The sequence below is a fragment of the Rhodococcus sp. IEGM 1241 genome (assembly GCF_033142365.1).
Taxonomy (GTDB): domain Bacteria; phylum Actinomycetota; class Actinomycetes; order Mycobacteriales; family Mycobacteriaceae; genus Rhodococcus_F; species Rhodococcus_F erythropolis.
Genome location: NZ_JAWLSE010000009.1, coordinates 1 through 57671, shown reverse-complemented (window position 1 = coordinate 57671; position 57671 = coordinate 1). Strand labels below are relative to the sequence as shown.

Genomic DNA, 57671 nt, shown 5'->3' with positions numbered 1-57671 from the left:
CGTCGTGCCGGAACACCGAGATGCATCGGGCCGGTCGACCGCGCCGTGTGCGGGGACGAGAAGAGCTCGCTCCGCACTCGTCAACAGGTCGATTCGCCCTACCACGACATTGGGGTCGACAGATACTTGATTCAGGAGGTGCTCGAACCGACCCGCAAAGCTCGATACCGTCAGATCATCGAATAGATCAGCGTTGTACACGAATTCGAGACCGAGACCGCCCCCGATCCCCTCGTCCGTGACGTTGAGCTGCAGATCGAAATTTGCTTGCCTGACATCGGGCGAGATCTGAGTGACGGACAACCCCGGTATGGACCACGCGGCGGAATGAGTTGTCTGGAACGAGAGCGCCACCTGGAACAACGGATGTCGCGAACGCGATCGCGGTGGGTCGATCAGGTCAACCAGCGATTCGAAGGGCATCTCTGCGTGCGCGAACGCCGCTACGTCTCGCTGACGAACCTGCTCGACCAACCGGCCGAACGACTTCGACGGATCGACTTCGGTCCGAAGAACAATCGTGCCGGCAAACATGCCGACCAGCTCGTCGAGTTCAGGTGTGACGCGTCCGGACACAACAGTGCCGACAGCTACGTCATTGCTGCCGTTGTACCTCGCCAGCAGCGCCGCGAGTGCAGCGTGGACAACCATGAACATGGTTCCGTTGTTCGATTGTGCGAGTGCTTGAAGGCTCGTCCGTACCGAATCCGAGATCTCTACCCGGCAACTCGACGCGCGGGCGGACGTCGAACGCGGACGGTCCAGGGGTAGCGTCACCTGCTCGGGAAGGCCTTCGAGAGCATGCTTCCAGTAGCTGGATACCGTCTCGGGAATCCCCGATTCCCGTTGCCATGCGCTGTAATCGGAGTATTCGAGCGCGAGCGGCGACCACGTCGGAGCTTGCTGGGCCGAGCGAGCGATGTACGCCGCCGTGAAGTCATGTACCAACAATTCGAGCGATCGAGCATCGGCTGCAATGTGATGGATAACAACAGCCAGGATGTACTCGTCAGGCGAAAGCTGGAGAAGTGCCGCACGTACGGGCGGATCCACGGTGACATCGAAGCCCGAACCCACCAGTTCTGCAACACGATTCTCGGCGTCGTCGCCGTCGAGTGCCTCGAGCTGAAACAGCGGAAGCGCATCCTCGGCGTCGAGCACCGTCTGAACCGGACGCTCGCCGACAACCGGGTATACGGTCCGCAGAGTGCGATGGCGATCGATCAGGTCGCGAATTACCAGTTCGGCTGCAGCTACGTCCAATTCACCCGTCAGGCGTAACACGATCGGAATGTTGTAGCCGGAGGATTCTGTATCCAACTGATTCAGAATCCACATTCGGTGTTGGGAAGCCGACAGCTGCACCTCCGCAGTGCCTGGGCGAGGTACCAAAGACAGACGAGGTACCAAAGACAACGGAGACGCTTGCCCCGTGCCGATTCGGGCGGCAGCGATGCCGGCGAGCTGATCGACGAATGGGTGCTCGAACACATCGCGGACGTCGAGGTTGCAGCCCAAAGCGGAGTTCAGGCGCGACGAAAGACGAGTGGCGATCAAGGAATTGGCCCCTTGATCGAAGAGATTCCGGACCGGATCTATATGCGGAACTTCCATCAAATCGCTCAGAATGGCTGCAACTGTCTGAGCGAAGAAGTCTCGCGACTGCCGAGACGGCTGCACTTGCGAAGTCGGGTCCGGCAGTGATGCTCGGTCGATCTTGCCGTTGATCGTGACCGGCAATGACGCAAGCGGCATCAAAGCCGACGGGACCATATGTGCGGGCAACAACGAACGAGCAGTCCGCAACACACCGTCGAGGTCGTGTCCGTTCTCAGGGGTGATGTAACCGACCAAAGTCGGCCCACTGTCGAGTTCTCTCACCACCACCGTGGCCTGCTCCACCGACGTGTGAGCCAACAGCGCGGATTCGACCTCGCCCGGTTCGACGCGGTAACCGCGCAGGGCCATCTGACCGTCGGCGCGGCGAACATATTCGAGTCGACCGGCTCGCCGACGGACCAGATCGCCGCTGCGGTACATCCGCGATCCTTCGAATCCGGGTTCAGACACAAATCGGGAAGACGTCATCCCTGGTTGACCGAAGTAGCCTTCAGCCACCTGCGGACCGGCAACGTACAGTTCGCCGACAGATCCCGGCGGGACGGGCTTCAACGACGCGTCGAGCACGTAGCTGCGAAACCCTGGTAGTGGGGACCCGATCGGCGAGACAGTCTCGTTACCGGAGATGAGATCGAAATTGGTTACATGGACCGTGGTTTCGGTGATTCCGAACATATTGACACCCCGCACGTCCGGGTGCCGATCGAACCAACCCTGCACGCGCCCGACGTCGAGGCGATCGCCGCCGAAAACAATCGTCCGGAGCGGAAGCAGCATTTCCGGCGTAACTTCCGCCAACGCATAGAAGGCGGCCGGGGTCTGATTCAGAACGGTGACTTTCTCCCGCACAATCAGATCCGCGAATCTTTCGGGAGAGCGCGCGACGTCACCGTCTACGATCACCAGGGATCCGCCAGTGGTCAACGCACCCCACATCTCCCAGACCGAGAAGTCGAATGAGTGCGAATGAAACATCGACCACACGTCTTCGTCGCCGAAGTCGAAGATCTCGCGAGTCGAGGCCAGCAGAGCCAACACGTTGTCCTGAGTCACCACCACACCTTTGGGCGCTCCGGTCGATCCGGACGTGTAGATCACGTAGGCGGCGGCCTCCGAGTGCGGAACAGGCCAACCGCCCGTCGCGTCAGCCGTCTCGTTCACGAGGATGACAGCTTGCTCGTACCCAACGAACCGCCCAGCTGATTCGTCCGTCGACACAATCGCTTTCGGGCCTGCATCGGCAAGTACGTAGTGGATGCGAGCGTCGGGATACTGCAAGTCGATCGGGACGTACGCAGCGCCCGCGCGAACGACGGCGAAGATGGCTACGACGAGGTCGACCGATCGAGGCAGGGCGACCGCCACGCGATCCCCGACTCCAATTCCTCGATCGATCAAGACGGCGGCAAGGCCCTCCGAACGAACTCGCACCTCTTCATAGGTGACGCGAGTATCGCCACTCGACACCGCGATTGCATTCGGATGCCGGGCTGCGACGGCCCCGAAGAGGTCGGGCAGCGACTGCGCGACAATCGAAGGCCCCGGCACCCAAGCCAGCAATTCTTCGCGCTCCGCAACGCTGAGAACATCGATGTCGCGCAGCATGATTGACGAGTTCTCGGTAATCGAGTCACATACTCGACGCAGTCGCTCGACCCAGCTCTGCACGGTGCCCGCATCGAACAGATCGGCGGCATATCGGAAAGTGCCGCGAATACCGCTCGCGTCGCCGTCAATCGTACGATCCTCGCGCACAGTCACTTCGAGGTCGAAGCGAGGGTGCGCGGGAGGTAGCGGAGTGCCGTGGGCCGTCAAAGTTCCCACCGCGATCTCGGAATCCGCTGCTACCGGATCGACAGCGAGAACAACTCTGAGGAAGGAATTCTTGTCGCCTGCGGCCCCACTGACCGCACGGTCTACCACCCAGTCGAACGGGACGTCGGCATTGGACAAAGCTGCCACGTCAGCCTCGCGTACCCGACTCAAGAACTCACCGAAGGTGTCTCCGCCGCGAAGGAGCGTTCGCAGCGCCACGGTCCCGACGAACATACCGACGGCGCCGTCGAACGAAGGGTGTGTTCGGCCGGACGTCGGGGTTCCGATGACCACATCGGACGCACCGGTGATCTTGCTCAGCGCAATCGCAAGGCAGGCGTGCAACACCATGAAGGTTGTGCAGTGATGCGCTCGAGCGATCTCGTTGAGCGCTGCATGGACGGTCGAGGGCAATTCGAAAGTCACGTCCCGAGCCGACGACGGTTGGTCCGGCCGGCGGGATCTGTCCACGGGAAGCGCAAGAGTCGGATCAACGCCGGCGAGTGCGTCGGACCAGAATTCCAGCTGGCGACCTGCCAAGCTCTGTGGATCTGCAGGATCACCGAGAATGGTTCTGTGCCAAGCGGAATAGTCGCGGTAGTCGAGCGCGGGCGAAGGCCAGATCGGCGACCGTCCGTCGGCGCGAGCGTCGTACGCGGAGATCAGGTCAGAAACGATCGTGGCGAACGAAAGGCCGTCCAAGGCTATGTGATGCGCAACTACGGTCAAGCGGTGGTCGGCATCGCTGCCGGAGGTGAGGATCAAACGAAGCGGCGCATCGGTCCCCAGATCGAAACCTGCCGCAACCAAATCCGCTGACGCAGCCCCGTAATCCTCGGACGGAACCTTGATCAGAGTCACCGGAGTCGCGGTCGCAACCTGGATCGGCCACGTGTCGTGATTCTGTTCGAACGAGAACACGGTACGCAAGACGAGATGGCGATCGGTCAGGTCGGCTACCGCCGCCCTCATCGCCTCTGTATCCAGTGCGCCACTGAACGCGACCTCGAACGCGATGTTGTACGCCGACGACTGGGGATCGCGACGGTTGAGCAGCCATAGACGTTGTTGCGCCGGAGCGATTTCGACGGTGACCTCGTCCGAAATGCGCTCGGGCTCCACCACCCATTCCGCCCGGTCCTCACGAATCTTCTGGGCCAGACGCGCCGGAGTCGGGGCGCCGAACACGTCCCTGACACCAACTCGTCTACCGAGTGCAGAACTCACGCGCGCTGCAACATACACGGCGTCGAGGGAACTACCGCCCCAGGCGAACAAGTCGGAGTGCGGTCCGAGAACTCCGACGCCCAGGACCTCGGCCATCACCGAGGCAATCAATTCCTCGTCGTACTCGATCGGACGGTGCACGGTCGAGTGCTGCTCGGCGACCGCGGACCAGGTCGGTTCAGGAAGCGCCGAACGGTCTGTCTTTCCATGGCTCGTGACGGGCAACGCTGCCAGAATCGTCACCGAACCCGGAAGCATGGAACGTGGAAGTAGTGAAGCCAGATGTTCGTGGACCGCCTTCTGACTCAATAGATGAGCAGTGCCGTCCCCACCTTCGGCCGCAGTCACGTACGCCGCAAGCGACCCGGATCGCTCGACCACCACTGCTTGCGCAACACCGGGAGTCGACAGGAGCACAGCCTCGATCTCGCCCAGTTCCACGCGTACTCCACGGATCTTGACTTGTTGATCAGAGCGGCCCAAGAACTCGAGCTGACCGGCATTGTTCCATCGCACGACGTCCCCGGTGCGGTACATGCGCTCGCCGCCACCAGTGGCACCAATGGGCGCCGCTACGAAACGCTCCGAGGTCAGCGTCGGGGAAAGGTACCCGCGCGCCAGTCCTGGTCCCATCACGTACAGCTCACCCACGGCGCCGACCGGAGTCGGACGCAACCACGAATCCAACACCACAGCGGCAACGCCGTCGATCGGACGCCCGATCGGAGTATCACCGCCAGGCTCGAGTGGCTCGCTCATGAATGCCGCGACGGTCGCTTCACTGGGTCCGTACGAATTAACGATGTCGACATGGCTCGACCACACATCCACGAGCGCCACCGGCGGTCGCTCGCCACCGACGTTCAACACTCGAAGATCCGGCAGTTTCCGAGGATCCATCGTCAGCGGAACCGATGGTGTCGAGATCAGGTGCGTGACACCCTCGAGCCGCAGATAGTCTTCGAGGTCCACTCCGCCGATCAATCCGGGAGGAACGATCACGGCGGTCGCGCCGCAGCCGTGAGCAACCAGAATCTCGAGGATCGCCACGTCGAACGAGGTAGTCGCCAAGAGCGCGACGCGGGAGGAACTATCGATGTTCAGTCGCCGTGCGTGAGAACGCAGCAACGGCGCAATGCCTCGATGCGTGACCGCGACGCCCTTCGGTCGTCCGGTCGACCCCGACGTGTAGACCACGTAGGCGGTGTCGTCCAGAGACAGGGCGGCGATAGATGAACCCGCCCCCACACGTCGATTCACCGGCCCTTCGACGGTCTCGTCTTCCCTGGGGTCGACGACGCAGACCCAAGCCGGCACGTTCACGAGTTCGCCACCGATCACAACGGACACGTCGGCGTCGTCGAGAATGAAAGCGACACGCTCGGAGGGTGTTTGAGGATCCACGAAAAGAAGGGCAGCACCAGCCCGCGCTACTGCATGAAATGCAACTACGGAATCGGTCGAGCGCTCGGTGAGGATCCCGACGACGTCACCTCGTTCGACGCCGTTCTCCACGAGCAAGGCGCACAGTGCATCCGCGCGAGCGCCGAGCTGGTCGTAAGTGACGTCCACACCTTGCTCGCGGATCGCGACGGCGCTCCCCTGCCATGCGCCGCCTCTGACGACCGAATCGAGCGTCGCGAATCCGTCCGTCCGCGGACCTAGCGCGGGGACCAGATCCTTCACTTCGTCCGTCGAGAGGATGCGGAGGTCACCGAGCGCACGGGTAGCCGAGTCGAGGAATCCCTCGAGTAACCGAACGAACTGACGATGATGCATCGCCAGGTCACGTTCGCTGTACAGGCGTGGATTGGCTTCGAAGGACAGGCGAACGTTCTCCCCCGCGATCGACGGATAAATGCTGAAGAACAGATCTTCGGTGGGTCCGGATGTGAGGACGTGAAATTCGCCGACGACGTCGCCGAGCCGAATCGCTTCGTGAAACATCATGACGTTCACGGCCGGGCCCGCCGCCTCACGGGATCCGCCCTGACCCTCCTGGAAGCCCATGTCCTCGTAGCGGAATCGCTGGTGGCGTAGTGCACCGGTCATCTGAACCGAGATCTGACGCACCAGTTCTTGTGGCGACAGATCCCGTTCGAGTTGCGCACGAACAGGCACGATGTTGGACAGCATCCCACCTGAACGTTTCGACGTCGCCGTGGTGCGGCCGGACACCGGCAAGCTGAGGACTACGTCATCGGAATCAGTCATGCGACCGAGATAGGACGCGAATGCACCGACGAGGACCGCCACCTCGGACGTAGTCCACTCGGTCGCTACATTCGAAAGCTGTTTTGCAAGAGTTGGATTCAGTGTCCGCACCATCATGTGCTGCGGCATGGACGTCAGGCCGGCGCCGTCGGTGAGGCGTACCGGGCGGGGCAGGCCTTCGGACATCTCCGTCCAGTACTGCTTGTCCGATCGATACCGCGACGAGGATCGGTAGTCGACGTCGAGGTCATGCAGTGCACGTACCCCGACACCACCGAATGGAGTCAGCGTCTTGCCATGAACCAGATGCGAATAGCGCTCGGCCACCCGCGCGGTGAGTGTCATCGCCGCATGTCCGTCGAGCACGAGATGATGGGCATGCGAGTACCAGAAATAGTGATCGTCTGCCAGATGAAGCAAAGTCGCCGAGATCAGGCGGTCAGACATCACGTCAAGTGGCCGTGAGTATTCCGCGGTCATCCACTCGTTCGCGCGCTGAACCGGGTCGTCGTCGCTGCGTAAGTCGAGGTATGCGAGATCGTCGACGATCGAGTGATCGACAATCTGCGCCGGCTCGGCATCAGTGGCGACGAGGCGAACGAACGGCGACTCCAATTCATGACATGCCGTGTTCGTTGCCTCGATCAGAGCGTCGACGTCAACCGGTCCTCGTAGCTCCACGTACTGAGCCACCACGAACGGAGTTGACGGACTCAGTTGCTGCGCAAACCACAGCGCGAGCTGAGCCCGAGACAACGGAAAAGCACTCAACCCGTCACCTCACATTTCACCAGCCTTGTTTTTCACGAACATTCGATGGCTGATCACGTGAATCCATGGGAGCGAACACCACGAACGGCCGAACCGAACCCTACTGTCTCGTCTAAGTTTTCACCACTGGGCCAACACTGCTAGACATGTCGACGCAGCTTTCACGCACTCAAACGTCAGGAGCTTCAGCGGATGAACAACGACACGGTGGGACCAAAGTCCGACGACGATTCCGGGGCTGAACCGAGCGGCTCCAACACCATCCCACCGAGGGGCCCGGAGCGCGAACCGAAGAGGACGGTCACCCTGCCGGGAGGCCGTCGAACTGTACTCGCAATCACGGGAACGGCACTGGTCGTGGGCGGTTTCGTGGCCTGGCTCGGGTACACGGCATACGAGGCGAAAGACAACCTTGAAGCAGCTCGCGACCATGCACAATCGGCGAAGAGTGCACTTCTGGCCGGGGATACCGGGGTCGCAGAGTCCGCCGCGGCGGAAGCCGATCGAAACGCATCGGCAGCGTACGACAACACCCATTCACTCCCCTGGAACATCGCCGCCGCAATTCCGGTCATCGGGTCGCCCTTCGACACGACGCGTCAGATGACCGAGGTCGTTCAGGGACTCACGCGTGACGTTCTCGGTCCCGCTGTCACTGTCGGAACTTCACTCGCACCAACGGAATTGGTGCAGCCTGGTGGACGCTTGGCACTCGCACCGTTACGCGAAGCGGAACCGAAATTGGACGAAACAGCTATCGCCGCGGAATTGCTGTCGTCGCAGGCACAGGAAGTTCGCGAATCAAAGTACCTGGGCCGAGTTAACGATGCCAGAGCAGAATTGCAGTCGCAGACAAGCGAACTGGCTACCCTCCTGACGAACACCGCCACCGCGGCGCGTATCGCACCGGCGATGCTCGGCACCGACGGACCGCGGAATTACTTCATTGGTTTCCAGACCAATGCCGAAGCCCGAGGAACCGGCGGTCTATTGGGTGGATACGGCATCGTCCGAGTCGACAACGGCGCCGCTCGGGTGGACACGCTCTCCCCCAACTCCGAACTAACACTGGACAATCAACCGATAGACCTTGGTCCTGACTTCAATCAGCTGTACGGAAACAGTCGACCGACCACCGATTTTCGCAACAGCAACCTCAGCTCACACTTTCCCTACGCAGCGCAGATCTGGCAGTCCCTGTGGTCACAGGAGTCCGGGGGTGAGATGGTCGACGGTGCAATAGCGACCGATCCGATAGCACTGAGTTACCTCCTCGAGGCGGTGGGACCAGTAGAGATGCCGGACGGAGAGTCGGTGACGGCCGACAACGTCGTTGAGTTGACCGAGTCGACCGCGTACGCACGCTTTCCCTCCGACAACAAGGCACGAAAGCAGTATCTGCAGACAATCGCGGCCCGTGTCGTGGCGAAGATGACCGGGAACATCAAGTCGCCGAGCGCATTACTGGAGGCTCTGGGCAGAGGTGTCAGCGAGGGCAGAATCGCAGTGTGGAGCTCTCACCCCGACGAACAATCGGTTCTTGCCGACACCGTCCTCGGGCATGCGATTCCCGATGATGCTGCGCCGTATGCCGGTGTGGTGATCAACAACCAAGCCGGCAACAAGCTCGATTACTACCTCACACGAGAAATCGACTACACGGCCAAACCCTGCACGGGCGACACCCGAAAGACAACCGTCACTGTTCGACTGACCAACGACGCACCTGACACCGAACTGACCGAATATGTCAGCGGGATCGTCGACAACCCCGGACGACTGCCCAATGGCACCAATGTGGCTGCCGTCACCCTACTGGCGACAGCCGGCGCCAAACTCGACGCCGTCTCCGTGGGCGGGCAGATTTCGTTTGCCGTCAACGGAACCGAACAGGGTCACCCGGCATTCATGACAAGGGCCGTCATTCCGCGAGGGAAGACCGTTGAGCTGAAGTTCGATCTGACCGAGCCCACAGCCGAGGGCGAAGCTCGCGTACCGGTCCAGCCGCTTGTCGACGACCCGAAGATTACCGTCGACGTTCCTAGCTGCTGAGCCTGACCGGCAAACGTCGACGAGGCCCCTGGCATGTCGTCGTTTGCCGGGCTAGTGAACTTTCAACAGATTTGAAACTTTGATGAAGGCTAGCCTATGCTTCCTGACGCGCCTGGAACCGGCCGTCGGCTGCGATCCGTCGGAGTCTCACTCCTCGGCGCATCGACAACGGAAGGTTCCCCATGCGATACGCCCGTGTGTGCTCACTTCGCCGAACTGTGGCGCTGAGTGGATTGGTCATTGCCGCCCTGGTAATCGGCGGATGCAGTAACAACGACACCGCAACCGAATCAAGCAGCAGCGACTTCGAAACCGTCACTATCGAAAGTGCGCTCGGAAAAGCCGTCATCACCGAAAAGCCTGAGCGGATCGTGACCCTCGGCATGGGGTCGGCGGAGACCGTGATCGCGCTCGGCACGATCCCCGTCGGCGTCGAAAAGTACGCATGGGGCAGCGACGACACCGGATATCTGCCGTGGGTCCACGAAGCGGTCACTAAGCAAGGTGGCGAACTGCCAGAGCAGTTCACCGGCGGAACCGATCTCAACATCGAAGCGATCATCGCTCTCGAACCCGACCTGATCCTCGCCCCCTGGTCCGGCATCACACAGCAGCAGTTCGACTCACTGAACGCGTTCGCGCCGACCGTCGCCTACGCCGAGAGTCCGTGGACCATCACGTGGGAAGACCAGATCGACGTCATCGGCAAAGCCATGGGCGAATCCGAGAAGGCGACAGCCGAAATCGACAAGATCAAGTCGCAGTTCGCGGAATCGACTGCAGCACATCCGAACTACGCCGACGTCAGCTTCTCCTTCATCTACAACACGGGCCCAGGAACCCTCGGCGTCTTCTTCGCCGAAGAGCAGCGCGTGGCCATGGTCCGCGCACTCGGCTTGCAGGTGGATCCCGTCGTCTACACCTTGACGGAATCTGAAGGAACAGACTCCGCCGTCATCGGCCTCGAGAACGCAAACCTCCTCGACAAGTCCGACCTGCTCTTCACCTTCTACTCGGACCCGGCCAATCGGGCCGAGATCGAAGCGCAGCCGGCCTACCAGGCCATCCCCGCTGTGACTCGGGGAACTGTCATCGCTCCGACCGAGCAGCCCTTCGTCACCGGTTCCTCGATGATCAACCCGCTGACCGTGCCCTGGTCGCTCGAGCGCTACGTGCCGATGATCGACGAGGCAATCGCGAAGCTGAACGAATGATGTAGATCAGCATCGTGCGATCGAGAAGCCCGCGTCCTATTCGGATGCGGGCTTCTTGCCGTCGCGTTGGGCTTTGAATCGCATCCACTCGCTACTCAACATTCGATTGTCGATGATCCACCCCATGTAATCGCGCATGTTGAGGACACGAATGTAGGCGGGGCCGTTGGGATTTGCGTACTGCAGTGCTTCAGTCGCGAGTTTGCGTTGATTCTCGAGATACACATGCTCTGTTTCGAGGAATCCGCCCCACACGTCGGAATCCATGACGTAGTAGTGAGTCCGATCCCGAGGCTTACGCGTGAGCTTGACGAACCCCCGGTCGATCAACCGGCGAATGTAAGTCGACACCGATCCGCGACTGGCTCCCAGTGCCTGCGCCAACTCTTCGGCACTGACCCCTGGCGACTCGCTGATCAACAAATAGCCCGCAATGCGTCCCTCGATGCGAGCTCCACCACCGGACTGCCAGTACACGGAGAACTGGTCAATGAACCACGTGGAGAAGTCGTCACCGCGAGCAGGGCTGGCATCGCCCATTCGTTGAGCCTCCGACGTCACTCGACAACAAGAACATTGACTTCCGATTCTGCCAGCTGATGCCTACACCCACGCATTCCGCGTCGCCGCAGGGTCGCCCGAGAAGTCGTGCGCTGTGAAGTCGGCACACGTCACCGTCGTCGCCGACCCATTCGGCTCGCGGACTTGGACGACCATCGAGCTCACCGAATCACCAAGAGGCGAAGCCTGAATGGCCCGGGCGGTCAACGAAGCCGAGTCGCGCGGGTCGGTATCCACGACGCACAGATCGAGGCGGACATTTCGCGATTCACTATCAAACGATCCGCCGCCGACTGTCAATCCAGTAGGTAACTCGGATGCTCGTGAGCGCAGTGCGTCAGCCAATGCCGCCTCCACAATGGGGTCTCCTGGGCACTCTGAACCTGCAGAAAGACCACCGGATGGTGTCGCCGCGAGGGTGACGATTGCTCCAGATCGACTGTGCATCCCACGAGTCCGATCGAGGAAGCCATGCCTACTACGCAAATCAACAGACGCCACCGACCAATTTCCCCTGCCATTCGCGACACGGTAACCGAGACGCGTCCACTACTACCGCGAAATCAACAATCCTGGTGTAGTTGCGATGAACTCGAGCTGTTCGATCGTCAAAGGCGACGCCGATGTGGAGCCAGCCGATGTCACGAACTGGGTCACCACTACTGTTTCGCCGGAGGGGTGAACAACCCGGACCGTGTCATCGCCCGAGCCATCGGGATCGACCAGGCGAGTCACCGTGGTGGCGTTGGGCAACGTCAGGATCGCGCCTGGTTCCGGGACGGCCGTACCAATCGATATCTCGACATCACCGCGGCCGTCCGATGTCGAGACGACGATTCGTTCGCACGCCCCTCCCCGTCCGTAGTCATCCGGAACCAGCGAACCGAGCGGGCGTTCCAAAGTGACCTCTTCTGCGCCGAGATCCTTCCAACGTGCATCGAGCAACTGATTCAGTCGGTCGATATCCATGCGCGTCGCAGGTGGACCGGCATTCACGGAATCGGTGTAGCAGGATGCCATCGGTGGCGGCGTCGAGTCTGGGACCGGCTCAGTCACAGCGAGCCCGGGCGCTGTCGCGACCGCGATCAGTTCGTCCATCGTCAAAAGCGGACCACTATCCGTCGAAGTGTCGGTCGACGTGTCGATGCTCGCAACAACTCTGGATCCGTCACCGAGATACGCGACTACACCGCGCTCGCCCCCGACTTCCGAACCGTCTTTGTCTTCGAAATCTGCTCTGTCCTCGAAATCTGAGATGTCGAGTACCGTTCCGTTCGCGAGATACTCCCGCCGATCCACCAGCCCATCCAGGCACGGTGGCACCGGCTGATCCCATGCACGAACCTGAACCGAGATATCCGCAGTCCGCCCGACGCGAGTCAAGGTTCCCTTCGCCGACGTCGAACCGCTGAACTCGATCGGGTCGACCCCGTCGGGAAACGAAACGCCCCGGTAATTCTGGATCGGCGCAAACTCGAGCGATTTCGATGGACTCGCAAATGCAACGTCGACATCGGAAGGCAACGATTCGAGTAGTGCGTCGCTCATGGCGGTGGCCTTCGGTCCCGAGAACCATGGATAGTCCGGGTCGTCATAACCGGGCTCACCGGTAAAACCGTAGTTGATACGCACCGGCGGACCCGGCGATGCCACCGAATCGCAGCCAGGAATCGACGTGCCCGTGTCTTCGTTCGTCACCGCCGCGACAACAGTTCCCAATGCGACGATCGAGACGATCACCAGCCCGTCGCGCCAGGTCCATTGCTCGCGGCGACGGTTCGACTCGTGTGCGGTGCGCCCAGACATTTCTCGATCATTGCCTATGACAACAACTACGTCGCTATCCGACATACCCGCTGAGGTCGTAGATCGTAGAATTTCCCACCGTTGTCGACGTGAAATTCGCTTCGACCCATTCCTCAATAGCATTCGACGTACTGTCCCCGCCTTGGCCATCTTTCGGGCTTCCGCCCTGGCCACTGGCGATGTAGTAGTGGACCTCGCCGTCTGCCACGTACTCGATGAACTGGTCCAGCGTCGGTGCGGGATCAGAACTCCAACCGCCGATCGCCATCACCGCAGTATCGCTGGCCAACTCGTAGGTTGCTGCGCTTTGCGAGCCGTTGGTCGCGGCCGACCACGTGGTGCCCGCATTGACCAACATTGCCGTCAACTCGGAAGTACTTTCGCTACCACTGCTTGTTCCTGGCCCACTCGTTGTTCCTGGCCCACTCGCCATCGGATTTCTGCTGGCGTCATCAGAGTTCGGCAGAGCCTCATCGTCTCCCTGCCCTTGGTCCCCACCCATGCCTCCTCCCCCGCCCATTCCGGAGTCGGACACGGCGCCGGTTGGTCCTGCCGTCGGGATGGACCCACCATGCGCTGTTGCGGCAGTGGCAATCGCGTAAGACGCCGAACCGGTTATCCCTGCCAACGAACCGATGATCAATCCGGCGACAGCGAGCTTGCGAAATCGACCCTTGGCTCCCACCAGAACCAGGATCGCGCCGACGACAGTGCCCGCCAACAGAATCCACTTCAGCATCGGCAGCCATTCGGCATTGCGGTGCAACAACACCCAGCTCCAAATTCCTGCGGCCAGCATCATCGTTGCCAAGCCGCAGCGTCCGATCCAGCGGGCACGCACCAACCACAGGGCGTATCCACCGACGCCGATCATCCCCGCAACAGCAGGCGCCAGCGCAACTGTGTAATAGGGGTGGATCGTTCCGGACATGTAGCTGAAGATCAGGCCGGTAACGAGAAACCAACCACCCCACAGGATCAACGACGCACGGAGAAGATCTGTGCGCGGTGCCCGCCCACGGGCGAGGAGTCCGAACACCAACGCGATCAGTGCCGCAGGAATCAGCCAGGAAATCTGGATACCCATCTCGCTGCCGAACAGCCGATCGAGTCCGGCACTTCCCCCAAAGCTGGAACCTGCACTGCCACCGGCCATTCCACTACTACCACCGGACATTCCGCCACCGGTGTTCCCGAAAAGTCGACCCAATCCGTTGTATCCCAGTACCAAGTCCATGACGCTGTTGTTGGTCGATCCGCCGATGTACGGGCGAGAATCAGCGGGCCACAGCCACACTGCCAACACCCACCACCCAGCCGATATGACAACGGACGCAGCACCGATCACCAGGTGGAACAGGCGAGTCCGCAAGCGCACCTGTCCGGCCGTCAAATACGCGGCACCAAATGCAGGCAACACCATCAGCCCTTGCAACATCTTGGTGAGAAAAGCGAAGCCCAGCGCGACTCCTGCGAGCGCCACCCACATTGCGGCTCGTCGACCCACCGCCGTGCACATGGCGCGAATCACGAAGTAGCCGGCGAGAGTCATGAGCAGGACAAGCAATGCATCAGGATTGTCGAACTTGAACATCAGGGCGGCAGCGGGCGTAGCTGCCAACACAGCTCCCGCCACAAGACCCGCAGCCGGGGTCGCCACTCGTTTGACGGCCGCATACACGAGCGCAACCGATCCGACGCCCATCAACGCCTGCGGAACAAGAAGGCTGGCACTCGAAAATCCGAAGATTCGTCCGGACAGACCCATGACCCACAATGAAGCGGGCGGTTTGTCGACAGTGATGAAATTCGAGGTATCGAGGGAGCCGAAGAACCACGCTTTCCAATTCTGGGAGCCGGCCTGCGCCGCCGCAGCGTAGAAGGTGTTGGCATAGCCACTCGCGGTCAGATTCCACAAATACAAGACCGCCGTTGCTGCCAACAGGATCGTCAGCGCCAATCCGGTACGGCGAGTGCGGAACCACGACGGCGAGGGCTCGGCTCGATGGGCAGTTGGTGCCGGCCGCTGAGGCGGGGCCGGATGCAGAACGGCGGTCATCAGGAAGTCCCTTCACGAGTTACTGTCCTGCCAACGATCGCGCTTTCAACCCCGGCGGCACTGGGAGCCGGCTGGAAAGTTGCTGTGAATGAATCAGGCCAGGGAGCGCTCGAACAGCACGACGCTGAACCAACCGTTGTCGACAACATCTCCGAAGTCACGACGCCCTACCTCGGCGAAACCCGCGTCTCGGTAATAGCGGCGCAACCGCACGTTCGTTTCGACACAATCGAGCCGCAAGTACTGCGCGCCCTCCTCCGCGGACCGTCGATGGGCCCAGACGAGTAAGCGTTCGCCCAACGAGGTGCCCGAAAATTCTCGATCGATAACCAATCCGTGCACGTAGCCGGCAGGCTCGTTCGAATCGGGCCAGACCACGGGATCTGACCAGATCAACCGCAGGGCGCCGACAATCCTTGACTGCGCCCGGTCTCGCGCAACAAAGAACTCCCCTCTCGAAATCTGCTCCCCGACCTGCTCGACAGACACTTCGCGTGGGCGCCACTGGATGATTCCGCGTTCTGCCAACCAGTCTTCTGCCGCGTGCCGCAGCGCCAGAATCTCCGGCCCATCGGTCTCGACCGCTTGCACAACGTCCACAACCATATGACCTCCCCCATATCTGCAGCCGTTCACAACAACACGGCCTCCAGGCCCCAACCCGGATGTATCTCCGAGTTGAAGCCTATCGACGTGAAGTTGTGTATCTGAACGGGTCTCACCACTCAGTCAGGTTTTGAATGTGGTGTTGGCCGGCCGCGGATGCTGCTGCGGGTCGATCGAGGGCGGCGGGATGAACCACGGTTTGTTGTCGGCGCCGATCCGAATCTCCCATTTCCCGACGAAACCGGATTTCCGGTGCATCAGCCGGTGATGTGAACGGCACAGCAGGACAAGGTTGTTCATCACCGTCGGGCCACCGTTCGCCCAGTGCCGAATATGATGCGCATCCGTCCACGCAGGCACGCACGCGCAGCCCGGGAACGCGCAACCCTTGTCCCGGGCGATCAACGCCACTCGCTGCTCCGCGGACACCAATCGCTTTCCGGGTCTCGCATCCAACGGCACGCCGTGACCGTCGAGCAGAACAGTCGAGAGGAAACAATCACATCCGAGGAGTCTGCTCTGCGACACCGACAGCGGCCCCAGCCAGGGCATGTGCCCGACATCAAGATCCGACACAGCCACAGCCACTCCACCACCATCAGGAGCAGCGGGCGCGGCGGCGCAGTCACGATGCTCCGCCAAATCACGAGCATTGATGTGCACGTTCACATGCGGCCGCTGCCCACCATCGACACCGGTCTTCGCGCAATCCAAATACCGGCGAATCAGTTCGGTGAACCCATCCGCCGTCCTCTTCGCTGCCGACCGAGAATCCGGGGTTCCATCGGGTGCCGGGGTCGGCATCGTCAGATTCGACAACGCCGACAACAACATTTCCCCGGTGAGGGCATCGAAATCGCCGCGCACCACCACCCGACCGTTCAACGTCGACGCGATCCGCAACTCATTCCGATCCACATCCTCGGCAGGCGGAATCTCATCCGATTCGAACACTCGCTCCAAGGTCGCGATAACACTCCGCACCTTCGTGGTCGTCGCCTCCACCCCCGACGCAGCAGCCAACAACAAATCGATACAGCGAGGGAGCGCCTCCTCCGGCATGCCCTTCGGCGGTGATTCGCAGAACGCCACGATCAACACGGCATGCTCGAACGAGCAATCCCCGACATCGAACCGGGCAGCCACCGCCGGAAAAGGCCGCAGCGCCGCACCCAGGGCGGCGATCTTCTTCCCGTCCCGAACCTGCAGCATCGTCTTCGCCGCCAACCAGCAACCCACCCCGCGGCTCGCGATCACCTGATCATCCGGGCGCAACGACAACTCGTCCACCACCGCCACCCGAACAGCCTCGAGCCGCAGAATCTCCGCACTCGCCGACACCGCAGCCGCACGTAACTCCGCAGCAGACAACCGCCACAGACGTCCGCGCAACCCCACCGCAGAACCAGACACCACGTCCGACAACAGAACACTCATTGAATCCCCCGATCCCCTCCCCAAATCATACTCGAACACCCGTTCGAGTCAAGAGTGGTAGACCTCGAGCGCCCGCGCTACCGATTCGTCACTCGCAGGTAGCAACGGCAGTCGCACATGGGGAGTCGGAATCTGCCCCAATGCATGCAACACGCCCTTGATGACAGTCGGGTTCGATTCGGAAAAGAGAGCTCCTGACAGCGTCGACAACCGTCGCCCAAGATCGCGAACACTGTCCACATCTCCACTGTCCCAAGCCTTCACCAGGCGCACGAACTCGGCGGTCGACAGATGAGCGGACGCCAAGATTCCGCCTGACGCCCCCAAGGCCAGAAGCGGCGCGAGAAACAGATCATCCCCCGCCAATACGGCGAAGTCGTCCGGAAGATCCGCGAAGAGTTCGACGGCAGCTGCGTCGATACCGCCCGCTGCATACTTCACACCAACAACCCCGGGCAAAGCACCCAGCTCCCGCAAAGTGCCGCTGTCCAGATCGCACGCAGTTCGGTACGGCACGTGATAGACGATCAGCGGCACGGGGCTCGACGACTGCAGATGCGCGAAATGCGCCACCACACCGGCTTTCGACGGCCTCGTGAAGGAGGGAACCGGCACCAAGGCCGCCGAGACGTCAGGCCACCGAGTCAGCCTCCCGAGCGCCTGCGCACTGCCCGCCGTGTCGTTACTACCCGCGCCCACGATCAACGTCGCACCTCTCGCACGGCACACGCTCGCACAGATATCCAGAACGGTCACTCTCTCCTGCTCGGTGAGGGTTGCGGTTTCCGCTGTAGTCCCCAGTGCAACGAGTCCGACCGCACCTTCGGAGAGGACCTGGTGCGCAAGCTGTTCGAGTGCGTCGGTTGCAATACGACCGTCGCTCTTGAAAGGCGTGATCAGTGGTACATGGATTCCGGCCAGGTCAACTCGAGTCGTAGTCATAGAACTCAGCCTCACCGAACAGACCTTGTAGGTCTAGTTCGCATTTCCATCGTCGAGCGTAAGCTGAGCTGATGCTCGATGTTCGTCGACTGAAGCTATTGCGCGAACTAGCGCTGCGCGGAACCATCGTTGCCGTTGCCGAGGCGCTGTCGTTCAGTCCCTCCGCGGTGTCGCAGCAATTGGCCGTCCTCGAACGTGAAGCCGGCGTGCCGCTACTGGAACGAACAGGCCGTCGCGTCCGCCTCACGCCGGCCGGTGAGAACCTCGCACGTCATGCCGAAGTCATTCTGCAACGCCTGGAACAGGCGTCGGGCGAATTGGTCGACGCGCGTCGTGGACTGGCGGGGCCGCTGCGCATCGGAACGTTCCCGACTGCCGCACGGGCGATCCTCCCGCCGGCATTGATCGCCCTCTCTCGCGAGCATCCCGGGTTGGAACCGATGGTTTCGGAGATCGACCCAGCGGACGTCGCCGACGCCCTACGAGCTGGGAATCTGGACTTGGCGTTGATTCACGACTACGACTTCGTCCCTCGTCCCAGCGAACCGGGCCTGACAGCGTTGCCTCTGTGCAGCGAATCGGTCTATCTGGCGTCGAACGACACCGCTACAGATCCCGACAGCACCATTACCGCGCTGACCGACTGCGTGGAGCAGCACTGGATTACTGCGATCCCCGGAACTGCTTGTCATGCAATGACCATTCGCGCGTGCCAAGCGGCCGGGTTCACCCCGAAAGTGCGACACCACATCGACGAGTTCGCCACCGTTCTCGCCCTCGTCGCTGCAGGGCAGGGCGTTTCACTGGTCCCGGAACTCGGAGCCATCCATCCGCCACTCGGAGTGCGCCTGACGCCGATGCCCATTCGACGAAGGACCAAGATCGCACACCGAGCCGGCTCCGACGCTCACCCGGCGGTCGCAACCGTGACAAGCGCGCTTCGCTCGGCCGTCCCGCAACTGCTGGACGCCGAGCGATAGCGGCACCTACATGTCGAGCCCGAGGTCGAGCACTGTCACCGAGTGCGTCAAGGCACCTACAGCGAGGTAGTCGACGCCGGTTCGGGCGTACTCTGCGGCAACGTCGATGGTGAGACCACCGGATGACTCGAGCTTGGTTTCGGGGGCAACAGCGTCTCGGCGTTGGACCGCGATCTGCGTCTGCCACAGCGGGAAGTTGTCCAGCAGAACAAGTTCCACGTTCTCCGCCAGCACCTGGTCGAGCTGAGTGAGGTTGTCGACCTCGACTTCGCACTCGATGTCCGGGGCGAGCTCACGGACCGCACGAAGTGCTGCGACCACCGAACCGGCAGCGGCAACGTGGTTGTCCTTGATCAACGCCGCGTCACCCAATCCCATGCGGTGGTTGACGCCTCCGCCCACGTGGACTGCATATTTCTGCAGAGAACGCAGTCCGGGCAGTGTCTTTCGGCTGTCCCGCACTTTGGCATGAGTGCCGGCGATGGCGTCGACCCACTGCGACGTCGCCGTGGCGATTCCCGAGAGATGGCAGACGAGGTTGAGCATCGTCCGCTCTGCCGTGAGAAGGCCGCGGGTGGGCGCGACGACGGTGAGCACCGATTGACCTGGCGCAACCCGAGTTCCATCGGCCACCCGATCAACGACCTCGTAGTTACCCGCGCCGATCACCTCGTCGAGAACAAGCAGTCCGACGTCGATGCCGGCGACAGTACCCGAGGAGCGTGAGACGACCGAAGCCTTCGCGACCGCATCGGCGGGAACCGTTGCGGTAGAAGTGATATCAGGGCCATAGCGCAGATCCTCGTCCAGAGCGAGCCTGACCAACGTGAGCAGTTCGTCACGGTCGAGCGGCGCGGGCAGGATCTTCTGCTCGGTCATCAATGAACTCCTGTCAACAACATGTCTAGTATTTCGAGCGCTCCATCGGCACTCATCTTGATCCGAGTGCTGCGACGCTGATTCGGATCTGTTTCAGGATAGTCGGTGCGGGTGTGACAGCCTCGGCTCTCGGTTCGTGCCACGGCTACATCGACCAACGCTGTCGCGGTCAGTGTGAGCGCCGCGTCTTCGAGGTCCCCAGCAGCCACCGCCACTGTCTGATCGGCGTCGGCAAGCGCGGCTCGCGCAGTCAGGAGACCGCCTCCGTCGCGAACCACCGACGCGTGTGCTGTCATGACGGACTGCACAGTCTCTCGTAGGAGGATCGGCATCGGCTTGCGCACCACGTTGACCACTTCGGCATGAACCTCGCGACGCTCGGCAGCTGCGATTCCGGCACGCTCCCCGACCACCAAACCCTCGAGAAGGCTGTTGGACGCAAGACGATTCGCGCCGTGCAATCCCGTGCGAGCCACTTCGCCGGCTGCGTAGAGTCCAGGCACTCCCGTTCGTCCATGGACGTCGGTGGCGACTCCACCGCACGAGTAGTGCGCGGCCGGAGCGACCGGAATGAGTTGGGTGCGTGGATCGATGCCCGCTTCGAGACAGGATGCGGTGATCGTCGGGAACCGCGAATCGAAGCCGTCGAGCTTGCGGGCGTCGAGGTAGACGTGATCGGTGCCGAGATCTCGTAGGCGTGCTGCGATTGCGCGCGAGACCACGTCACGCGGGGCGAGATCACCCAGCGGATGAACACCTGCGGTGACCGAATCGCCGTTGGTGTCGACAAGAATCGCACCTTCGCCGCGGACCGCCTCACTGATCAAGGGCCGGCGACCTACTCCACCCGGAGTGAAGAGGACCGTCGGATGGAACTGAACGAATTCCAGATCCGCAATTGCCGCACCTGCTTCGAGCGCCAACGCGATTCCGTCGGCAGTTGCGCCGGGCGGATTTGTACTGCAGGCATACAGCTGACCGAGTCCACCGGTAGCGAGCAGTACCGCGGGCGCATGGATCACTCCGAGCCCTTCCGGCGAGGAGACAATGAGTCCACACACCCCGCGCCGGTTGGTCACCACCTGGACTGCCGCTGCACCGAACAGAACGGGGAGGCCGGCAGCGTTGAGAGCCCGCTGCACTTCCGCGCCCGTGGCGTCGCCGCCCGCATGGATGATCCGACGCGTGCTGTGCCCACCCTCGCGGGTGCGCGACACCTCGCCGTCTCGCCCGCGATCGAAGACCGCGCCCAACGCGGCCAGCGCCGCAACTGCGTCGTGACCAGCTTCGACGATGGAATAGACGGCTTCCTCGTCGCACAAGCCGACGCCGGCCTCACACGTATCCGCAACGTGCGACTCGACGGAATCCGTATTCAGATCGTCGACGACTGCGATGCCGCCCTGCGCGTACTGAGTCGAGGTGTCCGTCGGACCACCCTTGCTGACCGTGAGTACTTTCAGCCCCCGCAGAGAAGCGGTGCGCGCAGCGGTGAGGCCCGCGACACCGCCTCCCACGACGACCAGGTCGGCATGAGCCTCCCAGGCGAAACGCCCGGCAGGGCTGGTCACTCGCCGCCGCCCGGATTACCGATCTCGATCATGCGCTGCACCGATTTCTGCGCACGCTTGGCCATCTCGAGATCGACGTGGACCTCGTCCTTGCCCTCGAGAAGGCAGCGAAGCAACGCGGCAGGCGTGATCATCTTCATGTACGGGCACGACGCGCGGTCGTTGACGGCCTGGAAATCGACGTCGGGCGCTGCCTTGCGCAACTGGTGCAGCATCCCGATCTCGGTGGCGACCAGAACCTGCTTGCTCTTGGTGACGCGGGCAGCGTCGAGCATTCCGCCGGTGGAGAGGATCTTGACCTTGTCCGCGGGGACCGCGCCTTCACCGGCGAGGTACAGAGCCGAAGTAGCGCAACCGCATTCAGGGTGCACAAAAAGCTCGGCATCGGGGTGAGCCTTGGACTTCGCCGTCAACTCGTCACCGTTGATACCCGCGTGGACGTGGCATTCACCGGCCCAGATCTGCATGTTGGTGCGGCCTGTGACGCGTTTGACGTGAGCTCCGAGGAACTGGTCCGGGAGGAAGAGAACTTCCCGGTCGGGATCAATCGAGTTGACCACGTCGACGGCATTGGACGACGTGCAGCAGATGTCGGTGAGACCTTTCACCTCTGCCGTCGTGTTCACGTACGACACCACCAGAGCGTTCGGGTTGTCGGCCTTCCACTCACGAAGCTGCTCGGCATTGATCGAGTCGGCCAGAGAGCAGCCGGCACGCTCGTCCGGGATCAGCACGGTCTTGGACGGCGACAGGATCTTCGCGGTCTCGGCCATGAAGTGCACACCACAGAAGACAATCGTGTCCTCGGGCGCCTCGGCAGCGATTCGCGAAAGCGCCAGGGAGTCGCCGACATGATCGGCGACGTCCTGAATCGCAGGCAGCTGGTAGTTGTGCGCAAGAATCGTCGCGCCCCGTTCGCGAGCCAGACGTTTGATCTCAGCGGCCCACTCGGGGGTCGCTTCGACTCCGTTGTATCCGCCGGGGCCGTCGTGAATCTGCGAGGCCGATCCCTCCCATAACGTCGTGGTCGTCATGGCGTTCTCCTTCACCGTGAACCCGGGCTCGTCACCCAGTTCAAATCCGGACGGGCTGGCCCGGATTTCCGTATTCGAGGTTTTCGACTTAGGATCGAAAACGTGCCCAATAGTAACACCACCCACGAAGTGCTTGCAGCGGTGTTCCAAGTTCGCACCTTCCCCGCAAGCATCGCCGCAGGTGACGGCGATCACTGCCCACAAGGGCGTGAAGAGTTGGCCGTGCTGCTGTGGCAGCGCGCACTCAACCCACAGAAAGGCACATGGTCACTGCCCGGGGGCACTTTGCGCGACGACGAGGACCTGACGACCTCCGCTCGACGACTACTCGCCGAGAAGGTCGACCTACGAAAGGTCGCCCACCTCGAGCAACTCTCCGTCTTCAGTGATCCACAACGAGTGCCGGGCCCGCGCCGCATCGCGTCGACCTTCCTCGGACTCGTTCCCCTCAGCGCCGACCCACAACTTCCACCCGACACGGCCTGGCACCCCGTTTCGAAGTTGCCGGAGATGTCGTTCGACCACGGAACCGTCGTACGGCACGCGCGTAATCGACTGGCTGCAAAACTCTCCTACACCAACATCGCATTCGGGCTGGCTCCCGAAGAGTTCGCGATGTCGACACTGCGCGAAATCTACTGCGCTGCGCTCGGTTACCAAGTCGACGCAACCAACTTGCAACGCGTACTGGGTCGCCGAGGCGTACTGACTCCCACCGGCAACACCGCACCGTCCGGCAAGTCGGGCGGACGCCCACCGGCCCTGTACCGCTTCACCGACTCCACCTTGCGAGTCACCGACGAGTTCGCTGCACTGCGTCCCCCGAGCTGACGTCGATCAGGTTCTCAGGCAACGGCTTCGAAACTTCCGCGTTGCAGCCACGCCGAGTTCACCGCGCCGGCCGGATCGATGACCCGATTGATTGCGCCGAACCGCGTCGTCACCCGATCGAGAATCCGATCGGCCTGCCAACGATCCGTCGGATCAGCGACTATCGCAAAGAAGCGATGGGTCGGTTTTCCCGCCATGACGCGCACCAATTCTGTCACCGTCCGCGCGGTGGCCGCCACGCTCCAACCGGCGTCGAGAAACTCGGTGGCGATACGCGCACCGTGCTCGAATCCGATGTCCGTGACAAGTACAACTCCCCTGTTCGGGGCGATCTCCGAAACGCTCATTGCGAAACCTCCACTCGGAATCAAACTTCTTGACTCCCATGTAAGTCCGCAATCTTGTGGCTCCCTTGTGTTGGTTCTGTGAGAACTCTGGGGATTCCGCGCGCGCCCACACATCAGGCAGATCGAGACAATCCCGCCCAGAAGACCGTCGAGGCCGCGTTCACCACATCGCCGACCGGCACGTCGCCCAACATTCCGCCCGCGGCCAGCGTCGCGACGCCATGGAACGTCGCAAAGGCAACCAGCGCAATACTTTCCGGATCGCCGGCGGCAATGTCACCCGCAGCCTGCGCTTCCGATACGAGCCGAACGGTCAGATCCATCGTCGCGTGCCCCGCGTGCACGACAGTCTCGGCCGCACCGGGTGCATGCTTGTTGCTGTACATCAGAGACAACAGGCCCGGATGCTCGAGCGCAAAATCCACATAGGCGTTGGCGAGCGAGGAGAACCGGGCTTTCGCGGTCGGCGGCGCCTCCGAAACTGCTCGCTCGAGTGCACCGGTCATCCGATGGAATCCGCTTTCAGCCAAGGCGTCGAGCAAAGCCTGACGGTCGCGAAAATGCTTGCCAGGGGCCGCGTGACTCACGCCCGCCTCGCGCGCAAGCTGCCGCAGCGACAACTTGTCGACGCCATCTCGCTCGAGGGTCGCTTCAGCCGACGCCAGGAGTTCCTGTCGCAGGCTGCCGTGGTGGTACGGCTGTTCGTGGGCGGGCATGGTGGCACCATATCAAAATGTTGTCATTGACAACTATGGTGTCAGTGCCTACATTTGGGATCACCCGAACCGAAGGAGCCACCATGGCCATCGACGTAACCGGAACCACCGTCCTCATCACCGGAGCCAGCGCTGGGCTCGGAGTGGAATTCGCTCACCGCTTCGCCGCTCGCGGTGCAAATCTGGTTCTCGTCGCCAGGCGGGCAGATCGCCTCGAAGCCCTCGCTACCGAACTCCGCGTCGCCCACGGCATCACAGTCACAGTTCTGCCTGCCGACCTGGCGGCGCCCGGCGTCGGCGCAACACTGCACCAGGAGCTGACAAACCGTGGCATCACCGTCACCTCGCTGATCAACAACGCCGGATTCGGAACACACGGAGCATTCGTGGACGAAGATCTCGAGCGCGTCACGTCCGAAATTCAGCTCAACATCGCCACGCTGGTCGAACTGACGCACACCTTCCTGCCCGATCTCCTGGGCGGACGTGGAGCGCTCGTCAACATCGCGAGCACGGCGTCGTTCCAGCCGACCCCTGGCATGGCCGTCTACGGCGCGTCCAAGGCTTTTGTACTCAACTTCACCGAAGCACTCTGGGCAGAAGCTCGCGGCAGCGGATTGACCGTATTGGCGGTGTGCCCCGGCCCGACACGAACCGAGTTCTTCGACGTCGTCGGCTCCGAAGATGCTGCGGTCGGGCGAATGCAGACGGCAACTCAGGTGGTGGATACAGCTTTCCGGGCACTGGATCGACGCAACGCACCGCCGACAGTCGTATCAGGTTTGCCGAATTGGGTGTCCTCGATCAGCACTCGCTTCGCAACCCGCCGGTTGGGAGCGTTGATTTCGGGTCGACTGTTGGGTGACGTGCGAATGAAGTCCGCAGCGAACCGCCCGTCGACGTCGGCGGTATAGAGAAGCGTCAGCTGTATAGAAGCAACGGCTGTATAGAAGCAACGGCTACGGGAGTTTCGGCTGGACCTCGTCGTCGGTCTGTTCGGCCTCGGTGGCCGGATCCCCGGATTCCGGATCCCCAGATTCCGGGTGGTCCCCCACACCGAGGTCGTCGTACGGATTGAGCACTGCGAGAACCAAAGTCACGACGCACGCCGCGAGCGGCTGAAACAGAAGCACGAGCAACGTGCCGATGTTCGGTGCACGCGCGATGATCTCCCCGACCGCCGGATTGTCGGCGGTGGGGAAACGCAGTTTTGTCACGCCCGAACCCACGAGTGCCATCAGTCCGGCACCTGCCGCCGAGCCGACTATCAACCCGCCCAGGGCATACGGGCCTCGACTCAGACGCGCCAACCACGCCGCTACTGCCGACAGCACACCGACGATCAGTGCCAGCCAGATGAACACAGCACTCGCGTCGAACTGATGGAGGCTCTCACCCGTCAACGCGACGCCGCGCCCCTCGGACACCACTAACAGATGCTCGGCCGGAGCCAAGAACGCCCACACCACACCGACGAGCACGCTCACGCCCGCAGTGGTTGCGGCGATCACGATCGCGGTGCGCAGACGAGTCTGCCGAAGAGAGATCACACAGAGTGACGCTACCTGCGGGCGGCGTCGATCGAGTCGACGACACCGTGTCGGGAGCATTTCGCCCACCATCCGTCAGGGCTGACCTGAACGATCATGCGGCGCCCGCACTGCTCGCAGAAGCGAGGCGGCTCTAGCCCCATCGACGCCGCAGTCGGCGTCGGATCGTCGACACCGTCGACGATCCGACGCCCGGTGAACGGGTTGTACCGCTCCTCGGTCACCGGAGTGCTCACAGAGTGTCGTTCAGTGCTTTGATCGGCATCTGCAGATCCACCAACAAATCCAGATCCTTCTCGGCGGGACGCCCGAGGGTGGTCAGGTAGTTGCCGACGATGACGGCGTTGATTCCGCCGAGGATGCCCTGCTTGGCACCCAGATCGCCGAGAGTGATCTCGCGTCCACCCGCGAAGCGCAGGATCGTGCGGGGCAGCGCGAGACGGAATGCCGCCACGGACTTGAGCGCCTCGCTGGCGGGCAGCACATCCAGATCCCCGAAGGGGGTGCCGGGACGCGGATTGAGGAAGTTGAGCGGGACCTCGTCCGGCTCGAGTTCAGCCAAGTTCGCGGCAAATTCTGCACGCTGCTCCAATGATTCACCCATACCGAGGATTCCGCCGCAGCACACTTCCATGCCTGCTTCGCGAACCATCCGAAGCGTGTTCCACCGCTCTTCCCACGAGTGTGTGGTCACGACGTTCGGGAAGTGCGACTTCGAGGTCTCCAAGTTGTGGTTGTACCGGTGCACACCCATGGCGGCCAGTTGGTCGACCTGTTCCTGGGTCAGCATGCCGAGCGAGCAGGCGATCTGGATGTCGACCTCATTGCGGATCGCCTCGATACCTGCGGCCACCTGAGCGAGCAACCGGGCGTCAGGTCCGCGGACGGCGGCCACGATGCAGAACTCGGTAGCGCCCGACTTCGCAGTCTGCTTGGCAGCTTCCACCAGGCTCGGGATGTCCAACCAGGCCGCGCGAACCGGCGACTGGAAGAGTCCGGACTGCGAGCAGAAATGGCAGTCCTCGGGGCAACCGCCCGTCTTGAGGCTGATGATGCCCTCGACCTCGACCTCCGGTCCACACCATTTCATACGCACATCGTGGGCGAGAGCCAGCAGGTCTTCGAGCCTGTCGTCGTCGAGTCGGAGTACGTCGAGCACCTGGCTTTCGGTCAGGCCAACTCCTCTTTCGAGAACTTGCTCGCGCGCCTGGTCGAGGATGTCGACCGTCGCAGGGGCCGTGCTAATCGGGGGCGGGGTCACAGACGTCTCCTTCGAAACCAGCAAAATTGAACACCGTACAAGTTGAACGGTGTTCACGTTAGAGACGTGGTGGAATACTGTCAAAGGCGGGTCCGATCGACAACCGATCGCGAGCGCCCCACAGCGGGACGAAACGAGGGGAACAACAAGTGCAGTTGCGACGCGGCGACGTGCTGGACGGCGCCATGGCGATACTCGACGAGTTCGGACTTGCCGACCTCACGATGCGCAGGCTCGCAACGTCACTGGGTGTCCAACCCGGCGCCCTGTACTGGCACTTCCCGAACAAGCAGACCTTGCTCGGTGCGGTCGTCGACAAGATCCTCGAAGACCTCGACACTCCCGTAGACGCAGAGACATGGCAAGAGGCGTATTCCGAACTGGCACACAGACTTCGGTCTGCCCTGCTGGCGCACCGCGACGGCGCCGAGTTGGTCAGTGCCACCTTCGCCTCGCGGATGACAAGCAGCAAGGTGCGCGAGCACTTCGTACACGCCGGCGAAGAATCCGGGCTATCACGCGAGCATGCCCAACTCGCGGCGTACGCCCTGCTGTACTACGTGCTCGGCCACACCGTCGACGAGCAGTCCCGAGCGCAGATGGAAGAAATGGGGGCACTTACCCGAGCACCCATTTCCCCCGACTCCCCCGAGGTGATCGGCGGCGGTTCCGACGAGGACCTCCTCGACGGCGATCCGACAGTGCGCTTCCAGTTCGGCCTGGACCTGTTCATCGACGGCATCCGCACTCGCCTGAATTCGACCACACATTCAACGCGCACCGAATCGGCTCTACGACACCCCTGACAGCCGTAGTAATGCAGTAGTGCCGGCCGCGGCAATCACCACTAGTACCAACGGCGCCTTGAACCAGGCGCAGATACCTCCGGCCACCACGCCGAGCATCCGCGCCGGCCCTGCAACGTCATGCCCGATGAAGATCGTCGATGTCGCAACCACTGCAAGCAGCAGCACCACGACAGCACGATCGAGGGTTTTCTCGGCAAAGCTCGAAAGCTTCACCCGAGAGCGGAGCAGAACGCCACTTGCCCGCAAAGCGTAAGAGCCGCAAGCGAACACAACAATACCGATCCAGACCGACGCGGCATTCATCGAACCTTCTCCCGGAACGGTATCGTCACCGCGATACTCAGCAGCGCTACGAGCGGCGCGGTACCGGGCGGCAGGAACGGCGACGTGGCCACCGCGACTGCTGCACCGATCAGGGCGGCAAGCAGCGTCACCTTTTCCTTCAGCGCAGGCAGGACAAGGGCCAGAATGACAGCCGGAAACGCGGCATCCAATCCCAACGCGCCGGGGTCTCGGACGACGCTGCCGAGCAACCCGCCCAGCAGCGCTCCGATCGGCCACGACACCGCGATCCCGATTCCACAGAACCAGAAAGCCGCACGCTTGCGCTCCACCGATTCCTGCGCCATGGCGACCGCGACGCTTTCGTCGTTGACCAGGTGCGCGCCGACCATACTGCGCCAGCCTGAATCTTTGTAGCGATCCCTGCCGAGAAATGATCCTGCCGACATCCCGTAGGCGAAGTTACGTGAGTTGATCAACAAGCCCGCCACAACAGCAGCGGTGACGCTGCCTCCGGCTGCGATGATTCCGATGAACAAGAACTCCGAAGACGCTCCCAGAACGAGTACAGCCAATGCCGAAAGCTGCCACAACGAGAATCCAGCTGATCCTGCCGTCACACCGTAGGACACTCCGACGATGGCCACGGAGAGACAGATCAGCACGCTCACCCGAACCGTGTCTCGATCAACTGTTCGCCATAAAGAACGCATGTATTCTATGTTGAACGAAGTGGCACCGTTCGTCAAGTAGAACGATCGATCGGAGAATCGAACGATGGTCAGTAGTGAAACGGATACGGCGCAGAGTCCTCAGAAAATGGTCGCTGTCGCACTCAAACGCGAACGTGCCCGAGCAGGCTTGAGCCTCTCGGAGGTGGCGCGGCGCGCCGACATCGCCAAATCCACACTCTCCCAACTCGAATCCGGCCTCGGGAACCCGAGCCTCGAAACACTGTGGGCACTCGGCAACGCGTTGGGTGTGCCGTTCTCACAACTCGTCGACTCGCAGGCACAGACCGTTCAATTGATTCGAGCCGGAGAAGGTCCCGCAATTGCTTCGGCAAACGCGTCGTACATCGCGACGCTCTTGGCGCCGAGCCCACCGAACGCACGACGCGATCTGTATCGCATAGTCGCCGAACCGGGCGAGCCGCGTATTTCGACTCCGCATGCGCGCGGCACCACCGAACACGTCGTGATCGGCACCGGGCGAGCGGAGGTCGGGCCCACTGCAGATCCGATCGAGCTCGGACCGGGCGACTATCTCGCTTATCCCGGCGACGAGGAGCACATCTTTCGGGCGCTCGAACCAGGGACGACGGCGATCATGGTGTCGGAACACATCTGAGCCGCGATGAGTTTCGCCGCTGCGGGAAGTCTGTATCTGGGAGGTGATGTGGCCAGAGCCTCGATTGCCGACGACAGTAACGACCGACAGCAGGAGGACCCATGTCCGGATCCAGCATCAGCAGCATTTTGCTCTCGAGCACCAACCCCGAACGTTTGCGCGACTGGTACGCCGAGGCGTTCGCCCCGAAGGTCGACCGGACTCCCGGTGACCCTGGCTACGACGTCCTCGACTTCAACGGTTTCTACGTAATGCTCGACAGACGCGACGACGTCGGTGAGACCAACCCCCAGCCGGGTCGCATGTTCCTCAACGTCGAGACCGACGACGCCCGGTCGATCGCACAGCGCATCGACGCACTCGGCGGAAACTGGCACGCTCCGCTCGAAGTCCGCGGTGGCAGTTTGTTCGCCACCGCGATCGACCCCGACGGAAACTACGTTCAGATCATCGAGTTCAGCGAGGAAGCCAGGGCCGACATGGAATCCGGAATGACGGATTCCCAACCCACCTAGTCCGACAACAGCTAGGAACGGAGACAGTCATGCTTGCGGACACCAAAGCATTCAGCGGATTTTCGGTGACAGACATCGATGCTGCAAAGAAGTTCTACGGCGAAATACTCGGGCTGAAAGTGACCGATGAAGACATGGGGCTGATTCGGCTACATCTTGTCGGCGGAACCGAAATCCTCGTCTATCCCAAACCGAATCACGAAGCGGCGACGTACACGATTCTCAACTTCGTCGTCGACGACATCGACACAACCGTCGATCAACTGACCGCACGTGGCGTGGAGTTTCTGAAATACGACGGATTCCCCCAGGATGCGCGAGGCATCATGCGTGGCAACGGCCCCGACATCGCGTGGTTCACCGATCCAGCCGGCAATGTTCTGTCGGTAATCAAGGAGTCCTGACGCGCTTAACCGCTGAACAGCTGTGACTGCCGCTGTTCAGCGGTGTCGGTGTTCGAGCGTTCTGCTGCCGCAGTTTCACGCTCGGCCGCCAGTTGCTCGGCGCTTTTTGCGTCGACAACGGGCTCCGACGCGCTGAGGTCGGAAAACAAGCCATTGCTCGATTCGTTCACATGCCACCCTTTTGCCTGGTCATCGTTGCCGCGCGCAGATAAACCTGCGTTAGAGATCGGTCGATGGCTACTTGATTACTGCCGCCCGTACGGCGCCGACAAGGCGCCGATGACCCAGCAGTTCTTGACCCAGTGTTGCACGCCTGTGTTTTCCACGAGAAATTCGGTCCAGACGGGTTGTCATCGCCCGCACGGCGGAGCAATGTGAAAGATGAGCGCGGAGCAGGTCGGCAGCACTTTCGTCGGACACCTGGCCCCTCAATTCACCGCACAATTTTTGGAGGAATCATGTTGGGAATTGCTTTGGGCCTCGGCAGCGCTGCTGTCGGAATCGGCCTCGGACTACTAGGCGCGGGAGCGGGAATTCTGCTGAGCGACAAGACCGTCAAAACTGCGCGACGTGACCTCACCGCCTGACGAGGGCGAGCGCACTGAATATTTGGGCACTCGGGTCAGCACTCGGGTCAACGCGGCGATGCGCCACCCCGCGCAGTGGGCGCTCTCGCACGCCACACGTCGCCGCGGCGTGGACACAGACGCAGCCGTTCCCACCAGCGCCCAGGACGTGCTCGACCGGTTGACGGCTCTCCGAATCAGCACGTGGAGTTACGGTTTCGACCACAAGTCGATCCGTCATCTCGGACCGATGGCACAGGATTTTGCCGCAGTCTTCGGCCTGGGGTCCAACACCCGTCGGATCTCGGCCGTCGATGCAAACGGCGTCTGCATGGCGAGCATTCAAGCATTGAACCGCAAAGTTCTCGCCCTCGAGACAAAGGTCAGCGCGCTCGAGAAGGACATGGACAGGCTGCACGAAGAACTGGGAGGCACGGGCACGGATCGAAATGCATTAGAAGCCAACAACAGTCACACATCCCCGCCGCTCGACGAGTTCGGTAGGTCCGCAGGTCTGTAGTTTGTTCGGTGTGACCGCCCCTGATTCAGACTCCGACTCGGAACCCAACGAGATTGCCGCACTGTTCGACGTGACGTCCGACTCCGTCGGTGACGAACATGTCGAACAGGTACTTTCCGAATTCGGCCTCGGCGCAACGGAGATCACGCAGACCGCGGCCCGCATCCGGGCCAGTCGGTCGGAATTTCGCCGACTGCGCCGTCGCGAGAACGAATTGGCGGTCCTCTACTCGAGTGCGCGTGAACTCGCGCAAGTTCGCGACGTGGACACTCTGCTCCAGCGACTCGTCAACCGAGCACACGACATCATGGGCACCGACGTCACGTACCTCTCCGAGTTCGATGTGGTCACCAGAGATCTGAATGTTCGAAAGACAGCAGGCGCCGTCTCGCCGGAGCTACAGCATTTGCAGGTTCCTGCCGGCGCGGGACTGGTCAGTGCGATTGCCGAATCTCGAGCAGCCCAATGGGTTCAGAACTACAGCGACTACACGCAGTCGCGTCACGACGAGGTGGTCGACGCCGCGATAGTCGCCGAAGGTCTGGTGGCGATTCTCGGCGTGCCGATGCTCTCGGACGGCCAGATCCTCGGAGTCCTGTTTGCCGCCGACCGCCGGGAACGACGATTTACTGCCGATCAGATAGCCCTGCTCTCGGCGCTGGCGGATCATGCCTCGGTGGTCCTGCAAACCGCGCGGGCGCTCGACCGCGCCGAGGAATCCGCCGCCGAGACCGGGCGAGCACTCGACGAACTGCGGGAGCACGTGTCCGCGCGCGACAAGTCGAACATCGTCCACCAGGATCTGATCCACGCCGTTCTCCGTGGCGGCGGATACGCCCAGGTTGCACGAACCCTCAGCAGCGCACTCGAGCGCGGCACCGTCGTGGTCGACAGTGAGCTACGCCCTCTGGTCAAATCCTCGGGCGAGCAGATCACGACGGTGCCGTTGTCTCTACCTCGCGCCGTGTCCGAGGCCATCGACCTGAGTCGCCGAAGCGGCCGATGCACGTTTGTCGCCGATGGCAGTGAAACCGTGATCCAACTCGTCAGCGCCATCACCGCCGGCGAATCATTCCTCGGGGCCATCTTGCTGAATCGTTCGGACGCGCCGATCGGACCTGTCGAACTCAGGACCGTGGAACGGGCCGCTCAGGTTACTGCGATCCTCGTGTTGCAACACACGGCGGCGGCAGCAGCGGATCGGCGCGCACGTGACGAACTGGTCGCCGATCTGTTGAGCACTGCGCCCGAGCGCAGGCGCGACCTCGAACGTCGGACCCGCAACCTCGGCATCTCCCTCGGCGAACTCGATACCGTCCTCGTGGTGTCGGTTGCTCCGGAACTCCGCACCGCTGCGCTCCGCGCAATCGGGCAGAGTTTGCCGGTCGGGGCTTTGGCGTCGCAGCACGCCGGATTGATCGCGGTGGTCTCGCGCTCGGGGAACCCGGCAGCCGCGGCGACCGTCGTTCACCGCCAGATCACCGGTTCGGTGGGACCTCACGCCGTGGTGATTGCGCCGGCAACGGCGGAGCGTCCCGAAGACCTCCCGGCGCGCTTCACCTCTGCCCTGCGTACTGCTCGCCTGCTCTCGGCGTTGGGCAAGACCGACGGCGCGGTCACGACGGCGTCGTATCTGCCGTACACCGTTCTGTTCGGCGAAAATCCGGAATCACTTCATCAGTTCATCGATGACGTGATCGGCCCGGTACTCGCCTACGATCGCGACAAGGACACCGATCTCACTGCGACCCTGCGCGCCCTCGTGCGCAACGAAGGAAGCCCGACCAAGGCTGCCCGCGCCCTCAACTATCACCCGAACACCGTCATTCAGCGTCTCGAGCGCATCCGCACGCTCCTCGGTCACTCGTGGCGTGAAGACGAGAACTTCTTTCGGGTGTCCATGGCGACGAGGCTCGACGAGCTTCGGCAAGTGGGCGCCGAAGAGGCCGGGGGTGAGACCGTCGACAAAGACGGTGGTGCATGACACTACAATTTCGACCGATCGATGTGCCCTGAGCACGTGGCCTGGCAGCCATCACCCTCCCTACTGTGAAGCGGAGCACAGAATCACTTCAGGAGGACCACCCCCCGTGTCAATCAACAGCCGGTCTATCAATAGCCGTATCGCCAATTTCCGGTCCTACGATGTCGCCGCACGGCGCGCCGAGATCGTCCGCCAGACGGACCTGACCGAAGCAGACATCGCGGTCTACGACGCTGCCGACGGTCTCACCATCGATCAGGCCGATCGCATGGTCGAGAACGTAGTCGGCGTCATCGGCATCCCGGTCGGCGTCGCCACCAACTTCACGATCAACGGCACGGACTACCTGATCCCTCTCGCCACCGAGGAGCCGTCGGTAGTCGCAGCCGCGAGTAACGCTGCCCGCATCGCACGCGGACTCGGCGGCTTTCACGTCTCGAGCACCCCGCCGATCATGCAGGCCCAGATACAACTCGTCGACGTCGTGGATCCGGCGGCCGCCCGAATCCGACTCCTCGAGGCTCGCGAGGAAATCATTGCACTCGCCAACGAGCAGGACCCGAAGTTGGTCAGCGTCGGCGGTGGTGTGAAGGACATTTCGGTTCGCATCGTTCCTTCGGACAAGGCCACCTACGTGGTCCTCCATCTTCATGTCGACGTACGAGATGCCATGGGCGCCAACGCCGTCAACACGATGGCCGAGGCAATCGCGGATCGAGTCGCCGAGATCGGCGGCGGACACGTCGTCCTGCGCATTCTCACCAACAAGGCCGATCTGCGGCTGACGCGCGTTCGCGCCGCGTTCGACGCCGAATTGATCGGCGGCGCAGAGGTTGTGGACAACCTGATCCATGCCGCGCGCTTGGCGGAGCTGGATCCCTACCGCGCCGCGACGCACAACAAGGGGATCATGAACGGCATCAGCGCCGTAGTGCTGGCGACCGGAAATGACACGCGCGCAGTCGAAGCCGGATGCCACTCCCATGCAGTCAACGCCGACGGAATCTACTCCTCGCTCTCGCATTTCGAGAAGAATGCCGACGGAAACATCGTCGGCACCCTCGAGCTGCCCATGCCGGTCGGCCTCGTCGGCGGGGCCACCAAAGTGCACCCCGTAGCGCAGGCCGCAATCAAGATGCTCGGCGTCGAGAGCGCCGAGGAACTCGCCGGCATCATCCTGGCAGTCGGTCTGGCGCAGAACCTGGCCGCTGTCCGCGTTCTGGCCAGTGAAGGTGTCCAACGCGGACACATGGGACTGCACGCCCGCAACATCGCTGCCACCGCCGGAGCGCAGAAGAGCGAGATCGACGCCGTGGTCGCACGCCTGATCGCGGACAAGAGCATTCGCGTCGAACATGCCGAGAAGGTTCTCGCCGAGATCCGCGGCGGAAACTGACGACAATGACCGAAACAGTTGCAGGATCACCAGTGTGGAAGCCGGCGCCTCATCGAGTGCCGGCGCCGGGACTACCGACCTCGGTCCGGATCTACGAAGTCGGGCCACGCGACGGACTTCAAGCAGAGACGGCGGTGATCCCGACCGAGACGAAAGCCCAGTTCATCGAACGCCTCGTCGCGGCCGGTTCCCGCACTGTCGAATTGACGAGCTTCGTCTCACCTCGATGGATCCCGCAACTCGCGGACGCGGAAGAATTGATGGATCGGCTGCACCTGCCGGACTCGGTACGTACGGTCGTTCTTGTCCCGAACCGCAAGGGTCTCGAGCGGGCCGTTGCCGCCGGAGCGCGCGAAGTTGCAGTATTCGTCAGCGCTACAGAGGAATTCGCTAAACGAAACCTCAACTCGACGGTAGACGGCGCTATAGCCGCGGCCACCGAGGTCACTGCCGCCGCAAGAGCTCTGGGACTTCCCGTCCGCGGCTACATCTCGATGTGCTTCGGCGACCCTTGGGAAGGCACTGTGCCCGTCGAACGTGTCGCCGACATCGCGAAGACCCTGGTCGACAGCGGTGTCACGTCACTCTCACTCGGCGACACCATCGGCGTCGGCACACCTGGCCATGTGCTCGCCTTACTCGACGCCCTCCGAGAACGTGGCATCCCCACATCGCAGATCGCCATGCACTTTCACGACACCTACGGCCAGGCGCTGTCGAACGTCTATGCGTCATTGACCGCTGGAGTATCCGAATTCGACAGTTCCGCAGGTGGTCTCGGACGGTGCCCGTACGCCAAGGGCGCGACCGGGAATCTCGCCACCGAGGATCTGGTGTGGATGCTCCACGGCCTCGGGATCGACACCGGCATCGACCTGGATTCCCTTACCGACACAAGTAGTTGGATGGCCGAACAGATCGGACACTCGAGTCCGTCCCGAGTCGTCACCGCCCTCCGCGCAGCACGTACCTGACACTCGCAAGCAAGCCCCTCCCTGTACGACCCCCTGCCATGCATGACACTGGAGAAGACTGATGTCACCACCGCAGTCGGCAACGACGCCGACCACCACAACCGCGCCGACCGATCAGCAGACATACCTCGAAGTCTGGGGCGACACTGTCAACGGTCGACACCTCGCGATCTCCGTCGCAGTCGGCAGTGTCGTGGGCGCCTCGGCTCTGCTTGCGGCCCAGTCTCTGTTCGAACGGGTCGTCAACGAACCGTCGTTGGCCCAGGCGTACAGCCTGCTGGTCGGTATCGCTGCCTGCCTGCTCGCCGGCGTCGTCTGCGGAATCTTCATCAAGCCGAAGCGGATAGTCGCCTTGGCCGCCGCCGACGCGGAGTCGATCGACGGTGTCATCACGACGATGAGTGAGCAGCGTCAGGGTCTGGGCACTCTCGCCGACATTCCGGAGCAGAGTCGACAGGAACTTCGCGAACTCGGTCTGTACGACCACTTCGCCGCTGCCGAGGCCGAGCACGCACAGGCCTCGAAGACATCGCCCTCGAACCCGCCGAAGGGCGGTGGGCGCGCATGAGTTCGGTTCTGACCAACGAAATTCTCATCGCCGTTCTCTTCGGCATCATCGGTGCTGTCGCGTTCACGTTCATCGGATTGATCTCCGGCACAGACGAGACCGCCACCATCGCACCGCTGACTCTGCTCGTGATTCTGCTCGGCGCTCCCCCGGCGGCAGTATTCACGTTCTTCCTCTCCGGTGCGATCGCCAAACACATGACGCATGCGGTGCCGACGATGCTGCTGGGCATTCCCGGCGACACGATGGCGATTCCGCTCTTGCCGGAAGCGCAGATGATGCGCTCACTCGGCATCCCGCACATCGCACTCCGCAAGGCGATCTCGGGAGCAGTGATCTCGGCGTTCGTCGCCGTACCGGTTGCCGTCCTGTTCGCGACCATCCTCGCGCCGTTCGCCGACACCGTTCAGTCGATCGCACCGTGGCTGTTCCTGGTCGCCGCCATCGGCATCGCCTACGCCTCACCAGGCCGCTGGGCCGGGGTGGTCGCCCTCGTTCCGTTTGTCATCTTGATCCTCGGTGCCCGCGCGTTGACGTCGAATTACGATGTGTCGCTGAACATCAGCTACTTCCTGGCCATTGCGGTCGGGCCGCTGATCGCCGACCTCGCGCTGACCCTGGGGCCGTCGAGCCGCAAGGACATGGAACGCAGCGAACCCAAGACCGTGGCACTGGCCCCGGACATCAAAGGATGGAAGGGATACTTCCCCAATCCTCTGAAGGTCCTCGATCGCAAGCAGATCGGTTACACCGCAGCCGCTTCCACGGTGTCGAGCGCAACGTTCGTTTTCAGCCCCGTCGCCATGACAGTTCTGATGGGTGAGCTGGTAGGTGCGCGGATCAAGAACGGCTATCACCGACTGACCACCATGGTCTCGGCAAAGAACGGTACGACGGAATCCACCTACATCGCGGAAACCCTCATCCCTCTCGTGGCCTTCGGCCTTCCGCTCAGCCCGCTGGCAGCAGGTCCCGCGGCCCCTCTGTTCAACGCTCCGCCGGTCTTCGAGACCAATCAGGAAACCGGAGTGATCAACAATCTCTCCACGTACCTGACGCAGTGGGAGTTCCTGCTCTACGGACTGCTCGCAGTGGTCACGGCAACGGTCATCGCGTATCCGTTTGCCATGAACTACGCGTACCGCGCTGCGTCAGCGGTGGTCAAGCACATCAGTCACGAAGCTGTGATCGCGGTGTTCACGGGACTGGTTGTGGTCATCAGCATCTGGGAGGGCGGCATCCTCGGGCTTCTGATCACCGTGACGGTCGGCCTGGTCGGTGGCCTTCTCGGGCGCCTGTTCAAGATTCACGGCGGTGTTCTGTTCATGGGTTACTACGTGGCGCTGTTCAGCGTTCCTGCCCTGATCAATCTGTTCTGATTCGCTGGATTCCACCAACACGTGCGGACCCGCAAGAATGCGGGTCCGCACGTGTTTCTTCAGCTACCGACCGTGAGCGCCACGGTTCGATTCCGGTCCAGCTTCTTCGCTCGGTACAACGCCTCGTCGGCGCAATCGACCAATTGCGTCAGGTCTGCGTCGCCGTGGGGTGAACATGCGACGCCGATGCTGACCGTCGGCCCGAGTTCACCCAACACCGCCGACGAATTCTCCGCTTGTGCGCGTCGAATCATCTCGGCCGTTTCGGTCGCACCCTCGAGATCGACACCGGCCATCAGTACGACGAACTCCTCACCGCCCAACCGGGCGAAGAGATGCTTGTCATCGAGGTTCCGCCGCACCTGATCGGCAAAACTCACCAACGCGGTATCGCCGGCGCGATGACCGAGGTTGTCGTTCACCATCTTGAAGTGATCCAGATCCATCATCAGGACGCTCACCGGACGACCAGAGTGGCGACGCGGATCGGGCGCACCCGTCACGCTGCCGCCTCGCCGCAAGAACTCGTCCCGGCGCAACGCACCGGTGAGATCGTCGTGGGTGACGGCCTGTGTGAGTGCCTCGAGCGCGCGGCGGCGCTCGAGGATCACACACGCCACCGCGATCGGCGCTACCGCCAGCAACGACAATCCGATCTGGACGGACGCACTGACGGGCGAGACCCCTTCGCTGGACAATCCGAGATGCCCGTCGGCCGTCAGTACCAACGTCCAGGCAGTTGATGCGGCGGTGAGCACCGACGTGACAAAGACATTGGTGAGCAAAGCGGCAGTCACCAGCGCCGGCATGGCAAACGCGATCGCTCCGGCGCCGCCGATCACCCACTCCAAGATGATGCAGATGGCCAGCAGCGCTGTCGGAACAACTGATCGACGCAGAAGTGTGGCAACAGCTTTCGGGTCTCGATCCACCCGCCGAAGCGAAGGGAAAGTCAGCACCAACGGGACGATGGTCATGTAGTTGACGAACTCACTCGAGAACCAGAGCAACCAGCCGTCCCACCAATGCCCGCCGAACAGCACGCGGTTCGCGATTCCGCCCACGAGCGCCGCCATCGACGCGGCCACGACAGTCGTCGACACGAGATAGCCGACGGACTGAATACTGGTCAGTCGACGATCGTCGCCGCCCACCCAGCGGAAGGCGTAAAAGCCACTCGCAACCCCGACGATGTTGGCCGCGTTGAGCCACACCATGGACTCCCACGCCCCGCCCGTGATGAGGTCGGCTCCAACGTAGCCGGCTGCAGCGCAGATCCAGGTGAGCGGTGTGGCCGAGCGCGGCGATCGAAAGAGAATCCCGAGAAGCAGCGCATTGGCCGGCCAGAAGACAGCAAGCGTGCCCGGTAGGCGGCTCAGAATTCCGACCAGGCACGAGGCGAAGACGACTACGCCGATGAGCAGTGCGCGACGTACGGCCGATGACGACAACGACTTTTCGACCGTGCTCACCACCTACATTCGGCTGACCTACTCACAATTCGCCCTACTGTGCCTTGGCTATCGATGCAGACAAATCGGATGTTACGGCGTCAGATGTCCAAAGCAGATTTACCGAGCGCGCCCCAAGCGGTCTGAGCAAACTCTTGGACACTCTCGCTGCCACTTCCCGCAGGCATCAACCCGAGAAGGGGAACACCACTGACCGAGACAAGATCCTCGCGATTACATCTCTCGGCGAGGTCCGGTTCCTGCGGCCACGAACCGATCACCAACCCGGCGCATTCCACACCGGATGCACCCAGCGCTTCCACGGTCAGAGCGGTGTGATTGAGCGTGCCCAGGCCGGAAGCAACCACCAGCACTACCGGTGCTGCCAGAGCTGCGGCGAGATCGCGCGCGGTGAACCCGTCCACCCCCAACCGAACCAACAAGCCGCCGGCACCTTCGATCAGGGTCAAGTCGTGGGTGGTGTCCAGGTCGCGAGCAACTCGGACTACGTCGTCGAGCGCCAACAACGGGAGACCACTTCGACGGGCAGCAGTATCCGGCGCCAAAGGTTCGGGATACCGCGCCAACTCGACCAGCGTCACGCCGCCCCCGGTCAGACGCTCGATCTCGGCCAGATCACCCGCACCGTCCACGTCGACGCCGGTCTGGGCCGGTTTGAGCACTGCAACCGACTTGCCCGACTGCAAGGCCACCGATGCGAATGCGGCTGTCACCACTGTTTTTCCGACGTCGGTCGACGTTCCGGTCACCAGGAAAATGCTCATGCTCGGGCACCGGCCAAGACGTCGCGCAGTACGAGAGCGATCTGCTCCATCTCGGATGCGGACAGCGTCGCTCGTGCGGTCAGACGCAGCCGTGACGTTCCTTCCGGAACCGACGGCGGGCGGAAGCAACCGACATGCAACCCCTGATCCCGGCACGCCGACGCGGCATCGAACGCCCGTTGCGGATCGCCGAGAACGACCGAGACGACAGCAGATTCAGGCGACGGTGCACCGGTGACGTCGGCGAGTTCGGATGCCCGGGCCAGGACGTCGAGCGCTCGCGTCGGCTCGCGCTGGAGTACGGCGAGTGCAGCTCTGGCCGCCCCGACAGCGGCGGGAGCGAGACCGGTGTCGAAGATGAACGTTCTTGCCGCGTCGATGAGATGCGCGCGAATCTTGTTGTCGCCGAGTACAACTCCGCCCTGGCTGGCGAGCGACTTGGACAGCGTTGCCGTCACGACGACGTCAGGTTCACCCGCCAGGCCCGACTCGTGGACGAGTCCACGTCCACCGGCACCGCGCACACCGATGCCATGCGCCTCGTCGACCAGCAGGATCGCCCCGTACTCGCGGCACACCTGATGCATCTCCCGCAGCGGCGCGAGGTCTCCGTCGGCGCTGAAGACCGAATCCGTGACGACCAGCGCTCGCTCTTCCACTCTGCTGCGCAACGTGTCGGCGAGAAAGCTCACGTCCGAATGCGGAGCTACCGCAACCCGGGCACGTGACAGGCGGCAGGCATCCACGAGTGAGGCATGCGATCCCGCATCGGAGACGATCAACGATCCGGGACCCGAGAGCGCCGTCACCGCGCCGAGATTGGCTGTGTAGCCGGAAGAGAAGACCAGTCCGGATTCCGCCCCGACGAACTCGGCCAGTTCGACTTCGAGCAGTTCGTGTTCGGTGGTGGTGCCGGTGACCAGACGCGAACCCGTGGCGCCCGCGCCCCAACGGCGCAGAGCCGCCGTTGCACCCTCGATCACGTCGGGGTGCCGCACGAGTCCGAGGTAATCGTTCGACGCCAGGTCGATCAACGGGGAGTCGACCGTGCGAGGACGGAGTTCGCGGCGCAGTCCAGCGGCCCTACGGTCCGCTTCGACGGCAGTGAGCCAATTCAGCGAGGTGTTCACTTTTCCGACCATACTTGAACACCGTTCAACTCAATGGTTAGGGTGCATCCGTGCTCACAACCGGACTTGATCCCCATGACGTCTCCGCCATCGATGCCGATGTCCTCTGGCATCCGTACGGATCATTTCCCGCGTCGACTCGTCCGCTGATCGTCGACTCTGCCCAGGGGGCTACCCTCACGCTCTCCGACGGCCGCCGATTGGTCGACGGAATGAGCTCGTGGTGGGCCGCCATTCACGGATACCGCAATCCCGTGCTCGACACTGCTGCTGCACGGCAGCTGGGCAAGATGAGTCATGTCATGTTCGGCGGACTGACGCACGAACCCGCCGCTCGCCTCGGGCGACTACTCGTCGACATCACACCACCTCACCTCGACAAAGTGTTCCTCTCCGACTCCGGTTCGGTGGCCGTCGAAGTAGCAGTCAAGATGTGCCTGCAGTACTGGCGGAGCCTCGGAAAACCGTCGAAAAATCGTTTGATGACCTGGCGCGGCGGATATCACGGCGACACATTCACCCCCATGAGCGTCTGCGACCCCGACGGCGGCATGCACTCTCTCTGGACCGACGTCCTTCGCCCTCAGGTCTTCGCGCAGACTCCCCCGGCGGACTATCTCCCCGAATACGTGCAGGAGTTGGAAACGCTGCTGGCCGAGCATCACGAGGACCTCGCCGCGGTGATCGTCGAACCGGTAGTCCAAGGCGCCGGCGGAATGCGTTTCCACGACCCCGCATACCTGATCGACCTCCGTAACCTCTGCGACAAATACCAAGTCCTTCTGGTCTTCGACGAGATCGCGACCGGATTCGGACGCACCGGTGAACTGTTCGCCGCCGATCATGCCGGCGTCAGTCCCGACGTCATGTGCGTCGGCAAGGCACTGACCGGCGGGTACATGAGTCTGGCGGCAACGCTGTGCACCACGGAGATCGCAGAGACCATCACTACCGGCGAGGGCGGCGGACTGATGCACGGCCCCACCTTCATGGGCAATCCACTCGCGTGCGCTGTCGCGGTCGCGTCGACCGAACTTCTGCTCGCAATGGACTGGCGGCGTGACGTCGCAACCCTCGAACGTGGCCTCACTCGCGGCCTCGCCGAAGCCGTCACAATTTCCGGGGTGGTGGACGTTCGAGTCAAAGGCGGAATCGGGGTGATCGAACTCGAGCAGCCGGTCGAGATGCAGAGCGCCACCGATGCGGCCGTCGACGCCGGGGTCTGGCTTCGACCGTTCCGCAACCTGGTGTACGCGATGCCTCCGTACCTGTGTTCGGACGCGGAGGTGGAACAGATCACAGCCGGAATGCTTGCAACCGCCCGCAGCCAGGCGAAACGGTGATCAGCGGCGTAGACAGTCGACAAGATTCGATCGGCTGCACCCGATAGGGTCTGATTCATGGATCAACCGCCGAGCGCGCCCTCAGCCACTCCCATCCCGGTATGGCCTGGCAGTGCGTACCCACTCGGTGCCACCTACGACGGCGCGGGGACCAATTTCTCGCTCTTCTCCGAGGTCGCCGAAGCCGTCGAACTGTGCCTGATCGCCAAGGACGGCACCGAAACCCGCATTCGGATGGACGAGGTCGACGGTTACGTCTGGCATGCGTACCTTCCGTCCGTGTCCCCCGGCCAGCGATACGGCTACCGCGTGCACGGGCCGTACGATCCGGCCGCAGGTCTGCGATGCGATCCGAGCAAACTCCTGCTGGACCCGTACGGAAAAGCGTTCGACGGAGACTTCGACGGAGACCGTTCGCTGTTCTCGTACGACGTCGAGTCGGCGGCGGACCCCGAACCTGCTGGAGACGAAGAAACTCCTGCCGTGGAGCCGGAAGAAGCCACCGACGAAACGAGTTCGGAAGCCGAATCTGGCGAGGTGGGCCTCGAAGACGAGTCACCCACGGGCGATCAGGAATCGGACGAGAGCCTCGAGCCCGAACCCTTCGATCCCGAACCACTCGTCGACGAACCCGCTACCATCCCTTTCCCCCAACATGATTCGCTCGGTCACACGATGTCGACCGTCGTCATCAATCCGTTCTTCGACTGGGCGTCCGACCGCTCGCCGAAGCGTCCGTACCACGAGACGGTCATCTACGAAGCGCACGTCAAGGGTATGACCGCGACGCACCCCGGAGTTCCGGAGGAATTGCGCGGCACTTACGCCGGACTCGCGCATCCGGTGATCATCGAGCACCTCACCAATCTGGGTGTCACGGCGATCGAACTGATGCCGGTCCATCAGTTCATGCACGACCAGGTGCTGCTCGATCAGGGACTGCGAAACTACTGGGGCTACAACACCTTCGGCTTTCTTGCTCCACATACCGACTACTCCTCGGCCGCCAAACCCGATGCGGCCGTGGCGGAATTCAAGGCAATGGTGCGCAGTTTCCACCAGGCGGGTATCGAGGTGATCCTCGACGTGGTCTACAACCACACTGCCGAGGGCAACCACATGGGGCCGACCATCAGCTTCCGCGGAATCGACAACGCCGCCTACTACCGACTGGTCGACGGCGACGAAGCGCACTACATGGACTACACCGGAACGGGAAACAGCCTCAATGCCCGTCATCCGCACACCCTGCAATTGATCATGGACTCGCTGCGGTACTGGGTCACCGAAATGCATGTCGACGGTTTCCGCTTCGACCTGGCCTCCACACTCGCCCGTGAACTGCACGACGTGGACCGCCTTTCCGCCTTCTTCGATCTGGTGCAACAGGATCCGATCGTCAGTCAGGTGAAACTGATCGCCGAACCGTGGGACGTCGGCGAAGGCGGTTACCAGGTCGGCAACTTCCCAGGCCTGTGGACCGAATGGAACGGCAAGTACCGCGATACCGTCCGCGACTACTGGCGTGGTGAGCCGGCAACGCTGGGCGAGTTCGCTTCCCGCCTCACCGGATCCTCTGATCTCTACGAGGCGACCGGACGTCGCCCCGGCGCGAGCATCAATTTTGTCATCGCCCACGACGGTTTCACCCTGCACGACCTCGTCTCGTACAACGAGAAGCACAACGAAGCCAACGGCGAGAACAACAACGACGGCGAATCGCACAACCGATCCTGGAACTGCGGCGTCGAAGGCCCCACAGACAACCCCGAAATCCTCGAACTGCGTGGACGTCAGAGCCGAAACATCCTGGCCACGCTGATGCTCAGCCAGGGCACCCCGATGCTTGCTCACGGCGACGAGATGGGCCGAACTCAGCAGGGTAACAACAACGTTTACTGCCAGGATTCGGAACTGTCATGGATGGATTGGACTCTCGCGGAAACCAATGCGGACCTCGTCGAGTTCACCAAGCGCGCAATTGCCTTGCGCGCCAAGAACCCGGTCTTCCGGCGTCGTCGATTCTTCGAGGGCCGACCCATTCGAAGTGGCGATCAGGGCCGAGACATCGCCTGGCTCACGCCGTCGGGCGAGGAGATGACTCCGGCCGACTGGGACAGCGGTTTCGGTAAGTCGTTGGCCGTCTTTCTCAACGGCGACGCGATCCCGGAACCGAACTACCGCGGCGAGCGTGTCACGGGAGATTCGTTCCTCCTGTGTTTCAACGCTCACTACGAAGATCTCGAATTCTCCACCCCCAACGCGGACTACGCGTCGGAGTGGACGGTCGTACTCGACACCTCGGTCCCCACTGGTGAGAGCGATACCGTGATCAAGGCCGGAACAACATTGGATGTAAAAGCGCGAGCATTGACGGTACTTCGCAGAACCGCCTGAGGGAGACGTGCACATGGCCCCGATAACCAGCACCTACCGACTGCAGTTGCGACCGGATGCATTCACTCTTCGTGATGCGGCCGCACAGGTGGACTACTTCGAGGCATTGGGGGTCTCACATCTTTATCTCTCCCCCATCCTCACTGCGACGTCCGGGTCGACGCACGGCTACGACGTCACCGATCTGACGACCGTGTCCGAAGGACTTGGTGGCCGCGAGGCTTTGGTGGAGTTATCGCGCGCGGTTCGATCACGTGGGATGGGCCTGATCGTCGATCTGGTCCCCAACCATGTCGGTGTCGCCAAACCTCGCGAAAATGCTTGGTGGTGGGACGTTCTCACGCACGGGCAGTCGTCGGAGTACGCGGACTTCTTCGACATCGACTGGGCAGACGACAACGGGGCCAACGGCAAACTCTCGCTCCCGGTGCTGGGCAGCCAGGACGATCTCGACGCACTGACTGTCGAGAAGGATGGTGAGGAAACACTTCTCGCGTTCTACGAGCACCGCTTCCCTGTCGCCTCCGGCACCGAATTCGGATCTCCACAGGAGGTCCACTCCAGGCAGTCGTACCGACTCGTACCGTGGAACGCCGGAATCATCAACTACCGACGGTTCTTTGCCGTCAACGAACTCGCTGCACTGCGCCAAGAGGACCCCAAAGTCTTCGAACTCTGCCATCGGCAATTGAAGTCGTGGGTCGATGAAGGACTGATCGACGGCGTTCGCATCGATCACCCGGACGGACTCGCCGATCCGGCGGAGTATCTGGGGCGCCTGCGGGAACTGATCGGACCAGATCAGTGGCTCGTGATCGAAAAGATCCTCGGCCATACGGAACCACTCGATCCTCTGCTCCCGATCGACGGCACCACCGGATACGACGCACTCAATCAACTGGGCGGCATTTTCGTCGATCCCGCCGCCGAACTCGAATTGACCGAACTCTCCGCAGATCTGACCGGCGACGACGGGGACAGTACGTGGTTGCATCACACCGAACGTCAGTTCAAACGCGACACCGGGCGCGGTGACCTTGCACCCGAGGTTCGCAGACTCGTGCGCGCAATCCGACGCGAAACCGGAAGTCGTTGCAGTGAGACCGAACTGAACGACGCAGTTGTCGTCGCGATCGCTCGGATGCCGGTCTATCGATCCGACTACAGTCCGCTCGCCGGTTTGGCCGCTCGCATCGTCGGCGACATGCACGAACTGGCTCCTGGGCATGAAGCAGCGTTCAACGTGCTGGCGCAGTCCCTGGTGAACGGCGGTGAAGCGGCGGTTCGCTTCCAGCAGGTGTGCGGCGCCGTCATGGCGAAGTCCGTCGAAGATCGACTCTTCTATCGGACGGCGCGACTGGTCTCACGTCAGGAAGTCGGCGGCAACCCTGCATCACTTGCCGTCTCCGTCGCCGAATTCCATCTCCACAACGCGGACCGAGCGAAGCGGTGGCCGCGGGCGATGACGAGTCTGTCCACTCACGACACCAAACGCGGCGAGGACGTGCGGGCACGGATCGGTGTTGTGTCTCAGGTGCCGACCCTGTGGTCCCGGCTGATTCGCGAGTGGGAAAACGCGTGCCCCAGCCCTGATCCGCTTACCGGATTGTTCCTGTGGCAGAACATCATCGGTGTGTGGCCGGCGGACAGCCGCTCGGCAGCCTCGGTTCCAGAGCTGCGCGAGCGTTTACACGCCTATGCGGAGAAAGCCGTCCGCGAGTCCGGCGCCAGGACTTCCTGGAACGATCCGGACGTCGGCTTCGAGTCGGCAGTGCACCGCTGGATCGACGAGGTGTTCGACGGACCTGTCGCTGATTCGGTCAGCGAATTCGTCGGCCGGATCGCGCGTCACGGCTGGGCGGACTCTCTGGGCCAAAAGCTGCTCCAACTCCTCGGGCCCGGAGTTCCCGACGTCTACCAGGGCACGGAGCTGTGGGAGGACTCGCTGGTCGACCCGGACAACCGGCGCGTTGTCGACTACGGAACGAGGCGATCACTGCTCGAATCCGGCGCCGCGCCGATCGACGCGACAGGAACCGCAAAGTTGCACCTCGTTCGCACGGCACTGACACTGCGGCGGGAGAACCCCTCGTGGTTCGATCACGGTGAGTACCGGCCCATCTTCGCTTCAGGTTCCGGATCCGGTCATCTGGTCGGCTTCTCGCGCGGCCCGGCAGGTGATCCGCCCATGGTCGTTGCTCTGGCGACGCGACATTCGCTCGGACTCTCGTCGCACGGCTGGCGAGACACACGAATCGACCTTCCCGAAGGCGAATGGCTCGACGCACTGAGCGGACAACCCGTCACGTCCGCAGATGCGCGCGATGTCTTCGCCGACGGACCATGTGCCCTGTTGACCAGGGTGTGCTGAGCGGTTTCCGCTGACTGGACATTCACCCCCGAAAAGAACTTCGTCGCGCTAACTTCCGAAGAGCAGATCGTCACCACTATTCGGAGGTTTGAGCATGACTGCCAATCGATACACCGGAAAAGTTGCCTTCATCACCGGAGCAGCCCGCGGTCAGGGGCGGGCGGAAGCTGTCCGGCTGGCAGAAGAGGGCGCAGACATCATCGCCGTCGACGCGTGTGTTCAATTCGAATCCACGTCTTACGCCGGCGCCACCGAAGACGACCTGGCCGAGACAGTCGAACTGGTCAAGGCTCTGGACCGACGAATTGTCGCTACCAAGACCGACGTCCGCGACTTCTCTGCGCTGTCCGCGGCGCTCGATGCCGGCATCGACGAACTGGGGCGCCTCGACGTCGTCGTCGCGAACGCCGGAATCTGTTCTGCCAACATGTCCTGGGAAATCACGCCCGAGCAGTGGCAGGAAACGCTCGACGTCAACCTGACCGGAGTCTTTCACACCGCCAAGGCAGCGATCCCGCACCTGATCAAGCAAGGCACCGGTGGCTCGATCATCTTCACCAGCTCCGTCGCCGGCCTGCGTGGGCTCCCCTTCCTCGGCCACTACGTCGCGAGCAAACACGGCATCACCGGTCTGGCCAAGACGATGGCCTCGGAATTGGGGCAGTACAACATTCGGGTCAACACCATCCACCCGCACGGCGTGGAAACCGGAATGCAGATGACGGACATGCGGCCGCTCATCGACGCCAACGCTCACACCCTCGGTCCGATCTTCATGCAGACCTTGCCAGACCCGGTCAGCCAGCCGGAGGACATCGCCGCAGCCGTCGCGTTCCTCGGTTCCGACGAGGCCCATCACATCACCGGCATCGCGATGCCGCTCGATCTGGGCACCCTGATCCGCTGATCGAATCTTCTCGAGTTTTTCCCGTCCTCGGGGAATATCGCTTCCCCGAGGACGGTTGCGCGAGACATGACCAAAACTGTTGTAGCGCAGACGTACGGCACGCCCGAGGTCCTGGAGCTGGTGGACATCGATTTACCGGCGCCGAAATCAGGTGAAGTCCTGGTCGACGTGAAGGCGATCGGCGTCAATCCCTTCGACTTCAAGCTCTACAGCGGTGCTTTCGGCACTGATCCCGAGAAACTTCCGATCCGCCTCGGCGGCGAGGCAGCGGGCGTCGTCTCGGCGGTCGGCGACGGCGTTACCGGTGTTGCAGTCGGCGACGAGGTGATCGTCAGCCCCGGCAACGGTCTTTACGCCGAACAGGTAGTCGTTCCGGTCTCCTCGATCACCGCGAAGCCCGCCGGCATCAGCTGGGAACAGGCGGCCGGACTCCTTCTCGTCGGCGGAACTGCAGTCGACGCCCTCGACACCATTCGCGTCGGCTCCGGGGACACCGTCCTCATCCACGGCGCGTCCGGTGGCGTCGGCGCTATTGCGGTTCAGCTCGCCGCAGCACGCGGTGCCACCGTGATCGGCACTGCGGGAGCATCGAATCAGGACTACGTGCGCTCGCTCGGCGCCACGCCGGTGCTCTACGGCGAGGGCCTCGAAGCCCGCGTTCGTGAACTCGCACCGAACGGTGTCGACGCCGCTTTCGACACCGCCGGAACTGACGAAGCCGTCGATACATCTCTGGCGTTGGTCACCGACAAGAGCCGTATCGTCACCATCGTCGCGTTCGGACGCGCCCAGACCGACGGCTTCGCGTCTGTCGGCGGAGGCAATCCGGCAAGTGCCGAAGCACGTTTGAAGGCTCGCTCCGAACTGGTCGAACAAGCCGGGTCGGGACACCTCACCGTGAAGATCGCCAAGACCTTCCCGCTCGCAGACGTCACCCTCGCTCACACCGAGTTGCAGAGTTCTCATCCCGCCGGGAAGTTCATCCTCATTCCCTGAGGTTCCCTAAGCCTGAACGGCGAGTGGAACCAAGAGGGTAGTGCCGAACGCGACGAGCACGGATTCGCCTTCGCGTTCGGCATGTACCTCGGCAGTGACGAACACCTGCTTGCGCCCAGCCTTGACCGAGCGTGCCGTGGCGACGAATGCCGTTCCGACTCCCGGGCTCACGAAATTGACCGCGCAGTTGGACGCCGCCACGACACCAACCTGTGTAAAGGCGGCAAATCCGCACGCAGTGTCGATAAGTCCCGCCACAAGCGCAGCGTGCAAGTGTCCCGAGTACTGGCCAAGATCCTCACGCCATTCGAGCCGCAGGCAGACATGTCCTGGTTCGGCCTCCGTCACTTCGAATCCGGCCCACCGGTTGAAGGCCGCCGAGGCGTTGACTGCGCGCAACTGTTCCAGCATTTCCGAATGTTCCATGTAGACCAGTCTACATAGATTGTGGTGGATCGCTGGGGTGTTTAAGCTCCAACTCGTGGCGACTCCCCCGAAACACCGCAAAGCACTGGTACGAGCTGCAGCCGATCTGTTTCGCCGCCAGGGGTATGCGGCTACGGGACTCAACGAGATCCTCAAGTCGAGTGGCGCCCCGAAAGGTTCGCTCTACCACTACTTTCCCGGCGGCAAAGAGCAGATCGGCGAAGAGGTCGTCCGCGTCGGCGGGCAGTTGGTCACCGACACTCTGACCGAACTCGCCGACAACCACCCGGACGCCGGAGCACTGCTGCGCGAGTATGCGCGGCTGCTCGCTGGATGGGTGAGCGATTCGGACTTCCACGAAGGCTCGCCGATCACGACGGTGTTGTTGGAACTTGCCCCCGATTCGGAGAGCGTGACAGCCGCAGGACAGGCGGTCTACCGACAGTGGACTTCGCTACTGCGCGACTCACTGATCGAGTCCGGTGTCGCACACACTCGAGCGGAACGGCTTGCCGTCCTGGCAGTGTCCGCACTCGAGGGTTCGCTGGTGCGGGCTCGCGTCGAACGATCCGGTCAACCGATCCTCGATTCGCTCGGCGAGGTCGCCGACGTGTTCGCCGGAGCCATCGCTGCGGCGGCCGTGCACTGAGCTGACATGCCCTGAGCGAACGGCACTCTCGGTCTCATGAAGGCGCCGAAAGGTACGTTCGCTCGGAATCGGAGGGTGGGCCTGCCGGCTTCCCACCACCCCGAGCACCACCGCGGGCCGCGCCGATCCCCGCGACGACGACGCATGCGATACCTGCCACTGCCAGAACACTCGGAACTTGTTGCAACACACCAAGACCGATGAGCTGCGCGAAAGCGGGTTCGAGACTCATCAGCGTGCCGAATGCTGCTGTCGACAGCCGCCGCAGTGAGACCATCTCCAGAACGAACGGCACGACGGGCAGCAAGATCGCAAGTCCGAGGCCCACGAGAACCAGGTGCGGGGTCAGCCGCCCAATGGCCGAGTGGCCCACGGCAATTGTCGCGGCCAACCCGGCAACCGCCATCGACACCGCCAGCCCGTTGATACCGGCAACCTCGTCGCCGACCCGCTGGGTGAGCAGTATGTACATCGCCCAGCAGAGCGCCGCGCCAAGTGCGTACGCCACACCGACCAGATCGACTGTCCCTGCCCACGGTTCAGTGAGAAGGACTACGCCCACGCCTGCCAGAACCGGCCACAGAACGCGGCCACGCCCCCGGAGCAAAGCAACCGTCAGCGGACCCAAGAACTCCAGCGCGCTTGCCGTTCCCAGAGGAAGACGCTCGACGGCCGCCATGAACAACAGCGTCATGCCGGCGGTGACCACACCCAGGACCACGCAGGCCAGAAACGCTTTGCGAGTGAACGCGGAGGAACGGGGCCTGACGATGATCAGAAGAATGATGCCCGCCCAGGCGAGACGTATCCACGCTGCTCCGTCTGCTCCGAGCTGATCGATCAGACCCACCGACACGGCAAGCCCGAGCTGCACGCACAACATCGCCAGAACAGCCAGGCCCACTCCGGCCCGCGCTTTCGTATCCATAGCTGAATTGAACGGGACGCCAACCGTTCGTGTCCACGCGATTTTGACCTACATTATGTTCACGATTAGTGAATGATCGAACGATGGAAACCCGTCGACTCCATCTCCTCCTCGAACTCTCCCGCTTGGGTTCCATGCGCGCGGTCGCCGAAGCTCACAACCTCACGACATCGACAGTGTCCCAACAGCTCGCGGCTTTGACCGCGGAAACCGGTACTGCATTGATCGAACCGGAAGGCCGACGCGTTCGCCTCACACCTGCCGGTCAACGACTCGCCGATCATGCCGTCACCATCCTGGCAGCCGTGGATGCAGCTCGCCTGGACCTCGATCCGACCGCCGAACCGGAGGGGACATTGAGAGTCGGCGGATTCGCTACTGCCGTCAGAACCGCGATGCTCCCCGTCGCCCTGAGCCTGCAACACAGCCATCCACAGGTAGACGTGGTGATCTGCGAGTACGAACCGGCCGAGGCTTTTGCCCTACTCGAACGAGATGACCTGGACCTCGCGCTGACGTACGACTACAACCTCGCCCCCGCATCCCCGAGCTCGTTACTCGAAGCACTACCGCTCTGGTCGACGCCGTGGGGATTATGCGTTCCCGACAACGCCCGCACACCCGACGAGTCCACGAAATCCGGGATCGATCTCCGCGCCTTCGCAGACACACCATGGATAGTGAACTCACGAAACACAGCCGACGAGCGCGCTGTGCGAACCCTCGCGTCACTGGCTGGATTCACCCCTCGGATCACTCACCAGATCGACAGTCTCGACTTGGTCGAACTCTTGATCCTCAGTGGTTACGGCGTGGGGCTGATGCCACTCGAACGCACGACCCGCGAAGGCGTACGCGTCGTGCCGCTGACCGATCCGCCTGTCATCCTCACCGCCCATGCGGTGACGCGTCGCGGCCGATCGTCGTGGCCGCCGCTTCGGCTCGTGCTGGACCGTCTCACGGCCTACCGATAACTCAAATCCGATCAGCGTCGCCGTCGCGGCGCTGCTGCTTTGCAATTCGACGCTGCTCTTCCGCCCGCTCGCGGCACTGACGCAAGAATGCTTCGTCCGCCGCCGGATCCTGCGCAACGGCGCGTCCCGGACGCTCGTATTCGCCGTAACCGGTTGGACCGACGTAACCGCGGGGCGCGTTCTGTCCGCGCCCGACCACCAGCCACAGAACGGACCCCAAGGTGGGAAGGAAGATGATGATCAGAATCCAGACGACCTTGGGTAGGTACTGGATGTAGGCGTCATCTCTCGTGATGGCGTCGACGATGCAGAAAATCCACAGCAACATCGTGATGAGGCCGAACAAGGCATAGGGCACGCTGGCGATTCCTCCCGAGAATAAAAAACCCTCGCCATGCTAACGAAAACAGACCGATTAGTACATTAGATTCTGGCGAATGTTGAACTCGAGCCATCCTCGGTATGCATCGACATCCCATCCACTGACCCGACGCAATTGCTGATGAAGCTGAGGCGAGACGAAAGCGGCAAGTATGCCCGCGGCTTTCTCGAGCGAAATCTCGGGCCTCAACAATCCGTGCTCGGACAGACCCTCGGCTATCGACATCGCATTGACGGCCGACTGATCCGACGATTCCTCGGACAGTCGCCGCATGTCGGCATCCGCACCTGACGATTCGACCGCGACCATCATCAGAGCGCCGGCACGTTCGAGCAGTCCGATGCCCTGTGCCACGATCTGGGAGACGATCCGGCGAACGTCATCGGGGTCCGAGGCCAGGTTCGGCGCGCCGAGTGGAACCTCGTCGGCATCGAGCGCCGCGGCGAGGGCCGCTTCGAAGATCTCGAGCTTCCCGCCCGGGAAGGCTGTGAACACCGTCCGATTGGCGACGCCGGCCGAGTCGGCAATCTGTTTGACGGTGGCACTGACGTATCCGTCTCGGACAAACAAGGTCGTCGCCGCATCACGAATGAGTTCACGCGTTCGCTGTGCGGAAGCTTCACGCACGCGGGAGTGGTAATGGCGTCTGCCCTCCATTGCGCACACTTTAGCCGCATTCGATGCAACGGCCATGCATGGAAAGAATCGTGCAGTTCAAGAGCCTTTTCCGGGGTGATCTATCCAGCCGTCGCTACCGGGAAACACCAACGCCTCGTGCCCGTTGTCGTACCTGACCAGATAGGGCGGCCCTCCGTCCTCCCCGTGGACTTCGAGGACCTCGGCAGTTACCTCCGCCTGCCCAACCACGCGCCCCTGGACATGGAGACGGTCACCCACTTCGGCATGCATCACTCCTCCTCGCTGCCCGCTCGCGCGGGCGCAGACCAACCACTGACGTTGTTCCCGCGATACCGACTTGGAAACCCTGGACGGGTTGCCGTCGTGAGGAATCGCATATTCACCGAAGGTGACAGCGAGGGGTGAACAGTGGTTCACTCATGGGTGAATTCCCGTTCACCACCGCCGCGTGAAGGACCGTCTCTTGGCATTGCACTCGTCTCCGACCACTCGCCGTTCAAGTCGGCTCATCACCGCAATTCTCTGTCTTTCCGGCACCGTGGTCGCGCTGCAGCAAACGATGGTCATTCCGTTGTTGCCCGATTTCCCGAAAATCCTCGGCGTCAGCGCTGACGACGCCTCCTGGCTCGTCACCGTCACACTCCTCACGAGCGCCGTCGCCACTCCGATCGTCTCCCGCCTGGCGGACATGTTCGGAAAACGGCGCATGATGCTGATCTCGATGACGATGATCGTGGTCGGATCACTGGTCGCGGCGATCGGCGGCAACTTTGTCGCCCTGCTGATCGGCCGTGGCCTCCAGGGCTTCGCGATCTCGATGATCCCCGTCGGAATCAGCATCATGCGCGACGAACTGCCCAAGGAGAAGGTGGCGTCGGCAACAGCCTTGATGAGTGCCACTCTCGGAATCGGCAGCGCACTCGGGCTCCCCCTGTCCGGGTTGATCTTCGAGCATCTAGGCTGGCCCGCCATCTTCTGGCTCTCGGCGATCGTGGGCGTCCTGTTGATCATCGCGGTAGCCGCCGTCGTCCCGGAATCGAGTGTTCGCACCCGCGGCAAATTCGACTTCCTCGGCGCGGTCATGCTCTCGACAGCACTCACGGCGATCCTCCTCGCCATCTCCAAGGGGGCCCGTTGGGGATGGACGAGCGAACTGACATTGCTCATGTTCGTCATCGGAATCGTGACGCTCGCACTGTGGTTCCCGTACGAACTCCGGGTCACCCAGCCGATGGTCGACTTGCGAACGTCGGCCAAGCGGCCCGTTCTGCTGACCAACGTCGCCTCGATCCTCGTCGGCTTCTCGATGTATGCGAACAACCTCTCCACCACTCAGCAACTCCAGATGCCGAAGATCTCCGGCTACGGCTTCGAACTGGGAGTGATGGCGGCCGGACTGTGCATGATTCCGGCAGGCCTCGCGATGGTCTTCTTCGCTCCCGTCTCCGCGAACATCACGAAGCGATTCGGAGCCAAGATCACCCTGATCGTCGGCGGCACTGTGCTCGCGCTCGCCTACATCGCGCGCGTGTTCCTGACCGGCTCGATAACACTGATCATCATCAGCGCGGCGGTGGTCAGCATCGGAACTGCAATCGCCTACTCCGCGATGCCGATGCTGATCATGCGATCGGTTCCGATCACCGAAACCGCGTCCGCAAACGGCCTCAATTCGCTGCTCCGCTCAGTCGGTACGTCCACATCCAGCGCAGTGGTTGCCGCCATGCTCACCTCGATGGTCATCCCGTCCGGGCCGGGTGAGGGCCTTCCGTCGATCGACGCCTTCAAGAACATCTTCTGGCTGGCCGCCCTCGCCGCCGTGGCTGCTGCCGCTGCCGCTGCGTTCATTCCTCGCCGCGGCGCAAAACCGGAAACGGCGCTTCGCCCGGTGACCCCGGAAGGGTTCGAGCTTCCCGACGCCGCCGTGTCCGAAACGGAAATTGTGGTTGCCGGTCGTGTGGTCCGAGCCGACAGCCGACCGATCCGGCAGGCTGTTGTCACCGTGATGGACATGGAGGGGCGACCGATCGACTGGAGTCGCGCCGACAACGAGGGCAACTTCTCCCTCGCACTACCCCGGCCCGGACGGTACTTGGTGGTGACGAGTGCCGACGGCTGGTCCCCTCGGTCGCAGGTGATCGCTTTCGACAGCGCGCAATCGACGCACACCGTCGAACTCGGCGACCGCCTCACCATCTCCGGCAAGGTCGGAGTCGACGGTCGAACAACCTCGGGAACCGTCGTCACACTCACGAAACCGACCGGCGAATTCGTCGCATCCACCGTCACCGACGGAACCGGGCACTACGGAATCGCACTCCCGACATCCGGCCGGTACATCCTGACCGCGCTGACCGAGAGTGGACACGGCACATTGGCTCGTCAGATAGCGGTCATCGCGCAGTCCACCGTCGTCGACTTCGACGTACCCGTCGATGCCGAGCCGTTGACGACAGTATGAGCAACCAAACGCATGGCGATCGGGTATCGAGGCGAGCGGCATGAGCAGCGGTGAAGCCAGCATCCTCACAGCAGCAAAAGCCTTGTTCGCGGAACGAGGTTACGCATCGACGACCATCAAGGACATCGCGGTCGCAGCCGGTTACTCCCCTGCCCTGGTCATGAAGATCTACGGCAGCAAAGCTCGGTTGTATTCGGCTGCGATCCCGTCCGCACCTCCGATGGACGAGGATCCCAATGCCGACGCCACCGGAAACATCGGCTGTCAACTGGTCGAGAAACTTGTCGCTCGTAGAGAATCCGACGAAACCGATCCGTGGGCAATGCTCGCAGTACACGTTCACGAGGCGCCAGATCCGGACGCCGCCCGGGCAGAGATCAAGGAACGATACGTTCACGGGATCGCGCGACGCATCGGCGACACCGAGCCCGGTTTGGTTCGCAGCCAGGTCGTCGTCTCACTGTTGCTCGGACTTGCCACTGGCATGCGAACGCTCGAACTCCTCGGTGAGGATTCGTTGTCGTCGAAGGACCTGATCCGGCGCTACGGAAGTCTGATTCAAACAGTCGTCGACGAAATCGAACCGGTATCCGAGCACGAACCGGACATCAGTGGCACGGTGGAGGAATGACTACCTACCGATACCTCGACGCCGATCGAAACCTCCTCGAAGAGAAAGATTTCGAAACCGAGCAGGACGCACAGGAATACCGACTCTCGGTCCTCGGTGCCGAACACATCGAGCCCGCCGACGAATGATCCTGTCGATTCCCCGATCGGTCAGGGAGACTTCGCGGCAGTGGTGAGTTCAGCGATCAAGGCTTGAACGCGACGCTCGATTTCGTCACGGATCGGGCGAACCGCTTCGAGGCCCTGTCCGGCCGGATCGTCGAGAACCCAGTCTCGGTAGCTCTTGCCGGGGAAGATCGGGCAGGTGTCGCCGCGGCCCATGGTGATGACGACATCCGAATCCTGGACGGCGTCAACGGTGAGGATCTTCGGAGACCGAGCTGAGATATCGATACCGCGCTCTGCCATCGCCTCGATCGCTGCCGAATTGACGGTCTCGGCGGGTGCGGATCCGGCGGAACGGACCTCGATGGCGTCGCCTGCGAGATGGCTCAGGAATCCCGCGGCCATCTGAGATCGGCCGGCATTGTGGACGCAGACGAACAACACCGATGGTTTGCTCATGACCTCGCACTTTCTCGAATGGATGAAACCTCTTTGACTGCAAAGCGTTTGCGTAGAGCAAGGGAGACATAGACCAGCCCGACGAGCACCGGTACCTCGATCAGCGGGCCGACGACACCGGCAAGAGCTTGCCCCGAGGTGGCGCCGTAGGTGGCGATGGCTACGGCGATCGCGAGTTCGAAGTTGTTGCCCGCGGCGGTGAACGCCAGGGTCGTCGTGCGTTCATAGCCCAATCCGATTGCGGCGCCGAGGATGTAGCCTCCGCCCCACATGAGCGCGAAGTACGCCAGCAGCGGCAACGCGATCCGGACGACATCCCAAGGCTGGGAGGTGATCTGTTCGCCCTGCATCGAGAAGAGCACGACGATGGTGAACAGCAGACCGTAGAGCGCCCAGGG

The 57671-nt window shown here is 62.4% G+C and carries 54 protein-coding genes (1 of these 54 running past the window's edge); 26 read left to right on the top strand and 28 right to left on the bottom strand.

Annotated elements, in window-relative coordinates; all coding sequences use genetic code 11:
* On the bottom strand, window positions 1-7647 hold the start of the coding sequence (locus tag R4P70_RS28320; RefSeq protein ID WP_317832917.1) for a non-ribosomal peptide synthetase. It extends 8508 nt beyond the left edge of the window; 7647 of the gene's 16155 nt are visible here — the first part of the coding sequence; the start codon lies at window positions 7645-7647; its stop codon lies off the left edge, out of view.
* A 192-nt stretch (window positions 7648-7839) separates the two neighbouring features.
* Here R4P70_RS28320 and R4P70_RS28315 point away from each other — a divergent pair, with 192 nt between their 5' ends.
* Together R4P70_RS28315 and R4P70_RS28310 are read left to right on the top strand one after the other, a co-directional pair.
* Window positions 7840-9699: a DUF4012 domain-containing protein gene (locus R4P70_RS28315; RefSeq protein WP_134999820.1), complete on the top strand. Its 1860-nt coding sequence runs from the start codon at window positions 7840-7842 to the stop codon at window positions 9697-9699.
* 182 nt (window positions 9700-9881) lie between these two features.
* Window positions 9882-10913, top strand: a complete 1032-nt coding sequence (locus R4P70_RS28310) for an iron-siderophore ABC transporter substrate-binding protein (RefSeq protein WP_020908018.1) — start codon at window positions 9882-9884, stop codon at window positions 10911-10913.
* 36 nt (window positions 10914-10949) lie between these two features.
* On the opposite strand, the gene R4P70_RS28305 is transcribed toward R4P70_RS28310, so the two are convergent.
* From R4P70_RS28305 to R4P70_RS28280, 6 genes are all read right to left on the bottom strand, one after another.
* Window positions 10950-11453: a GbsR/MarR family transcriptional regulator gene (locus tag R4P70_RS28305; protein WP_020908019.1), complete on the bottom strand. Its 504-nt coding sequence runs from the start codon at window positions 11451-11453 to the stop codon at window positions 10950-10952.
* A 573-nt stretch (window positions 11454-12026) separates the two neighbouring features.
* Entirely contained in the window at window positions 12027-13280 is a 1254-nt protein-coding gene (locus tag R4P70_RS28300; RefSeq protein WP_317832914.1) for a hypothetical protein, read from the bottom strand.
* A gap of 34 nt (window positions 13281-13314) precedes the next feature.
* Window positions 13315-15339, bottom strand: a complete 2025-nt coding sequence (locus R4P70_RS28295) for an ArnT family glycosyltransferase (RefSeq protein ID WP_317832912.1) — start codon at window positions 15337-15339, stop codon at window positions 13315-13317.
* Window positions 15340-15432: 93 nt separating this feature from the next.
* Window positions 15433-15945, bottom strand: a complete 513-nt coding sequence (locus tag R4P70_RS28290; protein WP_021344514.1) for a GNAT family N-acetyltransferase — start codon at window positions 15943-15945, stop codon at window positions 15433-15435.
* 123 nt (window positions 15946-16068) lie between these two features.
* Complete coding sequence (locus R4P70_RS28285) at window positions 16069-17382, bottom strand: HNH endonuclease signature motif containing protein (protein WP_317832909.1); 1314 nt, start codon at window positions 17380-17382, stop codon at window positions 16069-16071.
* 48 nt (window positions 17383-17430) lie between these two features.
* Window positions 17431-18324 (bottom strand): dihydrodipicolinate synthase family protein, encoded by an 894-nt coding sequence (locus R4P70_RS28280; protein WP_020908024.1) that lies wholly within the window; start codon window positions 18322-18324, stop codon window positions 17431-17433.
* 71 nt (window positions 18325-18395) lie between these two features.
* Here R4P70_RS28280 and R4P70_RS28275 point away from each other — a divergent pair, with 71 nt between their 5' ends.
* On the top strand, window positions 18396-19304 hold the full coding sequence (locus R4P70_RS28275; protein WP_172932058.1) for a LysR family transcriptional regulator: 909 nt from the start codon (window positions 18396-18398) through the stop codon (window positions 19302-19304).
* 6 nt (window positions 19305-19310) lie between these two features.
* On the opposite strand, the gene nadC is transcribed toward R4P70_RS28275, so the two are convergent.
* The 3 genes from nadC to nadA are packed head-to-tail and all read right to left on the bottom strand — an operon-like array spanning window position 19311 to window position 22788.
* The gene (gene nadC, locus R4P70_RS28270) at window positions 19311-20183 is read right to left on the bottom strand and encodes a carboxylating nicotinate-nucleotide diphosphorylase (RefSeq protein ID WP_003941805.1); all 873 of its coding nucleotides are present in this window, start codon (window positions 20181-20183) and stop codon (window positions 19311-19313) included.
* Window positions 20183-21754 (bottom strand): L-aspartate oxidase, encoded by a 1572-nt coding sequence (locus tag R4P70_RS28265; protein ID WP_317832905.1) that lies wholly within the window; start codon window positions 21752-21754, stop codon window positions 20183-20185. Before R4P70_RS28265 ends, nadC begins: the two co-directional genes overlap by 1 nt.
* Window positions 21751-22788, bottom strand: a complete 1038-nt coding sequence (gene nadA, locus R4P70_RS28260; protein ID WP_020908027.1) for a quinolinate synthase NadA — start codon at window positions 22786-22788, stop codon at window positions 21751-21753. Before nadA ends, R4P70_RS28265 begins: the two co-directional genes overlap by 4 nt.
* Window positions 22789-22890: 102 nt before the next feature.
* Between nadA and R4P70_RS28255 the strand changes: the two genes are divergently transcribed.
* On the top strand, window positions 22891-23619 hold the full coding sequence (locus R4P70_RS28255; protein ID WP_007733069.1) for an NUDIX hydrolase: 729 nt from the start codon (window positions 22891-22893) through the stop codon (window positions 23617-23619).
* Between the two features lie 14 nt (window positions 23620-23633).
* Here the strand turns inward: R4P70_RS28255 and R4P70_RS28250 are convergent, their stop codons facing one another.
* Window positions 23634-23966, bottom strand: coding sequence for an SDR family NAD(P)-dependent oxidoreductase (locus tag R4P70_RS28250; RefSeq protein WP_019748808.1), 333 nt, complete (start codon window positions 23964-23966; stop codon window positions 23634-23636).
* Between the two features lie 113 nt (window positions 23967-24079).
* On the bottom strand, window positions 24080-24682 hold the full coding sequence (locus R4P70_RS28245; protein ID WP_317832902.1) for a TetR/AcrR family transcriptional regulator: 603 nt from the start codon (window positions 24680-24682) through the stop codon (window positions 24080-24082).
* 83 nt (window positions 24683-24765) lie between these two features.
* On the opposite strand from R4P70_RS28245, the gene R4P70_RS28240 reads away from it, so the two are divergent.
* Complete coding sequence (locus R4P70_RS28240) at window positions 24766-25596, top strand: SDR family NAD(P)-dependent oxidoreductase (RefSeq protein WP_019748810.1); 831 nt, start codon at window positions 24766-24768, stop codon at window positions 25594-25596.
* Window positions 25597-25641: 45 nt separating this feature from the next.
* On the opposite strand, the gene R4P70_RS28235 is transcribed toward R4P70_RS28240, so the two are convergent.
* Genes R4P70_RS28235 through bioB form a run of 3 tightly spaced genes read right to left on the bottom strand, consistent with a single transcriptional unit; the run spans window position 25642 to window position 27478 of the window.
* The gene (locus R4P70_RS28235; RefSeq protein ID WP_019748811.1) at window positions 25642-26232 is read right to left on the bottom strand and encodes a DUF2567 domain-containing protein; all 591 of its coding nucleotides are present in this window, start codon (window positions 26230-26232) and stop codon (window positions 25642-25644) included.
* Window positions 26233-26243: 11 nt separating this feature from the next.
* A complete protein-coding gene (locus R4P70_RS28230) occupies window positions 26244-26468 on the bottom strand; it encodes a hypothetical protein (protein ID WP_019748812.1) in 225 nt (74 codons plus the stop codon).
* On the bottom strand, window positions 26465-27478 hold the full coding sequence (gene bioB / locus R4P70_RS28225; protein WP_024487821.1) for a biotin synthase BioB: 1014 nt from the start codon (window positions 27476-27478) through the stop codon (window positions 26465-26467). Before bioB ends, R4P70_RS28230 begins: the two co-directional genes overlap by 4 nt.
* A gap of 164 nt (window positions 27479-27642) precedes the next feature.
* On the opposite strand from bioB, the gene R4P70_RS28220 reads away from it, so the two are divergent.
* Window positions 27643-28299, top strand: coding sequence for a TetR/AcrR family transcriptional regulator C-terminal domain-containing protein (locus tag R4P70_RS28220; RefSeq protein ID WP_042952077.1), 657 nt, complete (start codon window positions 27643-27645; stop codon window positions 28297-28299).
* Here R4P70_RS28220 and R4P70_RS28215 read toward each other — a convergent pair.
* Both R4P70_RS28215 and R4P70_RS28210 read right to left on the bottom strand, forming a co-directional pair.
* Window positions 28285-28605, bottom strand: coding sequence for an AzlD domain-containing protein (locus R4P70_RS28215; protein WP_046378683.1), 321 nt, complete (start codon window positions 28603-28605; stop codon window positions 28285-28287). The two genes, R4P70_RS28220 and R4P70_RS28215, sit on opposite strands and share 15 nt — an antisense overlap.
* Window positions 28602-29297 (bottom strand): AzlC family ABC transporter permease, encoded by a 696-nt coding sequence (locus R4P70_RS28210; RefSeq protein ID WP_317832898.1) that lies wholly within the window; start codon window positions 29295-29297, stop codon window positions 28602-28604. The genes R4P70_RS28215 and R4P70_RS28210 overlap by 4 nt, the downstream gene beginning before the upstream one ends.
* A gap of 64 nt (window positions 29298-29361) precedes the next feature.
* Between R4P70_RS28210 and R4P70_RS28205 the strand changes: the two genes are divergently transcribed.
* From R4P70_RS28205 to R4P70_RS28195, 3 genes are all read left to right on the top strand, one after another.
* A complete protein-coding gene (locus R4P70_RS28205) occupies window positions 29362-29934 on the top strand; it encodes an XRE family transcriptional regulator (protein ID WP_317832896.1) in 573 nt (190 codons plus the stop codon).
* A 101-nt stretch (window positions 29935-30035) separates the two neighbouring features.
* Window positions 30036-30449: a VOC family protein gene (locus R4P70_RS28200; RefSeq protein ID WP_019748817.1), complete on the top strand. Its 414-nt coding sequence runs from the start codon at window positions 30036-30038 to the stop codon at window positions 30447-30449.
* Between the two features lie 29 nt (window positions 30450-30478).
* Window positions 30479-30853 carry a VOC family protein gene (locus R4P70_RS28195; RefSeq protein WP_020908038.1) on the top strand — a complete coding sequence of 125 codons (375 nt, stop codon included), beginning with the start codon at window positions 30479-30481 and terminating at the stop codon, window positions 30851-30853.
* 5 nt (window positions 30854-30858) lie between these two features.
* Here R4P70_RS28195 and R4P70_RS28190 read toward each other — a convergent pair whose 3' ends face one another.
* Entirely contained in the window at window positions 30859-31023 is a 165-nt protein-coding gene (locus tag R4P70_RS28190; protein ID WP_019748819.1) for a hypothetical protein, read from the bottom strand.
* A 288-nt stretch (window positions 31024-31311) separates the two neighbouring features.
* Between R4P70_RS28190 and R4P70_RS28185 the strand changes: the two genes are divergently transcribed.
* The 7 genes from R4P70_RS28185 to R4P70_RS28155 all read left to right on the top strand — a co-directional run bounded on the left by R4P70_RS28185 (window position 31312) and on the right by R4P70_RS28155 (window position 38240).
* Entirely contained in the window at window positions 31312-31440 is a 129-nt protein-coding gene (locus R4P70_RS28185) for a hypothetical protein (protein ID WP_021333694.1), read from the top strand.
* Window positions 31424-31939 (top strand): tail fiber domain-containing protein, encoded by a 516-nt coding sequence (locus tag R4P70_RS28180; RefSeq protein WP_317832892.1) that lies wholly within the window; start codon window positions 31424-31426, stop codon window positions 31937-31939. Before R4P70_RS28185 ends, R4P70_RS28180 begins: the two co-directional genes overlap by 17 nt.
* 10 nt (window positions 31940-31949) lie before the next feature.
* Window positions 31950-33923 carry a helix-turn-helix domain-containing protein gene (locus tag R4P70_RS28175; protein WP_317832890.1) on the top strand — a complete coding sequence of 658 codons (1974 nt, stop codon included), beginning with the start codon at window positions 31950-31952 and terminating at the stop codon, window positions 33921-33923.
* Between the two features lie 106 nt (window positions 33924-34029).
* Entirely contained in the window at window positions 34030-35319 is a 1290-nt protein-coding gene (locus R4P70_RS28170) for a hydroxymethylglutaryl-CoA reductase, degradative (protein WP_317832888.1), read from the top strand.
* Window positions 35320-35324: 5 nt separating this feature from the next.
* Window positions 35325-36293: a hydroxymethylglutaryl-CoA lyase gene (locus R4P70_RS28165; RefSeq protein WP_080910802.1), complete on the top strand. Its 969-nt coding sequence runs from the start codon at window positions 35325-35327 to the stop codon at window positions 36291-36293.
* A gap of 61 nt (window positions 36294-36354) precedes the next feature.
* Complete coding sequence (locus R4P70_RS28160; protein ID WP_060938925.1) at window positions 36355-36861, top strand: hypothetical protein; 507 nt, start codon at window positions 36355-36357, stop codon at window positions 36859-36861.
* Entirely contained in the window at window positions 36858-38240 is a 1383-nt protein-coding gene (locus R4P70_RS28155; protein WP_003941745.1) for a tripartite tricarboxylate transporter permease, read from the top strand. The genes R4P70_RS28160 and R4P70_RS28155 overlap by 4 nt, the downstream gene beginning before the upstream one ends.
* A 59-nt stretch (window positions 38241-38299) precedes the next feature.
* On the opposite strand, the gene R4P70_RS28150 is transcribed toward R4P70_RS28155, so the two are convergent.
* The 3 genes from R4P70_RS28150 to R4P70_RS28140 all read right to left on the bottom strand — a co-directional run bounded on the left by R4P70_RS28150 (window position 38300) and on the right by R4P70_RS28140 (window position 41618).
* Window positions 38300-39712, bottom strand: a complete 1413-nt coding sequence (locus R4P70_RS28150; RefSeq protein ID WP_317832884.1) for a diguanylate cyclase — start codon at window positions 39710-39712, stop codon at window positions 38300-38302.
* An 80-nt stretch (window positions 39713-39792) separates the two neighbouring features.
* Window positions 39793-40476 carry a dethiobiotin synthase gene (gene bioD, locus R4P70_RS28145; protein ID WP_317832882.1) on the bottom strand — a complete coding sequence of 228 codons (684 nt, stop codon included), beginning with the start codon at window positions 40474-40476 and terminating at the stop codon, window positions 39793-39795.
* Window positions 40473-41618, bottom strand: a complete 1146-nt coding sequence (locus tag R4P70_RS28140) for an 8-amino-7-oxononanoate synthase (RefSeq protein WP_317832880.1) — start codon at window positions 41616-41618, stop codon at window positions 40473-40475. The genes bioD and R4P70_RS28140 overlap by 4 nt, the downstream gene beginning before the upstream one ends.
* A gap of 38 nt (window positions 41619-41656) precedes the next feature.
* Here R4P70_RS28140 and R4P70_RS28135 point away from each other — a divergent pair, with 38 nt between their 5' ends.
* The 5 genes from R4P70_RS28135 (at window position 41657) to R4P70_RS28115 (ending at window position 49620) form a co-directional block, all read left to right on the top strand.
* On the top strand, window positions 41657-42949 hold the full coding sequence (locus tag R4P70_RS28135; RefSeq protein ID WP_317832878.1) for an adenosylmethionine--8-amino-7-oxononanoate transaminase: 1293 nt from the start codon (window positions 41657-41659) through the stop codon (window positions 42947-42949).
* A 57-nt stretch (window positions 42950-43006) separates the two neighbouring features.
* Window positions 43007-45346, top strand: a complete 2340-nt coding sequence (glgX, locus tag R4P70_RS28130; protein ID WP_317832876.1) for a glycogen debranching protein GlgX — start codon at window positions 43007-43009, stop codon at window positions 45344-45346.
* Window positions 45347-45359: 13 nt separating this feature from the next.
* A complete protein-coding gene (gene treY / locus R4P70_RS28125) occupies window positions 45360-47717 on the top strand; it encodes a malto-oligosyltrehalose synthase (protein ID WP_317832874.1) in 2358 nt (785 codons plus the stop codon).
* A gap of 94 nt (window positions 47718-47811) precedes the next feature.
* On the top strand, window positions 47812-48624 hold the full coding sequence (locus tag R4P70_RS28120; RefSeq protein WP_019748832.1) for a mycofactocin-coupled SDR family oxidoreductase: 813 nt from the start codon (window positions 47812-47814) through the stop codon (window positions 48622-48624).
* A 66-nt stretch (window positions 48625-48690) separates the two neighbouring features.
* Window positions 48691-49620 carry an NADP-dependent oxidoreductase gene (locus tag R4P70_RS28115; RefSeq protein ID WP_317832872.1) on the top strand — a complete coding sequence of 310 codons (930 nt, stop codon included), beginning with the start codon at window positions 48691-48693 and terminating at the stop codon, window positions 49618-49620.
* A gap of 6 nt (window positions 49621-49626) precedes the next feature.
* On the opposite strand, the gene R4P70_RS28110 is transcribed toward R4P70_RS28115, so the two are convergent.
* Window positions 49627-50046, bottom strand: a complete 420-nt coding sequence (locus R4P70_RS28110) for a PaaI family thioesterase (RefSeq protein ID WP_230544121.1) — start codon at window positions 50044-50046, stop codon at window positions 49627-49629.
* Window positions 50047-50101: 55 nt separating this feature from the next.
* Here R4P70_RS28110 and R4P70_RS28105 point away from each other — a divergent pair, with 55 nt between their 5' ends.
* Window positions 50102-50695: a TetR/AcrR family transcriptional regulator gene (locus R4P70_RS28105; RefSeq protein ID WP_317832869.1), complete on the top strand. Its 594-nt coding sequence runs from the start codon at window positions 50102-50104 to the stop codon at window positions 50693-50695.
* A 34-nt stretch (window positions 50696-50729) separates the two neighbouring features.
* On the opposite strand, the gene R4P70_RS28100 is transcribed toward R4P70_RS28105, so the two are convergent.
* Entirely contained in the window at window positions 50730-51623 is an 894-nt protein-coding gene (locus R4P70_RS28100; protein WP_317832867.1) for an EamA family transporter, read from the bottom strand.
* 83 nt (window positions 51624-51706) lie between these two features.
* Here R4P70_RS28100 and R4P70_RS28095 point away from each other — a divergent pair, with 83 nt between their 5' ends.
* The gene (locus R4P70_RS28095) at window positions 51707-52597 is read left to right on the top strand and encodes a LysR family transcriptional regulator (protein WP_097387289.1); all 891 of its coding nucleotides are present in this window, start codon (window positions 51707-51709) and stop codon (window positions 52595-52597) included.
* A gap of 1 nt (window position 52598) precedes the next feature.
* On the opposite strand, the gene R4P70_RS28090 is transcribed toward R4P70_RS28095, so the two are convergent.
* The 3 genes from R4P70_RS28090 to R4P70_RS28080 are packed head-to-tail and all read right to left on the bottom strand — an operon-like array spanning window position 52599 to window position 53888.
* Window positions 52599-52955, bottom strand: a complete 357-nt coding sequence (locus tag R4P70_RS28090) for a PLD nuclease N-terminal domain-containing protein (protein WP_019748838.1) — start codon at window positions 52953-52955, stop codon at window positions 52599-52601.
* Between the two features lie 57 nt (window positions 52956-53012).
* On the bottom strand, window positions 53013-53636 hold the full coding sequence (locus R4P70_RS28085) for a TetR/AcrR family transcriptional regulator (protein ID WP_317832864.1): 624 nt from the start codon (window positions 53634-53636) through the stop codon (window positions 53013-53015).
* Window positions 53637-53693: 57 nt separating this feature from the next.
* On the bottom strand, window positions 53694-53888 hold the full coding sequence (locus R4P70_RS28080) for a DUF1918 domain-containing protein (protein ID WP_003941743.1): 195 nt from the start codon (window positions 53886-53888) through the stop codon (window positions 53694-53696).
* A gap of 193 nt (window positions 53889-54081) precedes the next feature.
* Here R4P70_RS28080 and R4P70_RS28075 point away from each other — a divergent pair, with 193 nt between their 5' ends.
* Genes R4P70_RS28075 through R4P70_RS28065 form a run of 3 tightly spaced genes read left to right on the top strand, consistent with a single transcriptional unit; the run spans window position 54082 to window position 56838 of the window.
* Window positions 54082-56079: an MFS transporter gene (locus tag R4P70_RS28075; RefSeq protein WP_317832862.1), complete on the top strand. Its 1998-nt coding sequence runs from the start codon at window positions 54082-54084 to the stop codon at window positions 56077-56079.
* Between the two features lie 40 nt (window positions 56080-56119).
* On the top strand, window positions 56120-56710 hold the full coding sequence (locus tag R4P70_RS28070; RefSeq protein WP_317832860.1) for a TetR/AcrR family transcriptional regulator: 591 nt from the start codon (window positions 56120-56122) through the stop codon (window positions 56708-56710).
* A complete protein-coding gene (locus R4P70_RS28065) occupies window positions 56707-56838 on the top strand; it encodes a hypothetical protein (protein WP_256922339.1) in 132 nt (43 codons plus the stop codon). Before R4P70_RS28070 ends, R4P70_RS28065 begins: the two co-directional genes overlap by 4 nt.
* 21 nt (window positions 56839-56859) lie before the next feature.
* On the opposite strand, the gene R4P70_RS28060 is transcribed toward R4P70_RS28065, so the two are convergent.
* The gene (locus R4P70_RS28060) at window positions 56860-57273 is read right to left on the bottom strand and encodes an arsenate reductase ArsC (RefSeq protein WP_317832858.1); all 414 of its coding nucleotides are present in this window, start codon (window positions 57271-57273) and stop codon (window positions 56860-56862) included.
* Window positions 57270-57671: arsenic resistance protein (locus R4P70_RS28055; RefSeq protein ID WP_411742488.1), on the bottom strand; the 402-nt coding region annotated here is incomplete at its 5' end. The genes R4P70_RS28055 and R4P70_RS28060, both read right to left, overlap by 4 nt.

Excerpts from the sequence above, each read along its gene's own strand:
- R4P70_RS28315 (WP_134999820.1), top strand. The coding sequence starts at position 7,840 with ATGAACAACGACACGGTGGGACCAAAGTCCGACGACGATTCCGGGGCT.
- R4P70_RS28310 (WP_020908018.1), top strand. The coding sequence starts at position 9,882 with ATGCGATACGCCCGTGTGTGCTCACTTCGCCGAACTGTGGCGCTGAGT.
- R4P70_RS28305 (WP_020908019.1), bottom strand. The coding sequence starts at position 11,453 with ATGGGCGATGCCAGCCCTGCTCGCGGTGACGACTTCTCCACGTGGTTC.
- R4P70_RS28300 (WP_317832914.1), bottom strand. The coding sequence starts at position 13,280 with ATGTCTGGGCGCACCGCACACGAGTCGAACCGTCGCCGCGAGCAATGG.
- R4P70_RS28295 (WP_317832912.1), bottom strand. The coding sequence starts at position 15,339 with ATGACCGCCGTTCTGCATCCGGCCCCGCCTCAGCGGCCGGCACCAACT.
- R4P70_RS28290 (WP_021344514.1), bottom strand. The coding sequence starts at position 15,945 with ATGGTTGTGGACGTTGTGCAAGCGGTCGAGACCGATGGGCCGGAGATT.
- R4P70_RS28285 (WP_317832909.1), bottom strand. The coding sequence starts at position 17,382 with ATGAGTGTTCTGTTGTCGGACGTGGTGTCTGGTTCTGCGGTGGGGTTG.
- R4P70_RS28280 (WP_020908024.1), bottom strand. The coding sequence starts at position 18,324 with ATGACTACGACTCGAGTTGACCTGGCCGGAATCCATGTACCACTGATC.
- R4P70_RS28275 (WP_172932058.1), top strand. The coding sequence starts at position 18,396 with ATGCTCGATGTTCGTCGACTGAAGCTATTGCGCGAACTAGCGCTGCGC.
- nadC (WP_003941805.1), bottom strand. The coding sequence starts at position 20,183 with ATGACCGAGCAGAAGATCCTGCCCGCGCCGCTCGACCGTGACGAACTG.
- nadA (WP_020908027.1), bottom strand. The coding sequence starts at position 22,788 with ATGACGACCACGACGTTATGGGAGGGATCGGCCTCGCAGATTCACGAC.
- R4P70_RS28250 (WP_019748808.1), bottom strand. The coding sequence starts at position 23,966 with ATGAGCGTTTCGGAGATCGCCCCGAACAGGGGAGTTGTACTTGTCACG.
- R4P70_RS28245 (WP_317832902.1), bottom strand. The coding sequence starts at position 24,682 with ATGCCCGCCCACGAACAGCCGTACCACCACGGCAGCCTGCGACAGGAA.
- R4P70_RS28240 (WP_019748810.1), top strand. The coding sequence starts at position 24,766 with ATGGCCATCGACGTAACCGGAACCACCGTCCTCATCACCGGAGCCAGC.
- R4P70_RS28215 (WP_046378683.1), bottom strand. The coding sequence starts at position 28,605 with ATGAATGCCGCGTCGGTCTGGATCGGTATTGTTGTGTTCGCTTGCGGC.
- R4P70_RS28210 (WP_317832898.1), bottom strand. The coding sequence starts at position 29,297 with ATGCGTTCTTTATGGCGAACAGTTGATCGAGACACGGTTCGGGTGAGC.
- R4P70_RS28205 (WP_317832896.1), top strand. The coding sequence starts at position 29,362 with ATGGTCAGTAGTGAAACGGATACGGCGCAGAGTCCTCAGAAAATGGTC.
- R4P70_RS28200 (WP_019748817.1), top strand. The coding sequence starts at position 30,036 with ATGTCCGGATCCAGCATCAGCAGCATTTTGCTCTCGAGCACCAACCCC.
- R4P70_RS28195 (WP_020908038.1), top strand. The coding sequence starts at position 30,479 with ATGCTTGCGGACACCAAAGCATTCAGCGGATTTTCGGTGACAGACATC.
- R4P70_RS28185 (WP_021333694.1), top strand. The coding sequence starts at position 31,312 with ATGTTGGGAATTGCTTTGGGCCTCGGCAGCGCTGCTGTCGGAATCGGC.
- R4P70_RS28165 (WP_080910802.1), top strand. The coding sequence starts at position 35,325 with ATGACCGAAACAGTTGCAGGATCACCAGTGTGGAAGCCGGCGCCTCAT.
- R4P70_RS28160 (WP_060938925.1), top strand. The coding sequence starts at position 36,355 with ATGTCACCACCGCAGTCGGCAACGACGCCGACCACCACAACCGCGCCG.
- R4P70_RS28155 (WP_003941745.1), top strand. The coding sequence starts at position 36,858 with ATGAGTTCGGTTCTGACCAACGAAATTCTCATCGCCGTTCTCTTCGGC.
- bioD (WP_317832882.1), bottom strand. The coding sequence starts at position 40,476 with ATGAGCATTTTCCTGGTGACCGGAACGTCGACCGACGTCGGAAAAACA.
- R4P70_RS28140 (WP_317832880.1), bottom strand. The coding sequence starts at position 41,618 with ATGGTCGGAAAAGTGAACACCTCGCTGAATTGGCTCACTGCCGTCGAA.
- glgX (WP_317832876.1), top strand. The coding sequence starts at position 43,007 with ATGGATCAACCGCCGAGCGCGCCCTCAGCCACTCCCATCCCGGTATGG.
- treY (WP_317832874.1), top strand. The coding sequence starts at position 45,360 with ATGGCCCCGATAACCAGCACCTACCGACTGCAGTTGCGACCGGATGCA.
- R4P70_RS28120 (WP_019748832.1), top strand. The coding sequence starts at position 47,812 with ATGACTGCCAATCGATACACCGGAAAAGTTGCCTTCATCACCGGAGCA.
- R4P70_RS28115 (WP_317832872.1), top strand. The coding sequence starts at position 48,691 with ATGACCAAAACTGTTGTAGCGCAGACGTACGGCACGCCCGAGGTCCTG.
- R4P70_RS28110 (WP_230544121.1), bottom strand. The coding sequence starts at position 50,046 with ATGGAACATTCGGAAATGCTGGAACAGTTGCGCGCAGTCAACGCCTCG.
- R4P70_RS28100 (WP_317832867.1), bottom strand. The coding sequence starts at position 51,623 with ATGGATACGAAAGCGCGGGCCGGAGTGGGCCTGGCTGTTCTGGCGATG.
- R4P70_RS28095 (WP_097387289.1), top strand. The coding sequence starts at position 51,707 with ATGGAAACCCGTCGACTCCATCTCCTCCTCGAACTCTCCCGCTTGGGT.
- R4P70_RS28085 (WP_317832864.1), bottom strand. The coding sequence starts at position 53,636 with ATGGAGGGCAGACGCCATTACCACTCCCGCGTGCGTGAAGCTTCCGCA.
- R4P70_RS28080 (WP_003941743.1), bottom strand. The coding sequence starts at position 53,888 with ATGCATGCCGAAGTGGGTGACCGTCTCCATGTCCAGGGGCGCGTGGTT.
- R4P70_RS28070 (WP_317832860.1), top strand. The coding sequence starts at position 56,120 with ATGAGCAGCGGTGAAGCCAGCATCCTCACAGCAGCAAAAGCCTTGTTC.
- R4P70_RS28065 (WP_256922339.1), top strand. The coding sequence starts at position 56,707 with ATGACTACCTACCGATACCTCGACGCCGATCGAAACCTCCTCGAAGAG.
- R4P70_RS28060 (WP_317832858.1), bottom strand. The coding sequence starts at position 57,273 with ATGAGCAAACCATCGGTGTTGTTCGTCTGCGTCCACAATGCCGGCCGA.